The 54,102-nt window shown below is 71.2% G+C and carries 64 protein-coding genes, 1 tRNA gene and 1 riboswitch (2 of these 66 cut by a window edge); of the genes, 47 read left to right on the top strand and 18 right to left on the bottom strand.

Going from position 1 to position 54,102, the window contains the following annotated elements:
- Nucleotides 1-555, top strand: partial view of a ubiquinone-dependent pyruvate dehydrogenase gene (poxB, locus tag GH747_RS21510; protein ID WP_149771704.1) — the 3' end only. It extends 1,179 nt beyond the left edge of the window; only the last 555 of its 1,734 coding nucleotides appear in the window; its start codon lies off the left edge, out of view; its stop codon occupies nt 553-555.
- A 142-nt stretch (nt 556-697) separates the two neighbouring features.
- On the opposite strand, the gene GH747_RS21505 is transcribed toward poxB, so the two are convergent.
- A complete protein-coding gene (locus tag GH747_RS21505) occupies nt 698-1,924 on the bottom strand; it encodes a glycoside hydrolase family 3 N-terminal domain-containing protein (protein ID WP_153816640.1) in 1,227 nt (408 codons plus the stop codon).
- 127 nt (nt 1,925-2,051) lie between these two features.
- Between GH747_RS21505 and GH747_RS21500 the strand changes: the two genes are divergently transcribed.
- The 8 genes from GH747_RS21500 (at nt 2,052) to GH747_RS21465 (ending at nt 11,504) form a co-directional block, all read left to right on the top strand.
- Nucleotides 2,052-3,623, top strand: coding sequence for a GGDEF domain-containing protein (locus GH747_RS21500; RefSeq protein ID WP_149771699.1), 1,572 nt, complete (start codon nt 2,052-2,054; stop codon nt 3,621-3,623).
- Between the two features lie 116 nt (nt 3,624-3,739).
- Complete coding sequence (locus tag GH747_RS21495; protein ID WP_149771697.1) at nt 3,740-4,429, top strand: NUDIX hydrolase; 690 nt, start codon at nt 3,740-3,742, stop codon at nt 4,427-4,429.
- Between the two features lie 64 nt (nt 4,430-4,493).
- Nucleotides 4,494-5,762, top strand: a complete 1,269-nt coding sequence (nadA, locus tag GH747_RS21490) for a quinolinate synthase NadA (protein ID WP_149771696.1) — start codon at nt 4,494-4,496, stop codon at nt 5,760-5,762.
- A complete protein-coding gene (gene nadB / locus GH747_RS21485) occupies nt 5,759-7,312 on the top strand; it encodes an L-aspartate oxidase (protein WP_228553036.1) in 1,554 nt (517 codons plus the stop codon). The genes nadA and nadB overlap by 4 nt, the downstream gene beginning before the upstream one ends.
- A complete protein-coding gene (gene nadC / locus GH747_RS21480; protein WP_149771694.1) occupies nt 7,306-8,160 on the top strand; it encodes a carboxylating nicotinate-nucleotide diphosphorylase in 855 nt (284 codons plus the stop codon). The genes nadB and nadC overlap by 7 nt, the downstream gene beginning before the upstream one ends.
- Complete coding sequence (locus GH747_RS21475) at nt 8,161-9,315, top strand: cysteine desulfurase family protein (RefSeq protein WP_149771692.1); 1,155 nt, start codon at nt 8,161-8,163, stop codon at nt 9,313-9,315.
- A 343-nt stretch (nt 9,316-9,658) separates the two neighbouring features.
- Nucleotides 9,659-9,830, top strand: a riboswitch (cyclic di-AMP (ydaO/yuaA leader).
- Nucleotides 9,831-9,834: 4 nt separating this feature from the next.
- Nucleotides 9,835-10,398 carry a C40 family peptidase gene (locus GH747_RS21470; RefSeq protein ID WP_205603058.1) on the top strand — a complete coding sequence of 188 codons (564 nt, stop codon included), beginning with the start codon at nt 9,835-9,837 and terminating at the stop codon, nt 10,396-10,398.
- 71 nt (nt 10,399-10,469) lie between these two features.
- Nucleotides 10,470-11,504, top strand: a complete 1,035-nt coding sequence (locus GH747_RS21465) for a DUF3048 domain-containing protein (protein ID WP_149771691.1) — start codon at nt 10,470-10,472, stop codon at nt 11,502-11,504.
- A 12-nt stretch (nt 11,505-11,516) separates the two neighbouring features.
- Here the strand turns inward: GH747_RS21465 and GH747_RS21460 are convergent, their stop codons facing one another.
- Nucleotides 11,517-12,308 (bottom strand): MerR family transcriptional regulator, encoded by a 792-nt coding sequence (locus GH747_RS21460; RefSeq protein WP_149771689.1) that lies wholly within the window; start codon nt 12,306-12,308, stop codon nt 11,517-11,519.
- A gap of 109 nt (nt 12,309-12,417) precedes the next feature.
- Here GH747_RS21460 and GH747_RS21455 point away from each other — a divergent pair, with 109 nt between their 5' ends.
- From GH747_RS21455 to GH747_RS21435, 5 genes are read left to right on the top strand one after another with little or no spacing between them, the layout of a single operon-like run.
- The gene (locus GH747_RS21455) at nt 12,418-13,020 is read left to right on the top strand and encodes a YqgE/AlgH family protein (protein WP_149771688.1); all 603 of its coding nucleotides are present in this window, start codon (nt 12,418-12,420) and stop codon (nt 13,018-13,020) included.
- Between the two features lie 40 nt (nt 13,021-13,060).
- Complete coding sequence (locus GH747_RS21450; RefSeq protein ID WP_149771686.1) at nt 13,061-13,324, top strand: DUF3039 domain-containing protein; 264 nt, start codon at nt 13,061-13,063, stop codon at nt 13,322-13,324.
- The gene (locus GH747_RS21445) at nt 13,317-14,360 is read left to right on the top strand and encodes a zinc metalloprotease (RefSeq protein ID WP_228553039.1); all 1,044 of its coding nucleotides are present in this window, start codon (nt 13,317-13,319) and stop codon (nt 14,358-14,360) included. The genes GH747_RS21450 and GH747_RS21445 overlap by 8 nt, the downstream gene beginning before the upstream one ends.
- Nucleotides 14,360-16,162, top strand: a complete 1,803-nt coding sequence (locus GH747_RS21440; RefSeq protein WP_149771683.1) for a DEAD/DEAH box helicase — start codon at nt 14,360-14,362, stop codon at nt 16,160-16,162. Before GH747_RS21445 ends, GH747_RS21440 begins: the two co-directional genes overlap by 1 nt.
- 13 nt (nt 16,163-16,175) lie before the next feature.
- Nucleotides 16,176-17,642 (top strand): M1 family metallopeptidase, encoded by a 1,467-nt coding sequence (locus GH747_RS21435; protein WP_149771681.1) that lies wholly within the window; start codon nt 16,176-16,178, stop codon nt 17,640-17,642.
- 15 nt (nt 17,643-17,657) lie between these two features.
- Here GH747_RS21435 and GH747_RS21430 read toward each other — a convergent pair whose 3' ends face one another.
- The gene (locus GH747_RS21430; protein ID WP_149771680.1) at nt 17,658-18,146 is read right to left on the bottom strand and encodes an Lrp/AsnC family transcriptional regulator; all 489 of its coding nucleotides are present in this window, start codon (nt 18,144-18,146) and stop codon (nt 17,658-17,660) included.
- Nucleotides 18,147-18,167: 21 nt separating this feature from the next.
- Between GH747_RS21430 and GH747_RS21425 the strand changes: the two genes are divergently transcribed.
- The 3 genes from GH747_RS21425 to GH747_RS21415 are packed head-to-tail and all read left to right on the top strand — an operon-like array spanning nt 18,168 to nt 20,976.
- Nucleotides 18,168-19,544 carry an FAD-binding oxidoreductase gene (locus GH747_RS21425; protein ID WP_149771678.1) on the top strand — a complete coding sequence of 459 codons (1,377 nt, stop codon included), beginning with the start codon at nt 18,168-18,170 and terminating at the stop codon, nt 19,542-19,544.
- Between the two features lie 10 nt (nt 19,545-19,554).
- Nucleotides 19,555-20,553, top strand: coding sequence for an alpha/beta hydrolase (locus GH747_RS21420; RefSeq protein WP_149771676.1), 999 nt, complete (start codon nt 19,555-19,557; stop codon nt 20,551-20,553).
- The gene (locus GH747_RS21415; protein ID WP_149771674.1) at nt 20,554-20,976 is read left to right on the top strand and encodes a hypothetical protein; all 423 of its coding nucleotides are present in this window, start codon (nt 20,554-20,556) and stop codon (nt 20,974-20,976) included.
- A gap of 1 nt (nt 20,977) precedes the next feature.
- On the opposite strand, the gene GH747_RS21410 is transcribed toward GH747_RS21415, so the two are convergent.
- Complete coding sequence (locus GH747_RS21410) at nt 20,978-21,865, bottom strand: hypothetical protein (RefSeq protein WP_149771672.1); 888 nt, start codon at nt 21,863-21,865, stop codon at nt 20,978-20,980.
- A gap of 53 nt (nt 21,866-21,918) precedes the next feature.
- Between GH747_RS21410 and GH747_RS21405 the strand changes: the two genes are divergently transcribed.
- Together GH747_RS21405 and GH747_RS21400 are read left to right on the top strand one after the other, a co-directional pair.
- Nucleotides 21,919-22,836 carry an oxygenase MpaB family protein gene (locus tag GH747_RS21405; RefSeq protein ID WP_149771671.1) on the top strand — a complete coding sequence of 306 codons (918 nt, stop codon included), beginning with the start codon at nt 21,919-21,921 and terminating at the stop codon, nt 22,834-22,836.
- A complete protein-coding gene (locus GH747_RS21400; RefSeq protein WP_149771669.1) occupies nt 22,829-23,419 on the top strand; it encodes an acyltransferase in 591 nt (196 codons plus the stop codon). Before GH747_RS21405 ends, GH747_RS21400 begins: the two co-directional genes overlap by 8 nt.
- Before the next feature lie 2 nt (nt 23,420-23,421).
- Here the strand turns inward: GH747_RS21400 and GH747_RS21395 are convergent, their stop codons facing one another.
- From GH747_RS21395 to GH747_RS21385, 3 genes are all read right to left on the bottom strand, one after another.
- Nucleotides 23,422-23,973 carry an isochorismatase family protein gene (locus GH747_RS21395; protein WP_149771668.1) on the bottom strand — a complete coding sequence of 184 codons (552 nt, stop codon included), beginning with the start codon at nt 23,971-23,973 and terminating at the stop codon, nt 23,422-23,424.
- 5 nt (nt 23,974-23,978) lie between these two features.
- Nucleotides 23,979-25,286, bottom strand: coding sequence for a nicotinate phosphoribosyltransferase (locus GH747_RS21390; protein ID WP_377036010.1), 1,308 nt, complete (start codon nt 25,284-25,286; stop codon nt 23,979-23,981).
- Between the two features lie 66 nt (nt 25,287-25,352).
- A complete protein-coding gene (locus tag GH747_RS21385; RefSeq protein WP_149771667.1) occupies nt 25,353-26,642 on the bottom strand; it encodes a fibronectin type III domain-containing protein in 1,290 nt (429 codons plus the stop codon).
- A 67-nt stretch (nt 26,643-26,709) separates the two neighbouring features.
- Here GH747_RS21385 and clpS point away from each other — a divergent pair, with 67 nt between their 5' ends.
- From clpS to GH747_RS21350, 7 genes are all read left to right on the top strand, one after another.
- Nucleotides 26,710-27,006, top strand: a complete 297-nt coding sequence (gene clpS, locus GH747_RS21380) for an ATP-dependent Clp protease adapter ClpS (protein ID WP_377036009.1) — start codon at nt 26,710-26,712, stop codon at nt 27,004-27,006.
- Between the two features lie 10 nt (nt 27,007-27,016).
- Nucleotides 27,017-27,598 (top strand): DUF2017 domain-containing protein, encoded by a 582-nt coding sequence (locus tag GH747_RS21375; protein ID WP_149771665.1) that lies wholly within the window; start codon nt 27,017-27,019, stop codon nt 27,596-27,598.
- Nucleotides 27,599-27,608: 10 nt separating this feature from the next.
- The gene (locus GH747_RS21370) at nt 27,609-28,061 is read left to right on the top strand and encodes a 2'-5' RNA ligase family protein (RefSeq protein WP_149771663.1); all 453 of its coding nucleotides are present in this window, start codon (nt 27,609-27,611) and stop codon (nt 28,059-28,061) included.
- Nucleotides 28,062-28,156: 95 nt separating this feature from the next.
- The gene (locus tag GH747_RS21365) at nt 28,157-28,582 is read left to right on the top strand and encodes a M67 family metallopeptidase (protein WP_149771662.1); all 426 of its coding nucleotides are present in this window, start codon (nt 28,157-28,159) and stop codon (nt 28,580-28,582) included.
- A gap of 72 nt (nt 28,583-28,654) precedes the next feature.
- Nucleotides 28,655-28,933 (top strand): MoaD/ThiS family protein, encoded by a 279-nt coding sequence (locus tag GH747_RS21360; RefSeq protein ID WP_149771661.1) that lies wholly within the window; start codon nt 28,655-28,657, stop codon nt 28,931-28,933.
- Between the two features lie 18 nt (nt 28,934-28,951).
- Nucleotides 28,952-29,899 carry a PLP-dependent cysteine synthase family protein gene (locus GH747_RS21355; RefSeq protein WP_149771660.1) on the top strand — a complete coding sequence of 316 codons (948 nt, stop codon included), beginning with the start codon at nt 28,952-28,954 and terminating at the stop codon, nt 29,897-29,899.
- 110 nt (nt 29,900-30,009) lie between these two features.
- Nucleotides 30,010-30,813 (top strand): hypothetical protein, encoded by an 804-nt coding sequence (locus GH747_RS21350; protein WP_149771658.1) that lies wholly within the window; start codon nt 30,010-30,012, stop codon nt 30,811-30,813.
- A 39-nt stretch (nt 30,814-30,852) separates the two neighbouring features.
- Here the strand turns inward: GH747_RS21350 and GH747_RS21345 are convergent, their stop codons facing one another.
- Complete coding sequence (locus GH747_RS21345; RefSeq protein WP_149771657.1) at nt 30,853-33,477, bottom strand: DUF6801 domain-containing protein; 2,625 nt, start codon at nt 33,475-33,477, stop codon at nt 30,853-30,855.
- Between the two features lie 176 nt (nt 33,478-33,653).
- Entirely contained in the window at nt 33,654-34,157 is a 504-nt protein-coding gene (locus tag GH747_RS21340) for a DinB family protein (RefSeq protein WP_149771656.1), read from the bottom strand.
- 86 nt (nt 34,158-34,243) lie between these two features.
- On the opposite strand from GH747_RS21340, the gene murI reads away from it, so the two are divergent.
- From murI to GH747_RS21310, 6 genes are read left to right on the top strand one after another with little or no spacing between them, the layout of a single operon-like run.
- Complete coding sequence (gene murI / locus GH747_RS21335) at nt 34,244-35,047, top strand: glutamate racemase (protein ID WP_149771655.1); 804 nt, start codon at nt 34,244-34,246, stop codon at nt 35,045-35,047.
- Nucleotides 35,044-35,808: an MBL fold metallo-hydrolase gene (locus GH747_RS21330; protein WP_149771653.1), complete on the top strand. Its 765-nt coding sequence runs from the start codon at nt 35,044-35,046 to the stop codon at nt 35,806-35,808. Before murI ends, GH747_RS21330 begins: the two co-directional genes overlap by 4 nt.
- A 51-nt stretch (nt 35,809-35,859) precedes the next feature.
- A complete protein-coding gene (gene rph / locus GH747_RS21325; protein ID WP_149771652.1) occupies nt 35,860-36,594 on the top strand; it encodes a ribonuclease PH in 735 nt (244 codons plus the stop codon).
- Nucleotides 36,591-37,205 carry an RdgB/HAM1 family non-canonical purine NTP pyrophosphatase gene (gene rdgB / locus GH747_RS21320; protein WP_149771650.1) on the top strand — a complete coding sequence of 205 codons (615 nt, stop codon included), beginning with the start codon at nt 36,591-36,593 and terminating at the stop codon, nt 37,203-37,205. The genes rph and rdgB overlap by 4 nt, the downstream gene beginning before the upstream one ends.
- A 7-nt stretch (nt 37,206-37,212) precedes the next feature.
- Entirely contained in the window at nt 37,213-37,605 is a 393-nt protein-coding gene (locus GH747_RS21315; RefSeq protein ID WP_149771648.1) for a hypothetical protein, read from the top strand.
- On the top strand, nt 37,602-37,910 hold the full coding sequence (locus GH747_RS21310; RefSeq protein WP_149771647.1) for a hypothetical protein: 309 nt from the start codon (nt 37,602-37,604) through the stop codon (nt 37,908-37,910). Before GH747_RS21315 ends, GH747_RS21310 begins: the two co-directional genes overlap by 4 nt.
- 19 nt (nt 37,911-37,929) lie before the next feature.
- Here the strand turns inward: GH747_RS21310 and GH747_RS21305 are convergent, their stop codons facing one another.
- Nucleotides 37,930-38,394 (bottom strand): tRNA (cytidine(34)-2'-O)-methyltransferase, encoded by a 465-nt coding sequence (locus GH747_RS21305; protein WP_149771646.1) that lies wholly within the window; start codon nt 38,392-38,394, stop codon nt 37,930-37,932.
- A gap of 53 nt (nt 38,395-38,447) precedes the next feature.
- Between GH747_RS21305 and GH747_RS21300 the strand changes: the two genes are divergently transcribed.
- The 4 genes from GH747_RS21300 to GH747_RS21285 all read left to right on the top strand — a co-directional run bounded on the left by GH747_RS21300 (nt 38,448) and on the right by GH747_RS21285 (nt 41,544).
- Nucleotides 38,448-39,326 carry a helix-turn-helix domain-containing protein gene (locus tag GH747_RS21300; protein ID WP_205603057.1) on the top strand — a complete coding sequence of 293 codons (879 nt, stop codon included), beginning with the start codon at nt 38,448-38,450 and terminating at the stop codon, nt 39,324-39,326.
- 4 nt (nt 39,327-39,330) lie between these two features.
- A complete protein-coding gene (locus tag GH747_RS21295; RefSeq protein WP_149771644.1) occupies nt 39,331-39,753 on the top strand; it encodes a VOC family protein in 423 nt (140 codons plus the stop codon).
- A 122-nt stretch (nt 39,754-39,875) separates the two neighbouring features.
- Nucleotides 39,876-40,388 carry a SigE family RNA polymerase sigma factor gene (locus GH747_RS21290; RefSeq protein ID WP_149771642.1) on the top strand — a complete coding sequence of 171 codons (513 nt, stop codon included), beginning with the start codon at nt 39,876-39,878 and terminating at the stop codon, nt 40,386-40,388.
- On the top strand, nt 40,381-41,544 hold the full coding sequence (locus GH747_RS21285; RefSeq protein WP_149771640.1) for a hypothetical protein: 1,164 nt from the start codon (nt 40,381-40,383) through the stop codon (nt 41,542-41,544). Before GH747_RS21290 ends, GH747_RS21285 begins: the two co-directional genes overlap by 8 nt.
- A gap of 13 nt (nt 41,545-41,557) precedes the next feature.
- Here GH747_RS21285 and GH747_RS21280 read toward each other — a convergent pair.
- Nucleotides 41,558-41,639: transfer RNA gene (locus GH747_RS21280), tRNA-Leu, on the bottom strand.
- A 125-nt stretch (nt 41,640-41,764) separates the two neighbouring features.
- Nucleotides 41,765-42,235, bottom strand: a complete 471-nt coding sequence (gene bcp, locus GH747_RS21275; protein ID WP_149771638.1) for a thioredoxin-dependent thiol peroxidase — start codon at nt 42,233-42,235, stop codon at nt 41,765-41,767.
- A gap of 104 nt (nt 42,236-42,339) precedes the next feature.
- Here bcp and GH747_RS21270 point away from each other — a divergent pair, with 104 nt between their 5' ends.
- From GH747_RS21270 to GH747_RS21260, 3 genes are read left to right on the top strand one after another with little or no spacing between them, the layout of a single operon-like run.
- Nucleotides 42,340-42,624, top strand: coding sequence for a DUF3618 domain-containing protein (locus GH747_RS21270; protein ID WP_163695876.1), 285 nt, complete (start codon nt 42,340-42,342; stop codon nt 42,622-42,624).
- Complete coding sequence (locus GH747_RS21265) at nt 42,625-42,942, top strand: GroES family chaperonin (protein ID WP_149771635.1); 318 nt, start codon at nt 42,625-42,627, stop codon at nt 42,940-42,942.
- Between the two features lie 8 nt (nt 42,943-42,950).
- Entirely contained in the window at nt 42,951-44,084 is a 1,134-nt protein-coding gene (locus GH747_RS21260; protein WP_149771634.1) for an FUSC family protein, read from the top strand.
- On the opposite strand, the gene GH747_RS21255 is transcribed toward GH747_RS21260, so the two are convergent.
- Complete coding sequence (locus tag GH747_RS21255; RefSeq protein WP_149771633.1) at nt 44,085-45,047, bottom strand: L-lactate dehydrogenase; 963 nt, start codon at nt 45,045-45,047, stop codon at nt 44,085-44,087.
- 96 nt (nt 45,048-45,143) lie between these two features.
- Between GH747_RS21255 and GH747_RS21250 the strand changes: the two genes are divergently transcribed.
- Nucleotides 45,144-45,362 (top strand): hypothetical protein, encoded by a 219-nt coding sequence (locus GH747_RS21250; RefSeq protein WP_149771632.1) that lies wholly within the window; start codon nt 45,144-45,146, stop codon nt 45,360-45,362.
- A 7-nt stretch (nt 45,363-45,369) separates the two neighbouring features.
- Here the strand turns inward: GH747_RS21250 and GH747_RS21245 are convergent, their stop codons facing one another.
- Nucleotides 45,370-45,657 carry a hypothetical protein gene (locus GH747_RS21245; protein ID WP_149771631.1) on the bottom strand — a complete coding sequence of 96 codons (288 nt, stop codon included), beginning with the start codon at nt 45,655-45,657 and terminating at the stop codon, nt 45,370-45,372.
- 130 nt (nt 45,658-45,787) lie between these two features.
- Between GH747_RS21245 and GH747_RS21240 the strand changes: the two genes are divergently transcribed.
- The 5 genes from GH747_RS21240 (at nt 45,788) to GH747_RS21220 (ending at nt 48,854) form a co-directional block, all read left to right on the top strand.
- Complete coding sequence (locus tag GH747_RS21240) at nt 45,788-46,309, top strand: winged helix-turn-helix transcriptional regulator (protein WP_149771630.1); 522 nt, start codon at nt 45,788-45,790, stop codon at nt 46,307-46,309.
- Complete coding sequence (locus GH747_RS21235) at nt 46,309-46,839, top strand: PaaI family thioesterase (protein ID WP_149771629.1); 531 nt, start codon at nt 46,309-46,311, stop codon at nt 46,837-46,839. Before GH747_RS21240 ends, GH747_RS21235 begins: the two co-directional genes overlap by 1 nt.
- Nucleotides 46,840-46,907: 68 nt before the next feature.
- Nucleotides 46,908-47,219, top strand: a complete 312-nt coding sequence (locus tag GH747_RS21230) for a YtxH domain-containing protein (protein ID WP_149771628.1) — start codon at nt 46,908-46,910, stop codon at nt 47,217-47,219.
- Nucleotides 47,216-48,301 (top strand): YihY/virulence factor BrkB family protein, encoded by a 1,086-nt coding sequence (locus GH747_RS21225; protein WP_149771627.1) that lies wholly within the window; start codon nt 47,216-47,218, stop codon nt 48,299-48,301. Before GH747_RS21230 ends, GH747_RS21225 begins: the two co-directional genes overlap by 4 nt.
- 13 nt (nt 48,302-48,314) lie before the next feature.
- Nucleotides 48,315-48,854: a nucleosidase gene (locus tag GH747_RS21220; RefSeq protein WP_149771626.1), complete on the top strand. Its 540-nt coding sequence runs from the start codon at nt 48,315-48,317 to the stop codon at nt 48,852-48,854.
- A 2-nt stretch (nt 48,855-48,856) separates the two neighbouring features.
- Here GH747_RS21220 and GH747_RS21215 read toward each other — a convergent pair whose 3' ends face one another.
- Nucleotides 48,857-49,285 (bottom strand): MarR family winged helix-turn-helix transcriptional regulator, encoded by a 429-nt coding sequence (locus GH747_RS21215; protein ID WP_149771625.1) that lies wholly within the window; start codon nt 49,283-49,285, stop codon nt 48,857-48,859.
- A 54-nt stretch (nt 49,286-49,339) separates the two neighbouring features.
- Between GH747_RS21215 and GH747_RS21210 the strand changes: the two genes are divergently transcribed.
- Nucleotides 49,340-50,479, top strand: coding sequence for an epoxide hydrolase family protein (locus GH747_RS21210; RefSeq protein WP_149771624.1), 1,140 nt, complete (start codon nt 49,340-49,342; stop codon nt 50,477-50,479).
- Here GH747_RS21210 and GH747_RS21205 read toward each other — a convergent pair.
- Complete coding sequence (locus GH747_RS21205) at nt 50,406-51,083, bottom strand: winged helix-turn-helix transcriptional regulator (protein ID WP_149771623.1); 678 nt, start codon at nt 51,081-51,083, stop codon at nt 50,406-50,408. The genes GH747_RS21210 and GH747_RS21205 overlap by 74 nt on opposite strands.
- A gap of 110 nt (nt 51,084-51,193) precedes the next feature.
- On the opposite strand from GH747_RS21205, the gene GH747_RS21200 reads away from it, so the two are divergent.
- Complete coding sequence (locus GH747_RS21200) at nt 51,194-52,054, top strand: class I SAM-dependent methyltransferase (protein ID WP_149771622.1); 861 nt, start codon at nt 51,194-51,196, stop codon at nt 52,052-52,054.
- Nucleotides 52,055-52,087: 33 nt separating this feature from the next.
- On the opposite strand, the gene GH747_RS21195 is transcribed toward GH747_RS21200, so the two are convergent.
- Together GH747_RS21195 and gdhA are read right to left on the bottom strand one after the other, a co-directional pair.
- A complete protein-coding gene (locus GH747_RS21195; protein ID WP_149771621.1) occupies nt 52,088-53,212 on the bottom strand; it encodes an endonuclease/exonuclease/phosphatase family protein in 1,125 nt (374 codons plus the stop codon).
- Between the two features lie 66 nt (nt 53,213-53,278).
- Nucleotides 53,279-54,102, bottom strand: the 3' portion of a protein-coding gene (gene gdhA / locus GH747_RS21190) for an NADP-specific glutamate dehydrogenase (RefSeq protein WP_149771620.1). 526 nt of this gene lie beyond the right edge of the window; only the last 824 of its 1,350 coding nucleotides appear in the window; its start codon lies beyond the right edge, outside the window; its stop codon occupies nt 53,279-53,281.

The following is a 54,102-nucleotide window of genomic DNA, read 5'->3' as shown; positions in this document are numbered from 1 at the left end:
AACGGGCGGAGGTCGCTGGTCGGCTCGTTCACGCACGGGACGATGGCCAACGCGCTCGGTCACGCCATCGGCGCGCAGGCCGCGTTCCCGGACCGGCAGGTGGTGGCGTTGTGCGGGGACGGCGGGCTCTCGATGCTTCTCGGCGACCTCATCACGCTGGGCCAGCAGCGGCTCCCCGTAAAGGTCGTCGTGCTCAACAACTCGTCGCTGGCTTTCGTCGAGCTGGAGATGAAGGCTGCCGGGATCGTCAACTTCGGCACGGGCCTGACCAACCCGAGCTTCGCGGCGATCGCCCGCGCGATGGGGATGCACGGCGAGCGGGTCGACCAGCCCGACCGGCTCCCGGCCGCGATCGCCGACGCGTTCGACACGCCGGGACCGGCGCTGGTGGAGGTGACGGTCGCCCGGCAGGAGCTGTCGATCCCGCCGGCCATCACCGCAGCCCAGGCCAAGGGGTTCACCCTGTACGCGCTCAAGACCGTGCTCTCCGGCCGTGGCGACGAGGTGCTCGACCTGGCGCGAACGAACCTGTTCCGGAGGATGCGGGACCGGTGAGGTTTCGACTCGCTTCGCTCGCTCAACCAGCGGGCCGCGGATTCGCTCAACCAACGGGGGAGGGGACTCGCTCAACCAGCGGGACGGGGGCTCGCTCAACCAGCGGACGGGGATTCGCTCAACCAGCGGGACGGGGGCTCGCTCAACCAGCGGGGGAGGGGGCTCGCTTGAGCGCGACCACGCGACCCGCTGACTCGTAGACGCGGGCGCGGAACGCCGGGTCCTTGCCCGCCTGTGCCGCGACGGCCTCCGTCATCGTCCTCATCTGCGCGGGGTCCACCGCGAGAACCAGGTCGCCTCCCGCGCGTAGGAAGTCCACGGCGCGCTGCCCCGGCGGCCGGTCCGACACCTGCGCCGCGGCGGAGAGGTCGTCGGAGATGACGACCCCGGTGAACCCGAGGTCGTCGCGGAGGAGCCCGGTGATGATCGGCCGCGAGAACGCCGCGGGCTCGCGCGGATCGATCCGGTCGTAGATCGCCGTCGACATCATGACGGTGCGAGCGCCCGCGGCGATGGCGTCCTCGAACGGCTGGAGGTACGGGTCGTCGGCGTGCGTCTGCGTGTCGTGCACGTCGCCGGTGGTGTCGGTGTTCGCGGTGACCCGCCCGAGTCCGGGGAAGTGCTTCACGGATCCGATCACGCCGGCGCGCTCCATCCCGGCGAGGAACGCGAGGCCTTTGCGGGACACCTCGGCGGGAGTGAAGCCGTACTGACGGTCGAACGCGCCGATCGGGGCGTTGCGCGGCGCGAAGCGCGGGTTCGGGACGGTGTCGAGCACGGGGGCGAGGTTCAGGTCGACCCCGGCGGCGCGCAGCTGTCGGCCCCACGTCGTCGCGCGCCGCTGCAGCGTCGTCGCTGACCACGTCCCCTGGGTCAGCGCCGACGGGATGTCGCTGAAGCCGGGCCCGCGCAGCACCTGGACGAGCCCGCCCTCCTGGTCGGTCGACACCAGGAGCCGCACCGAACCGGTCGAGTCGGCATCGACCTCGGCCTGCAGCCTGCGGGCGACCCGGGCCGTCTGCGCGACCCCCGCTCCGCTACGTCCGCGGAGCATCACGTTGCCGACGTGGTGGTCCCGGATCGCGTCGAGCGTGGCCTCGTCGGCCGTCGACGCCTCGGTGCCCGTCATGAACACCTGGCCGACGACCTGGGCGAACGTGAGCCCGGCCAGCGCCGGGTCAGCAGCCGTGGACGCCGACGGTGCGGGCGACGGCGTCGTCGGGGTGGTCGGGGTGGGAGGAGCCGACGCGGTCGCCGTCGACGCAGACCGCTCCGGCGCCGTACGCGGAGCCCCTTCCGAGCAACCGACCAGCACCAGCGCGGCCGCCAGACCCAGCGCGAGACGGCGCGCAACCGGTGGACCGCTCATCGACGCCAGGCTATCTGGCGACGTTGCAATACCGTCGGGGCGTGGCCCCCGCATGAACTTGTCTGTAAAGAGCGCCTCGAAAACGGACGTTTGAGGCGATACTGGCGGTGGGCTCGAAAGGAGTGCGATGACCTCTTCGATCACGTCGTCGCATGCCACCAGCCTGACGACCGCGCTCGCGGCGATCCGGGGTGGTGACGGCGCGTCCGCCGTGGCGGCGATGAAGAACCTCCTGCGCGACCTCGGCCGCGAGCCCTCGGAGCCGCGCGCGCTCGCCGAGTACGTGCTCGCCACCGCCGCGGTCCAGGACGGCTCCGTCGGGCAGGCTTCACGCGCCGCCGCTGCGTGCCAGGCGATCGGGCTCGTGCTCGACGAACCCGGCTGGGTCGCGATCGGCTGCGCCACGCGCGCCATCGCCGTGCTCCAGGACAACCGGCCGGCCGACGCCGTCGAGGACCTGGTCCGGGCAGAGTACGAGCTGCGTGCGTCGCGTCGCGACGGGCTCCGCGCCTGGGCGCACACCCAGCTCGGACAGGCGTACGAGCGGTTCGGCCTCTTCGAGCTCGCGGTCCCGCACTACGAGGGCGCGATCGAGATCGACGACAGGATCCTCGACCTCGCCGGGTCGCGAGCCCTCGACGCGCGCAATCTCGCCACCGTGAACTACCACTGGGTGAAAGAGCTCGACATGCTCATGGACCCGGCGCTCGAGGACGAGGTCGAGCTCCGTCGCGCCGAGGTCGTCCGGTGGGCCGAGCGCTCTCTCGCCCTTGCGGCGACCGAGCAGGTCGAGGGCACCGTCTTCCCGCTCGCGCGCTACCTTCGCGCAGCGGCAGCGTGGCCGGGCGATCCCGGCCGCTGGATCGGTGAGCTCCACGTCTGTCGCAGCAACCTCAGCGATGCGTCGCACGCGGGCTTCGAGATGGAGGCCACAGCCCTGCTCGCCGTCGCGTACGTCGAGGTCGGCGAGATCGCCGAGGCGCAGCGCGAGGCCCGCCGGGCGCTGATCCGCCTCGAAGGTGTCGACGACCTCAACGTCCAGCGCTACGTGCGGTGGGCGACGCTGCGGGTGGCCGACGCGATGGGCTACCCGTCCGCGGGGGCCGGCCTCGGGTACGGCCGCAGCATCGCGTGGGCGTGGCGTCAGCAGCACCAGAGCGACCTGGAGATGATGCGCGCGGCGATCGCCGGGTACGAGCGGTCGAGGGCGCACGACGCCGCCGTCCGGGCCGCCCGCGAGGATGCGCTCACCGGGCTCGGCAACAGGCGCGCCTTCGACGAGTGGATCGCCGACATCGCCGCCGACGGAGCCGAGGCCTGCCTCATCGTCGTCGACGTCGACCGCCTCAAGGAGCTGAACGACACGCTTGGCCACGCCGCGGGCGATGTCGCGCTGCGAGCCGTCGCGGACGTCATCCGCAGCAACATCCGCAGCGGTGACCGGTCTGCGCGGGTGGGCGGCGACGAGTTCGCCGTCGTTCTGGCGGAGGCGGAGACCGTGGAGGCTCAGTTGGTGATGGACCGCATCCAGCTCGCGGCACGGGTCGTGTCGCTGACCTCGGTCGGCCGCCCTGCAGGCATCGGGCTCAGCATGGGGCTGGCCTCCTCGCGCGAGGGCTTCCTGCCCAGCGACCTCTACGCCGTCGCGGATACGCGGATGTACGAGGACAAGCGCCGCCGCGCCGGCGCCGTCGCCTGATCCGCGTCGCGCTCGACCTCTCACGTCCCGGGACTTCGGACACCCATGTGGCGAGTAAGGGTGCCTATGACTATTATGTGTTCAGGTCGGAGCGACACTTACTAAGGAGGCACGCGATGCACGGGATCGAGATCGCTGTTTCCACCGTCATCTTCGCGTTGCGCGACGACCCGAGGAACGACTGCACCGCCCTGGGCATGCCGCTGGTGCGCCGCGTCCGTCAGCCGTACGAGGGCAGCTGGGCGCTCCCGGGCGGGCCGGTCCGCCCGGACGAGGACCTCACGGACACCGCCCGCCGTACCCTCGTCGAGACGACGGCGCTGAGCCCGACGTACCTCGAGCAGCTCTATACCTTCGGCCACGTCGACCGCGCGTCCAAGCCGGTCCCCGGACCCCGCGTCATCTCGGTCGTCTACTGGGCGCTCGTCCGCCCGGAGGAGGCCGAGCGAGGGATCGAGGACGACAACGTCGCGTGGCACGCCGCCGACCATCCCCCCGAGCTCGCGTTCGACCACGCCACGATCGTCGACTACGCGCTGTGGCGGCTCCGGACCAAGATGGAGTACTCGCGGATCGCTCAGGCGTTCCTCGGTGAGACGTTCACCCTCGCGCAGCTGCGCCAGGTGTACGAGGTGGTGCTCCAGCGCACGCTCGACCCGGCCAACTTCCGGCGCCAGGTCGAGTCCAGCGGAGGCGTCGAGCCGACCGGCGAGTACCTCGTCGGCGGACGGCACCGGCCGCCCAAGCTCTACCGACATCGTGCGGCGAGCGACCTCGCCGACAACGGACCCCTCACGCGGCTCTGACCGTGCCTCGCACCGTCACCGCACCCGCCGGCTCGGCCCGGCAACCTCCAGGAAGGCAACGAGCATGACCTCTGTCGACACTGTCGTCCGAAGCGCACCCGGGGCGACCTGTGCGCCTGACCTCGCCGACGGCCCGTGGACGTTCGACCTCGCACCCGCGTCGTACGGCCCAGGCGCCTCGATGGCCGACCCGATCCCCGCCGAGGCTCCGCGCCAGGGCGTGCTGCCTGCCGCGTACACGCAGATGTCCGCCGACGAGCTCGACTCCCGCATCCGCGCCGCCAAGGACACGCTCGGCGACCGGCTGGTGATCCTCGGCCACTTCTACCAGCGCGACGAGGTCGTCAAGCACGCCGACTTCATCGGTGACTCGTTCCAGCTCGCGAACGCCGCGCTGACGCGTCCCGACGCCGAGGCGATCGTGTTCTGCGGCGTCCACTTCATGGCAGAGACCGCCGACATCCTCTCGGGGCCGCAGCAGGCGGTGATCCTCCCGAACCTGGCCGCCGGGTGCTCGATGGCGGACATGGCGGACATCGACTCGGTCGAGCAGGCATGGGCGGAGCTCGAGGAGCTGTACGGGACGGCGCCCGACGCCGACGGCAAGGTGCCGCTGATCCCGGTGACCTACATGAACTCCTCTGCAGCGCTCAAAGGGTTCTGCGGCGACCACGGTGGCATCGTCTGCACGTCGTCCAACGCCGAGACGGTGCTGCGCTGGGCGTTCGAGCGTGCGCACCGCGTGCTCTTCTTCCCCGACCAGCACCTCGGCCGCAACACCGCGAAGGCCATGGGCGTCAGCCTCGACGCGATGCCCATGTGGAACCCGCGCAAGCCGCTCGGCGGCAACGACGAGCAGAGCCTGGTCGACGCGAAGGTGCTGCTCTGGCACGGGTTCTGCTCGGTCCACAAGCGGTTCACGGTCGCCCAGATCGAGAAGGCTCGGGCGGAGCACCCCGACGTGCGCGTGATCGTGCACCCCGAGTGCCCGATGCCGGTCGTGGACGCGGCGGACGAGGCTGGGTCGACCGACTACATCCGCAAGGCCGTCGAGGCCGCACCCGCCGGGACGACGTTCGCGATCGGCACCGAGATCAACCTCGTCCAACGGCTCGCCGCGGAGCACCCCGAGCACACGATCTTCTGCCTCGACCCCGTGGTGTGCCCGTGCTCGACGATGTACCGGATCCACCCCGGCTACCTCGCCTGGGTGCTCGAGGGCCTCGTCGACGGACGGGTCGAGAACCGGATCGAGGTCGACGCCCAAGTTGCGGGCGGCGCCCGTGTCGCGCTCGAGCGCATGCTGGCGGCCCGTCCTCCGGAGACGCGGTGAGCGCCGTGCGCCGCCGCGTGGTGGTCGTCGGCAGCGGCATCGCCGGGATGACGGTCGCGGTCGAGGCCAGCGCGACGCACGACGTCGTCCTGGTCACCAAGGGCGTGCTGGGTGAGGCCACGACGCGGTACGCCCAGGGTGGGATCGCCGTCGTCCTCGACGCCGCGGCGCGCCCCGGGGTCGAGGACTCGGTGGCTGCGCACGTCACGGACACGGTCACGGCCGGCGCCGGGCTCGTCGACCGGTCGGTGGCCGAGACCGTCTGCGGTGACGGGCCGGATGCCGTGTCGGCGCTGATGCGCTGGGGCACGCGGTTCGACCGGGTCGACGGGCGTCTCGCGCTCGGCCTGGAGGCGGCGCACTCCGCGCCGCGCATCCTGCACGCCGACGGGGACGCCACCGGCGCGGAGATCGTCAGGGCGCTGGCGGCGAAGGTCCGCAGCGGTGCGGTCGTCGTCCGCGAGCGGACGCTCGTGACCGAGCTGGTCGTGCGTGACGGGGCGGTCGCGGGCGTGGTGTGCGTCGGCGTCCCCAGCGGACGCCCCCAGACGATCGACGCGGACGCGGTGGTGCTCGCCACCGGCGGTGCGGGCCAGCTCTACTCCCACACGACCAACCCGTCGGTCGCGACCGGAGACGGGCTGGCGCTCGCGCTGCGTGGCGGCGCGCATGTGGCCGACCTCGAGATGTACCAGTTCCACCCGACGCGTCTCGCCGTACCCGGGGGAGGGCTGATCTCGGAGGCCGTCCGCGGGGAGGGTGCGGTCCTGCGCGACGCCACCGGCCGCCGGTTCATGGTCGACGTCCACCCGGACGCCGAGCTCGCACCCCGCGACGTCGTCGCGCGCGAGATCGCTCGCGTCATGCTCGAGCAAGGCGGCACGCCCGTCCACCTCGACGCCACGGCGCTGGGTGCGGACTTCCTCGCACGCCGCTTCCCCGGGCTGGACACGCGTTGCCGCGCCCACGGGCTCCGCTGGGACCGCGAGCCGATCCCAGTGACCCCGGCCGCGCACTACTTCATGGGGGGCATCCGCACCGACCTGTCCGGGCGGACGAGCGTCCCCGGGCTGTACGCCGTCGGCGAGGCCGCGTGCACCGGCCTGCACGGCGCGAACCGCCTGGCCTCCAACTCGCTGCTCGAGGGTGCGGTGACCGCCCTCCGGTGCGTGCCGGCGCTCGCGAGCGCGGCCCCGGCGGTGTTCGAGGGCGAGCCCACGCCGTACGCCCCGAGGGGTGCGACCGGGCAGGCGCAGCCGGTCGACCGGGCAGAGCTCCAGGAGACGATGTGGCTCGCGGCCGGCCTGGTCCGCGACGGCGCGACGCTGAGCGCGGCGGCGGATACCCTCGCGGGCTGGTCGGCACCCGCCGACGGCACCGCCGCCTCGTACGAGGACGCCAACCTGCTGGAGATCGCCGGGCTGGTCGTGGCCGCGGCACTCGCGCGCACGGAGTCGCGCGGCGCGCACTTCCGCCGCGACTTCCCGCAGCGGGACCCCGGCTTCGACCGGCACCTCTCGTGGGTGCGCAAGGGAGACCACGCATGCTGACCGACGCGATCATCACCTCCGCCGTCTCCGCGGCTCTGGCGGAGGACGCGCCCTGGGGTGACATCACCGGAGAGGTGCTGGTCCCCGCCGACGCCGTCGCGACGGCACGGATGGTGGCTCGCCGCCCGGGGGTGCTGTCCGGCAGCGCGGTCGTCGCGGCGACGTTCGCCGCCGTTGACCCCACGATCGAGGTGCGACCCGAGCGTGGCGACAGTGACGACCTCGTTCCTGGGACTGTTGTCGCAACCATCTCGGGACCCGCCCGCGGTGTGCTGCGCGGCGAGCGCGTCGCCCTGAACTTCGCCCAACGGATGTCGGGGATCGCCACCGCGACCCGAGCGTACGTCGACGCCGTCGCCGGGACCGGCGTCCGGATCGTCGACACGCGCAAGACGACGCCGGGGCTGCGCGCGTTCGAGCGGTACGCCGTCCGTTGCGGCGGCGGTCACAACCACCGCTACTCGCTGTCGGACGCCGTGATGGCCAAGGACAACCACCTGGCCGTCCTCGGCGACGACCCCGACCGGATCACGGCAGCGCTGCGAGCTGCCCGAGCGGCGCTCCCTCACACGGTGCACCTCGAGGTCGAGGTCGACCGGCTCGACCAGCTCGACGCGGTCCTCGCCGCCGGCGTCGACACGGTCATGCTCGACAACTTCTCCCTCGACGACCTGCGTACGGGGGTCGAGAAGGTGGCCGGCCGTGCCCTCGTCGAGGCAAGCGGCGGCATCACGCTCCCCGGGATCCGCGAGGTCGCCGAGACCGGCGTCGACCTGATCTCGGTCGGCGCGCTCACCCACAGCGCGACCGCCCTCGACCTGGGGCTGGACGTCGAGGTGGCGGTCTGAGTGCGCTACCTCGACGCGGCCGCGACGACGCCGGTGAGGCGCGAGGTCCTCGAGGCCATGTGGCCGTTCCTGACGGGGGAGTTCGGGAACCCATCGAGCCATCACGGGCTCGGTGACTCCGCCGCTCGCGCGCTCGAGGGCGCGCGGCGCGACGTGGCTGCTGCCCTCGGTGGGCGACCCGGGGAGATCGTGTGGACGTCCGGAGGCACCGAGGCCGACAACCTGGCGATCAAGGGGCTCGCACTCTCGCGGCCGCGTGGTCGGCACATCGTCACGTCGTCGATCGAGCACCCGGCGGTCCTGGAGGCGTGCGACTACCTCGCGCGTCTTCACGGCTTCCGTGTGGACAGGCTCGAGGTTGACGCGTCAGGCATCGTGGACGTCGCGCAGGCGGAGCGGCTGATCGGCCCGGAGACGACGCTCGTGTCCGTCATGCTCGCCAACAACGAGATCGGCACCCTCCAGCCCGTCGCGGCGATCGCCGAGATCGCACACCGCGAGGGTGCGCTGGCGCACACCGACGCCGTGCAGGCGGTCGGCTCCGTGCCCGTCGACGCCGCGGCGCTCGGCGTCGATGCGCTGTCGCTGAGCGGTCACAAGCTGGGGGCGCCCAAGGGCAGCGGCGCCCTCTGGGTACGCCGGGGGCTGGCGCTCGAGCCGCTCGTGCACGGCGGCGGTCAGGAGCGAGGCCGGCGGTCCGGCACGGAGAACGTCGCGGCCGCGATCGGCCTCGCGGCGGCGCTCTCGCTGGCCGTCGAGGTCACGCCTGGCGGGCCTCGTCCCCGAGGCCCCGTCGAGGCGCTCGCGCTGGCGCGCGACGGCTTCGTCCGCGACGTGCTGGCCGGTGCGGACGGCGCGATTCTCACGGGGGACCCGGTGCGCCGTCTGCCGGGCCACGCGTCGTTCTGCTTCCCCGGGACCTCGGGAGAGGCCGTCCTCCTCGGGCTGGAGCAGGACCACGGCATCGTGTGCTCGAGCGGCTCGGCATGCGCCGCGGGATCGGACGAACCCTCTGGTGTGCTGCTGGCGCTGGGCATCGACCCGGAGGTCGCCCGTACGGCGGTCCGCTTCACCGCTGCTTCGCCGGCGGATCTCGACGGGGTGGCGGCAGCGGTCGTCGAGGCCGTACGCGGGGTGCGTTCGCTCGGCGACTGACCTCACCGGCGCAAGGGCGACTTGGCCAACTTTGGCCAACTTGGGCGTTTCGGTTGGCTCACCGTCAGGGCCGTTGTTATCTTCCTGAGACACGAACGAGACCAATCGTGACCATCGTCACGGTCTGCCTATCAGATCGCTGTGATAGCAGGCCGAGGCGACTGGGCAACCGTCCAAGAACAGATTGGGTGACAAACGTCCGGTTTGAGCGCTGCGGGGAGATTGCCTACTGTTGCCCGCGGCCTGAAACCGGGCCACACAACCTCATACGGGGTCAGACCGGGACGCGACCGGGTCCGACCACATAACTGAACATCGTGTGTGGGTAACGCCGAACCCTGCCCGCCTGCACACGCCCCCTTCACCGACACAACCGACGGGCAGGAGCGGAGGAACCAACTCTGCACGAAGGCCATCCGTGGTCATGCGTGCTCGGGGTGAAGTCCTTCACAGGACGGGGCCATCCTTCGGCCCTAATCCGACAGCTCACTTCGCAGGCGTGGAAGGGAAAACCTCAACATGCTCGCGACCCCCCGGATGCGGCGCCTTGTTGCGCTGCCGATCGCCTCTGCTGCCGCGCTCGCCATGGTCTTCACGACCGGGCACTCCGCCAGCGCGGCGACCACCACCACCGCCGCGAAGTCGGCGACCTCCTCGAAGCTCTCGACCCTCACTGCCAAGCAGGTGGCGGCGAAGAAGAAGATGCGCGCGAAGCACCGTCGTGCGGCGCGCATCGTCTCCGCCTCGCGCGTCGCCGCCCGCCAGAAGGGCGATCCGTACCGCTACGGCGCCAGCGGCCCCGGCGCCTTCGACTGCTCGGGCCTGACGTCTTACTCGTTCCGCAAGGCCGGGATGAAGCTCCCGCGCACTGCGAACTCGCAGTACCACCGCGTCCGCAAGATCAAGAAGAGCAACATCCGCAAGGGCGACCTCGTCTTCTTCGGTGGATCCCGCAAGTACCACGTGGGCATCTACTGGGGCAAGGGCCGCATCCTTCACGCGCCGTACAGCGGCAGCCGTGTGAAGGTCGAGCGGATCTGGACCCGCGGCTGGTCCGCAGGCACGCTGCGCCTGCGCGGCTGACCGACGTCACACATCACGACACGGCAGGGCCGGTGCCTCGACAGGCACCGGCCCTGCATCACCATGGGAGCATGCCCGTGAGCACTCACCCCCGAACCGCCGTACGCGCCACCCTGGTCGCCGCAGCCCTCGTCCTCGTCACCGCCTGCTCGGGTGGCGACGACAAGCCGGCCGCGAAGGCCACCACGGAGGCGACTCCGGACGCGAGCCGCGACGCCGCCACGCTGGTCCGCGCCAACCCCTTCACGGGCCTGGCGGCCGAGAAGGGCCTTCCCGACCACCCGTCGTTCCTGGTGAAGATCGAGAACACCGACGCCGGCGCGCCTCAGTACGGGCTCTCGCAGGCAGACCTCGTGGTCGAGGAGCTCGTCGAGGGTGGGCTCACGCGTCTCGCCGCCTTCTTCTACTCGCAGACGCCCTCCAAGGTCGGGCACGTCCGATCGACCCGGACCACCGACATCGCGCTGGTCAAGCCGACCGGTGGGCAGCTGATCGCGTCCGGCGGTGCCGGGGTCGCGGTCCGCAGGATCAAGGCCGCCGGCGTCGACTTCCACAGCGAGGACACCGGCAACCTCACGCTCACGCACGACCCGAACAAGCGCGCGCCGTACGACCGGCTGCTCGACCTCGAGGCGCACGCCGCGAAGTACACCTCCGCGAAGGCCGCCGTTCCTCCGCCGTACCTGTCCTTCGGACCGACGCCGACACCCGGCACGCGCAAGGCGACGGCGTTCTCGGTGCGGTTCTCCGCCGGGTCGGCGACGCGCTGGCAGTTCGGGTCCGGCCACTACCGCCGGCTCAACGGGCATGCCCAGAAGGGCAAGGACTTCACCCCCGACACGGTGCTGGTCCTGCACACGCGGCAGGCCGACGCCGGCTACCGCGACCCCGCTGGCAACCCGGTGCCGGAGACGGTCTTCACCGGCACCGGCAAGGCGACCGTCCTCAGCGGCGGCACCTCGTTGGACGCACGCTGGAGCAAGAAGAACGCGTCGGCGCCGCTGCGCCTCGTGGCGGGCGGCAAGCCCGTGACGCTCAAGCCGGGCAAGGTGTTCATCGAGCTCGTCCCGCAGGGTGCCGGGGGAGTGTCGGTCACCGCGCGCTGACGCGAGGAACGACTAGGGCTGCGGGTCGCGGTTGCCGAGGGCTTCGAGCTCCTCGCCCAGCGCCTCGTCGATCGCGTGGGCGAGCTCGTCGCGGAACACCGCGACGACCGCCTGCGCGGCCACCGGGAGCAGGTTCGCGATGGCCGTCACGATCTCCTGCCACCGGTCGTCGGGCATGCCGTCCTGCACGAACGGCTGCCAGATGTCGTCGCGGACCCGTCGGACGAGGTCGTCGGCGACCGCCCGCAGCGGCGGAGTCATCGCGGGGAGCAGGTCGAGGACCGTCTCGGGCCGCAGGCCCAGGGAGATCGCCGAGGCGCCCGCGCGGACGACCTCGGGATGGTGGACCTCGAGGGTGTCGTCGTCGACGATCGTGGCCAGGCCCCGCTCCACGAGCCTCTCCGCGAGGTCCGCGTCGCGAGGGATCCCAGCGAGTGCGCTGAGGTGCGACCGGGACATCAGCTCGCTCTCGCGCTCGCGTGCGAGCGGCGAGTCGAGCACCGTGATCAGGTCGAGCGCGTAGTCGGCCGTCTTCGGGGTCTTGTCCAGCAGGGCCTTCTCGACCGCCTGGAGCGTGAAGCCCCGCTCCAGCAGCGTGCGGACGAGCGTCAGCTGGGCGACGTGGGACTGGGAGTAGTAGCCCGTCCTGCCCTCGAGCCTCGGCGGTGCGAGGAGGCCTCGGCTCGCGTACGCGCGGACGTTGCGCACCGTCATGCCGACACGGGATGCGAGCTCGTCGACGGTGAGCTCCTCGACAGCCTGCGCGTCGGCGGCAGACTGGTCATCGTGATGGGTCTCGGGCATGTCGTCCTCTGGTCGCGGCCGGTTTCGTCATCCTAGGCCCTGGATCACCCGCGAAGCGGTCGCCACGGCGTACGCTGAGGTACGGCCGGGCGTGACGTGAGGAGGGGCGATGACCGAGTTCGAACCCGCCGAGACGCCCGATGAGCTCTCGCCGCGCCACCGCTCGTACCGCGGCCACCTGCTGGTCGCGACCCCGCTGCTCGGCGGCGGTCCCTTCTACCGTTCCGTCGTGGTCGTGCTCGACCACGACGGGGGTGGAGCACTGGGCGTGATCATCAACCAGCCGCTCGACGCCGCGGTCGCCGACATCCTGCCCGAGTGGTCGACGGTCGTCTCGAGCCCGACGGCACTCTTCTCGGGCGGCCCGGTGTCGGCCGACTCGGCGCTCGCCGTCGGTGTCCTGGCCCCGGGCGACAAGCCTCCGGTCGGCTGGCGCGAGATGTACGACGGGGTCGGGCTGGTCGACCTCGACCTCCCCGTCCGTGCGGCCGACGCCGGTCTGCGCGGCGTCCGTGTGTTCGCCGGGTACGCCGGCTGGAGCCCGGGTCAGCTCGAGGAGGAGATCGCCGAGGGCTCGTGGGTGGTGGTCGACGCGTACGACGACGACCTGCTCTCACCGAACCCCGAGGCCCTGTGGCGGCAGGTGCTCCGGCGGCAGGGCGGCGACCTCGCGATGCTGTCCACGTTCCCCGACGATCCCCAGTACAACTGATCGACTGGGGCCGGCAGGCCACCTGGCATAGACTGCCGGGGTGTCGACGACCTTCAGCCCCGGAGCCCAGACGTCCTCGGACGTCCGCACTCAGCCGCGTCTCGACGATGGCGACCACGAGCGCTTCTCGCACTACGTGCCGAAGGACAAGCTCACCGAGGCGATGATCGAGGGCTCGCCCGTCGTGGCTCTCTGCGGGAAGGTGTGGGTGCCCAGCCGGGACCCGCAGCGGTTCCCCGTCTGCCCGGAGTGCAAGGAGATCTGGGAGTCCCTCAACTCGGGCGACTCCGGTGACGATGCCTGACGCGGGCCGGCGCGGGCACGCTCGCGCGTACGGGGTCGGGCTGCTCGGTGCACTGATGGTCGCGGGCCTGTTCTCGGCGACCTCGTCCGCGGCGGCACGCCCGACGGACGCCGCTGGTGCGCAGGCTCGGACCAGCGCCGTGGTGTCGGAGGAGTCGCACACCCACGACGAGTGCGACCCCGCCGAGTCGTTGGCTGCGCGCTCGATCGACGGGCTCGGCGGAGTCGTGCGCGGACCTGAGCCGTCAGCGGCGACGATCGAGGCGTACGAGCGCGACTTCGCCCGCCGGGTGGCGGCGCTCGGCGCAGCACGGCTCGAGTCGGGCGACGGCGGCAACCCGCCGCACCGCATCACCGTGAACGTCTTCGCCCACGTGCTCAAGCCGTCGGCGGGCGCCAAGACCGTCAGCCGCGCCAAGGTCCGGCGCCAGATCAAGATCGTGAACAAGGCCTTCGCAGGCAAGCAGTGGGGGCCGGCACGCAGCGCCCGCATCCGCTTCCGGGTCAAGGCGATCGACTACACCGTCAACCGCGCCTGGTACACAGCCGGTCTCGGGTCGACCGAGTCCCGTGCGATGCGCAAGGCGCTGCACCGCGGCAAGAAGCGCGCCCTCAACCTCTACATCGGCGCGCCCACCGAGCGCGGCGACCTGCAGGTCCTCGGCTACGCGACGTTCCCGCAGCGGCCCAAGAGCAAGCTCGAGACCGACGGTGTCGTGATCCACCGCGGCACGATGCCCGGTGGTCGGTTCCGCGGCTACAACAAGGGCGACACCGCCGTGCACGAGATCGGCCACTGGCTCGGTCTGTACCACACGTTCCAGGGCGCCTGCGGCAAGAGGAACGACCGCGTCGCCGACACCCCGCGCGAGCGGATCCCGAGCTTCGAGTGCCCGCGAGGGCGCGACACCTGTCCGAGTCCGGGGGAGGACCCGATCCACAACTTCATGGACTACTCCTACGACCGGTGCATGCATCACTTCACGCCCGGTCAGATCGAGCGGATGCGCAAGCTCTGGCGGGTGTACCGCCGCTGATGTCCGGGGCCGCTCATCTCCCACCGGCCTATCCCGATCGCGCAGCCTGGGGCACCGCCCCGAAGCTTCGTGCGTGGCAGGCCGATGCCATCTCCCAGTACGCCGAGCGCAGTCCGCGCGACTTCCTCGCGGTGGCGACGCCGGGCGCCGGCAAGACGACCTTCGCCCTGACCGTCGCGGCGCAGCTGCTCGAGCGCCGCGTCGTCGAGCGGGTCATCGTCGTCGCGCCGACCGACCACCTCAAGACCCAGTGGGCCGAGGCGGGCGCCCGCGCGGGCATCCCGCTCGATCCGTCGTTCAGCGGTCGCAGCGGGGCGATGGCGTCCGACTACCGCGGCTTCGCGCTGACCTACGCCGGAGTCGCGACCAACCCCACCTCGTACCGTCTCCGCACGGAGCGCTTCCGCACGCTCGTGATCCTCGACGAGGTCCACCACGCGGGCGACGCGCTGTCGTGGGGTGACGCGGTCAGCGAGGCGTTCGAGCCCGCCACGCGCCGGCTCGCGCTCACCGGCACCCCGTTCCGGTCCGACACCAACCCGATCCCGTTCGTCACGTACGCCCCTGGCGACGACGGCATCGGCCGCAGCGTCGCCGACTACTCGTACGGCTATGCCGAGGCGCTGGCCGACGGAGTCGTCCGCCCGGTGCTGTTCATGGCCTACTCAGGCGACCTCCACTGGAGGACGCGCGCGGGCGACGAGGTCGCTGCACGGCTCGGCGAGCCGATGACGAAAGACCTCACCGCGCAGGCGCTCCGTACGGCGCTGGATCCCTCGGGCTCCTGGATCCCGTCGGTCCTCGCCGCAGCCGACAAGCGCCTCTCGGAGGTGCGTCGACACGTCCCGGACGCCGGCGGGCTCGTGATCGCCAGCGACCAGAACAGCGCCCGCGCGTACGCCAAGATCCTGCGTGAGATCACCGGCACGGGGCCGAGCGTCGTGCTCTCGGACGAGAAGGAGGCCAGCGCCCGCATCAGCGCGTTCTCCGAGTCGGACGACCGGTGGATGGTGGCCGTGCGGATGGTGAGCGAGGGCGTCGACGTGCCTCGTCTCGCCGTCGGCGTCTACGCGACCACGACCTCGACGCCGCTGTTCTTCGCCCAGGCCGTCGGCCGGTTCGTCCGAGCCCGCAAGCGGGGCGAGACCGCGACCGTCTTCGTGCCGAGCGTGCCGCGCGTGCTGGGCCTCGCCGCCGAGCTCGAGGTGGAGCGCGACCACGTCCTCGGCCGGGTCGGCGGCGACACCGACGACCCGCTGGCCCTCGACGACGAGCTGATCGCGGCCGCGCAGGCGACCGAGTCCACCGCCGACCTGGAGCCGTTCGAGTTCCAGGCGCTGGGGAGCGAGGCGTCGTTCGACCGAGTCCTGTACGACGGTGGTGAGTTCGGCCACGAGGGCGAGGTCGCCGTCGGCTCCGAGGAGGAGATGGACTTCCTCGGGATCCCCGGCCTGCTGGAGCCCGACCAGGTACGTGAGCTGCTGCGTCACGCCCGCACGCGGCGTGCCCAGCGCGGGCGAGACGCGGCCGCGGACGACGACGCTGCTGAGGCCGTCGTGGCCGGCGCGAGCGCGGCCACCAAGCCTGACGAGCCCAGCACTCACGAGATGCGGGCGCTGCTGCGCCGCGAGCTCAACGGCCTCGTGGGCGCGTGGCACCACCGCACCGGCCAGCCCCACGGGGTGGTCCACAACCGGCTGCGCGAAGAGTGCGGCGGTCCGACGGCAGCGAGCGCCTCCGTGGACGACCTGCGGACCCGTATCGACAAGATCCGGGAATGGGCCACCCGACCGTCACGATGATCTAGGGTCAGGCATGCGCATCGCCGTCGTCGTCCGTTCTTCCGTCCTGCTGACCGCGCTCGCCCTCGTGAGCGGCTTCGCTCCGGCGTCGTCCGGGGCCACGTCGGCAGGGACGGCAGTCTCGACGACCTCCCTCGGTGCCGCGGTGGCACAGCGGCCCGCGGTCGGCGGTGCGGGTGCCGGTGACCCGTACTTCCCGCGCTACGGCAACGGCGGCTACGACGTTCGCCGCTACCGGATCACGGCGACCCTCCGACCCGACAAGCGGTTCGTCGGGCGGACGAGGATCGTCGCGGTCGCGTCGAAGCGGCTGAGGCGGTTCAACCTGGACCTGCTCCTGCCCGCGAGCTCGGTGCGCGTCGCCGGCCGCCCGGCGCGGTTCACGCAGCGGGGCCGCGAGCTCGTGATCACCCCACGCCGGACGCTTCGCAAGGGCGCACGCTTCACGGTCACGGTCGCGTACGCCGGTCGCCCGACCGAGCTGACGCACCGTGGCGTGAAGGCGTTCTGGTCCACGCCGTCGGGTGGCGTGGTCGTGGGGGAGCCGGAGGCCGCACCGTGGTGGTTCGCGAGCAACGACCACCCGACCGACAAGGCGACCTACGACATCCGGCTCCGTGCGGCGCGAGGAACCGAGGCGGTCAGCGTGGGCCGGCTCGCGGGGCGCAAGCAGGTCGGGGACCTGACACAGTGGCGCTGGGTGATGCGCCGCCCGATGGCCACCTACCTCGCGTTCGCGGCGTGGGGCGACTTCCGGATCGAGCGGAAGCGGGTCGACGGTGTCCGCTACCTCTACGCCTACGACCGCGCCCTCGGCAAGGGCGCACATCAACGTGCTGTCCGCTCCCTCCGGCGCACCCCGAAGGTCGTCCGCTTCCTCGAGCGCCACCTCGGCCCCTACCCGTACGCGGACCTCGGCGGCGTCGTGACCGCGGCCGACCTCGGGTTCGCGCTGGAGACGCAGGCCCGCCCGATCTACGAGGGCGGCTTCTTCACCCGCGGAGCCGGCCTGGAGCCGGGCCGCAACACCTCCGTCGTCGCGCACGAGGTCGCCCACCAGTGGTTCGGCAACTCGGTGTCCCTGCGCCGGTGGCGCGACATCTGGCTCAACGAGGGGCTCGCCACCTACCTCGAGTGGATGTGGGACGAGTCCCAGGGACTCGGCACGGTCGACTCGGTGTTCGACGACTGGTACGAGTACGGTGGCCGCTCCTTCTGGCGTCTCCCGATCGGCGACCCCGGGAGGGACCGGATCTTCGACTACCGCGTCTACACCCGTGGGGCCATGGCAGCGCACGCGTTGCGCGACAAGATCGGCGACCAGGCGTTCTTCGCGCTGCTCCGGCGCTGGGTCGGCGAGCGACGGGACGGTCATGGGACCACCGCGCAGTTCGTCCGGCTCGCGGAGGGCGTGAGTGGTCAGCAGCTGGACGCGTTCTTCGACGCCTGGCTGTACGCGCGCGTCCGCCCAGCACGGTGACCGCCGGGTGACCGCCTATCGGTGGGTGGCAGGTGCTTCGAGTGACGCCTCCACCAGCGGCGCGATCCGTGGGGCCAGCTCCGTCTGGAGCCGGATGACGGTCGCCACCCGCACGATGGCCGGCACCGACACGACCGCGTCGAGGACGCGTTGGAGATCGGTGTTGGAGCGGGCGACGACGCGGCACCACAGGTCGCCGGCGCCGGTGATCGTGCAGGCCTCGAGCACCTCGGGAATCGATGCGAGGTGGTCCGCCACCGGGGTTCGTCCCTCGCCCTGGACGACCTCGAGCGTCAGGAAGGCCATCACCGGATAGCCGAGCGCCTCCGGCGAGATCTCAGGGGACCACGACGCGATCACGTCGCGCTCGGTGAGCCGGTCGAGCCGCGCCTGCACGGTCGCCCGGGCGACGCCGAGGCGGCGCGACGCCTCCAGGACGCCGATCTTGGGCTCGGCCAGGAACAGTCGCACGATCTGGACGTCGAGGTCGTCGATCACAGCCACGTCGTCAGCATAGGGTGAGGCATGCGCAACGACGCGTTCGTCGCCGCCCTGACCGCCGAGCTCGGCGCCGAGGTGGTGCTCACCGACCCCGACCGCCTGGTGTCCTACCAGACCGATCGCGCGATGTTCTGCGACGCGGGCATGCCGTGCGCGGTCGTCCTCGCGCGCTCGACCGCCGATGTGGCAACCGCCGTACGCCTCGCGTCCGAGCACGCGGTGCCGATCGTCGCCCAGGGGGCACGTAGCGGGTTGTCGGGTGCGGCGAACGCGATCGACGGCTGCCTCGTCGTCGCGCTCGAGCGGATGGACCAGGTCCTCGAGGTCGACGTCGACGAACGCCTCGTCGTCACTCAGCCGGGGGTCATGAACGCCGACCTGTCGCGGGTGGTCGCCGAGCACGGCCTGTTCTATCCGCCCGACCCGAGCTCGTGGGAGTTCTGCACGATCGGCGGCAACCTCGCAACCAACTCGGGAGGCCTGTGCTGCGTGAAGTACGGCGTGACGACCGACTACGTGCTGGCGCTCGAGGTGGTGCTCGCCGACGGCGAGGTCCTGCGGACCGGCCGCCGTACGGTCAAGGGCGTCGCGGGCTACGACCTCGCACGACTGTTCGTCGGCTCCGAGGGCACGCTCGGCATCATCACCGAGGCGACGTTGCGGCTCCGTCCCGCCGCCCAGCGTCCGCGGACGCTCGCAGCGACGTTCGGGACCATCCACGAGGCTGCCGCGGGGATCGCCGCCATCACCCGTTCTGCCGTCATCCCGAACCTGCTCGAGCTGATGGACCGCACGAGCCTGCGAGCGGTGAACGACGCCTACCGGCTGGGGTTCGAGGACTCGGTCGGGGCGCTCGTCCTCGCCCAGTCCGATGCGCCGGGTCTCGCGGGGGAGGCGGAGATCGACGCGATCGCCGCGCACCTGCGGGCAGCCGGGGCGTACGACGTGGTGCTGGCCGCCGACGACGCCGAGGCCGCGCTGCTGCTCACCGCCCGCCGTGAGGTGCTGACCGCGTTCGAGGCGATGGGGACGACGATGGTCGACGACGTGTGCGTCCCGCGCACCCGGATCGCCGACCTCGTCGACGGTGTCGCGGCCATCGCCGAGAAGCGAGGCGTCGTCATCGGCGTCGTGGGGCACGCGGGCGACGGCAACTTCCATCCGTGCGTCATCTTCGACGCGACGGATCCGGACGAGGCGGACCGGGCCCACATGGCGTTCGACGACGTGATGGTGCTGGGCCTCGAGCTGGGCGGCACGATCACCGGCGAGCACGGCGTCGGCGTCCTCAAGCGGGAGCTGCTGTCGCGTGAGCTCGGCCCCGTGGGGATGCGGGTGCAGCGTGCGGTCAAGGACGCCCTCGACCCGCGCGGTCTGCTCAATCCGGGCAAGGTCATCTAGGGTTGCGGCCATGGCCGCCCCGTTGCCGATCCGTACCCGACTGTTCAGCGTCGTCGAGCGCTTCCTGAACTCCCCGATCGACGAGACCCCGCGGGAGGAGATCCCGGCGCGACGGACCAAGCGCGCGAAGCTGCTCGCCTCCCCGGCCGGGCGCCTCATCGCCGGACGACCCCACGAGGACGCGCAGATCGCGGACCGCCTGGTCGAGCTCGCCCCCGTCGAGGTCGCGGGCCTCACCGCCGAGTCCGACCCGGTGACGTTGCGACTGCGCGTCTACCAGCCGCCGACGCCCGGTGCGGAGCCGCTGCCGGTCGTGGTGGTCTACCACGGCGGCGGCTGGGTGCTGGGCGACCCGGAGCAGGGCGAGTGGTGGTCGAGCCATCTCGCGGTCGAGGCGCCGTGCATCGTCGTCTCCGTCGCCTACCGGCTCGCGCCCGAGCACCCGTACCCCGCGGCCGTCCTCGACGCCTGGGCGTCGCTCGCGTGGATCGTCGAGCACGCGACCGAGCTCGGGGGTGACCCGGCGCGCGTCGTCGTCGCCGGGGACAGCGCCGGCGGCAACCTCGCCGCGGTCGTCGCCGACCTCGCAGGACAGGCAGGCTCCCCGGTGCTCGCCGGCCAGGTGCTCGTCTACCCGGCTGCCGAGATGGAGGAGGTCTTCCCGTCGGAGCGCGAGCACGCGAACGCGCCGGTCCTCACGTCGCGCGGGATGCGCGCGTTCTCGCGGCTCTACCTCGACGGCGCCGACCCGTACGCGCCGACCGCCGCGCCCCTGCACGGGACGCTCGCCGGCGCAGCGACGCCGGCGCTGATCCAGGTCGCCGGCCACGACCCGTTGCGCGACAACGGCGTCCTGTACGCGGAGGCGCTGCGCGGCAACGACGGTGATGTGACGTTGACCGAGTACGCGGACGCCATCCACGGCTACATCAGCCTGCCGGGCGCCGTCCCGTCCGCGCCGCGAGCGTTGGCGGAGATCGTCGCGTTCGTGCAGCGGGTCGCTGCGTAGGTGACGGCCAGCGCCCTCGATCCACCTTTCGTGGACGAGCACGCGCTGACGGTCCCCGTTCCCCGTGATCGGGTCTGGGAGGCGCTGCAGACGTATGTCCACGAGTCGCTGGTGGCAGCGGCCGACGGGTGGCTCGCGACGGTTCTCGGCACGGATCCGCCGGGTGGTTTCGCGGTCGGGGTCGTCGTTCCGGGCGAGTCGGTCGAGCTGGTCGGGCGGCACCGCTTCTCGCGCTACCGCCTGGTGTTCGCCGTCGCGGACGCCGGTGAGGGAGCGACGCGGCTGAGCGCGCGGACGTACGCCGCGTTCCCCGGTCCGCACGGTGCCGCCTACCGCGCCCTCGTCATCGGGACCCGCTTCCACGTGCTCGCGACGACGCGGATGCTGCGCCGCGTGCGGCGGTCGAGCGTGGGTCGCAGCTAGCTCACGGGCGCGGTGGCAGCAGGCCGAGTGCCGTCAGGTCGGCCAGCGTCGTGCCGACGTCCTCGGACCCGAACCCGGTGAACCACCGCCGCGCGGACTCGAGCGCAGGCTCGCCGGCACTCGCGAGCTCGGCCATGACGTCCTCCGCGCTCGTCCGGCTCAGCCGCTCGGCCACGGTGGGCACGTCGTCGCCGTCGAGGCTGGCGCGCGTCGCGAGCAGCACGTCGAGGAAGCCGTAGCGGAGCCGGTCGCTGCTCGGCGCACGCCACGAGATCGCGTGGGCGAGATCCCCGACGCACCCGAACCGCACCTCGCGGTCGAGTGCATCGCTGATCGCTCCGGCGAGCAGCTCGGGCGACGGGACGTCGTCCGAGTCGCCACCGCCGGTGCGGAGGAGGAGGCCCAGGTCCTCGATCGCGAGAGTGTCGAGCGCGTGCTGCCAGCGCTGGACGCCGGCGGCGCGGGCGTACAGGGGCAGGGCGACCTGTACGGCGACGTCCTCCAGCAGACCGTCGGCGTCGAGCTGCGAGACCATCGTGGCGACGCGGTGCGCTCCTCGCGCGAGGTCGTCCAGGTCGCGCACCGCCGTCACGAGGCCGACGACGCGGACGCCCTCCACGCGGCTCGCCCAGCGCACCGCAGGCTCGATCGCGCCGGCGCCTCCCGTGACCCCGATCGCGATGTCGAGCGGCGGCGCACCCTCAGGGAGGTTTGCCGCGACCGACGGCAGGTCGGTGTCGGGAACCACCAGAGGGCCCAGGACGTCCGCGTGGTCCGGCGCCTGCGTCGCGCGCTCCGCGAAGGCTTCGATGCGCGTGGGCAGCGTGGGACGAGGCTCCGCGTCCGAGGACGCGTCGGCCACGAGGTCGCGAAGGTACGGGGCACTCACCCGTACGAATCTAGTGCAGACACCGAGCCCCGCAGCCGGTAGCGTCTCGGGGCATGACTCAGACGCTGCCTCCGCCGCCTCGAGGGCTCGACCGCCTGCGCCGCGACGCCTGGCAACGCGTGATCGCGGGTCTCGACCCGGAGCGGGACCACGAGACGATCTCGGCCGTGCTCGCACGCTACGAGTTCCCCTGGGACATCCAGCAGGCGCTGAGCTTCGCACTGTTCCGGACGTTCGCGGTGCCCTCGATCGGTGTCCTGCTGCAGGAGACCCACGAGTTCACCGAGCGCACCCAGAAACGCCACGACGACACCGTCCTCGTCCTCGACGCCATCATCGAGGACGGGCTCGAGTCACCGAACGGCCGCGCGGCCGTCCGACGCATGAACCGGATGCACGGCGCGTACGACATCAGCAACGACGACATGCGCTACGTGCTGTCGACGTTCGTCGTGACGCCTGTCCGCTGGCTCGCCGACTACGGCTACCGAGGACTGACCGCGGCCGAGATCGAGGCCTCGACCCGGTCGTACCAGCGCATCGGCCAGCTGATGGGCATCAAGGACATCCCGGTGGACTACGCCGCGTTCGAGGCACTGCTCGACGCGTACGAGGCGGAGCACTTCGCCTACGACCCCCGATCCCGCGAGGTGGCGGACGCGACGCTGGAGCTGCTCTGCACCTACTACCCGAAGCCGCTGAGGCGGGCGGTCGAGGTGTTCTCACGCGCGGTGATGGACCCCCACGTCCGGGACGCGTTCGGCTACACCGCGCCGCCGCCGGCTGTCGTCGCGCTGTCACGTGGCCTGCTTCGCCTGCGGGGCCGCGTGCTGCGCCTCGCACCCGTGCGGGTGAAGGCGTCCCGTCCGGAGGATCGTGGCGCCGTCCGGACGTACCTGCCCGGCGGCTACCGCATCGAAGACCTCGGCACGCACGTCGAGACGGCACGCTCCGACGCCACGCATGCCTGACGAGCCGTCCTCGTACGCTCTCGCCCTCGAGTGGTGGCGCAAGCAGCGCTGGTACGCCCGCGCGCATCGTCCGCTCAACCGGGCCCGGCTGACCGTCGAGCTGGCGCGGCGCCGCGCGTACGCCCGCGGTGTCGTCCACGGTGAGGCGCTCGAGATGCTGCGCGACGGACGGCTGGAGATCGGGCCGCAGGTGTTCCTGGAGCCGGGCGTCTGGATCACCGGCGGCCCGGACGCCCACATCGTGATCGGGGAGGGGACGTTCCTCAACCTCGGCGTGATGGTCGCCGCCTCCGAACGGGTGGAGATCGGCGCCCACTGCATGATCGCCAACGGGTCGCTGGTGACGGACTCGGCGCACCGGTTCGACGACCCGGACATCCCGGTGCCGTGGCAGGGGTTCACGTCGAAGGGCCCGACGGTGATCGGCGACAACTGCTGGCTCGGCGCGAACGTGGTCGTGACGAGCGGGGTGACCATCGGAGAGCGCTGCGTGATCGGCGCGAACTCCGTCGTCACACGCGACATCCCTCCGCACTCGGTGGCAGCGGGTGCGCCGGCGCGTGTCGTGCGTGAGGTGCGGTGACCTCAGGCGACCGCCACGCCCGCGGCATCGAAGTCCGCGCGGGTCCGGCTGAGGTTGTCGGCCGACACCGGTGCCGTGAGATCCATCAGCACCGTCGTCGCGAAGCCGTTGGCCGCCGCGTCGAGTGCGGTTGCGCGCACGCAGTAGTCGGTCGCGATGCCGACCACGTCGACGCTGTCCACGCCGCGCTCGCGCAGCCACGCGTCCAGCGCGTCACCGGCGCCCGACCTGCCCTCGAAGCCGGAGTACGCGGCGTCGAACTGCCCCTTCTCGAACACCGCCGCGAACATGTCGTCACGCAGCGGCTCGTGCAGGTCGTTGCCGGCGGTGCCGACGACGCAGTGCGGCGGCCACGAGTCGACGTAGTCCGGCTGGTCGCTGAAGTGCGCGCCAGGGTCGATGTGGTGATCCTTGGTCGCCACCACGACGTCGTACCCGCCGTCCGCGACCAGGCTCGCCACGCGCTCGGCGACCGACGCACCGCCAGCCACGGCGAGCGAGCCGCCCTCGCAGAAGTCGTTCTGGACGTCCACCACGACCAGTGCCTTGGTCATCGGACTCATTCCCCCTCGAAGATCGTCGGGATCGCTGGCTCGCCCCGCGACAGCTGCCGAGCCTGCAAGGGTAGCTCGGCGAGCGACGTACGGAGCCGGTCGCGGGCGACCTGCAGCGGCTCGTCGTGGACGCGGCGGCCCGACTCGACGAGCGGGACGAGCAGCGGGCGATCGTTGTCGTCGCTGTGCGGCGGCTCGCCGATGCCCAGGACCTCGGCGCTCGCCGTACCGCGGCCGTCGAGCCGGCGCAGCGCGTACTTGCGGCCGCCGATCGAGATCTTGTCCTTGCTGGCCTTCGCCACCGACACCATCGTCGCGTCGGGGCCGAGCCCGTCGGCGCGCGCGACCAGCTTGTAGACGAAGCCGCAGGTCGGGTGTCCCGAGCCGGTGACGAGCGAGGTGCCGACGCCGTACCCGTCGACGGGCGCCGCGGCCAGGCCGGCGATCGCGAACTCGTCGAGGTCGCTGGTCACCACGATCTTGGTGCCGGTGGCGCCGAGGCTGTTGAGCTGACGGCGTACCTGGGCGGCGAGGGAGGGCAGGTCGCCGGAGTCGAGGCGTACGGCGCCCAGGCCGGGGCCGGCGACCTCGATCCCGACCCGCACGGCCTCGGCCACGTCGTAGGTGTCGACGAGCAGCGTCGTCCCCGTGCCGAGCGAGGCGACCTGGGCGGTGAACGCGTCGCGCTCGGTGTCGTGCAGGAGCGTGAACGAGTGGGCCGACGTGCCCGTGGTCGGGATGCCGTACCGGCGTCCCGCCTCGAGGTTGGACGTCGTCGCGAAGCCCGCGACGTACGCGGCCCGCGCCGAGGCGACCGCTGCGGCCTCGTGCGTGCGGCGCGACCCCATCTCGATGCACGGACGTCCGTCCGCGGCACCGATCATCCGCGCCGCCGCCGACGCGATCGCGGAGTCGTGGTTGAGGATCGACAGGAGCACCGTCTCCAGCAGCACCGCCTCGCCGAAGGTGCCCTCGACGACGAGGACGGGGGACTGCGGGAAGTACACCTCGCCCTCCGGGTATCCCCAGACATTCCCGCGGAACCGGTAGTCGGCGAGCCAGTCCAGCGTCGGTCCGTCGACCACGGCGTTCTCGCGCAGGAACGCGAGGTCGTCGTCGGCGAACCGGAAGCGCTCGATGGCGTCGAGGACCCGCCCGACCCCGGCTACGACGCCGTAGCGCCTCCCACCGGGAAGGCGTCGGGCGAACAGCTCGAACACCGAGCGGCGGTCCGCTGCGCCGTCGGTCAGCGACGCCTGCAGCATGGTCAGCTCGTAGTGGTCGGTGAGCAGCGCAGTGTGGTCGGTGAGCAGCGCAGTGTGGTCGGTGGGCAGCGCAGCGTGGTCCGTGGGAGTCACGGCGCCAGCGTAGTGCGGCTCCTAGCGTCGCACCCGGAACCGCTTCACCGCGTAGGGGCTGCCGCCCTTGGCGTTGACCGCGCGGACGCGGACCGTGAGCTTGCCCGCACGGAGCTTGGCGCGCTTGACGACGAGCGTGCGTCGGGAGGCGGAGACGGTCCGGACGAGCAGGGTCTTCTTGCCCTTCTTGACCACGACGCGGTAGCGCAGGATGCGGCTGCCGCCGTTGCGCGCGGGAGCCTTCCAGCGGACGACACGCTTGCGTGCGGTGACCTTGCCCGAGACCTTGAGCGCACGAGGCGTGGACGGCGCCGTGGTCCGCGGTGGCGCTGGAACCGGCGTCGGCGGCGCGGCGAGCGCCGCGAACCGGAGCACCGTGCCGGGCACCGTGTCGTTGGCCACCCAGATGCGTCCCGCACCGTCCAGCATCACGTCCGACGGACTGTCCAGCTGTGTCGCCGCTCCCTGGAGAACGACGGTCGGCGCGACGTTGCCGGTCGCGCCCGCAGCGAACACGCGGATCGAGTCGTCGCCGCCGTTCGCGACGTACGTCCGGCCGTACCGGTCGACGGTGAGACCCCAGACGTTGTCGAGGCCCGTCGCCGGCCCCGAGATCGTCCGCGACGGTGATGCGGACCCGCTGGTCCCCGCGGAGAAGACCTTGACGTACGGGGAGGTCCCGTTGCCGCCGCTCACGTACAGGGACGTCCCGTGCACGGCGAGTCCCATCGGCGCAGGCGTGTCGAGCGTCCGCAGGCGGGTCGTCGATCCGACGTCGAGGCGCACGACCTCGTCGGTGCCGCCGCTGGCGACCCAGAAGCTCGTCGGCGACGTGAGTGCGAGGTCGTTGGGTGCGGAGATCAGGGTCGCCGCGCCGATCCCCGACTGCACGGCGAAGCCGGTGCCCGTCGCGGGCACGGTGAAGGTACGGATGGCGTTGTCGTTGTAGGCCGCCATGTGAAGGAGGCCGTCGGGCCCCACGGCGATGCCGGCCGGCTTGGTGAGGAAGCTCATCCCGGGCGAAGTCGAGTCGAGGACGGCGACGGCAGGTACGTTGCCGGACGCGGCGGGCGCGAACGCTCTCACCGATCCCGGTGTCGGGGTGGAAGCCATGTTGCTGACGAACAGCCGCCCGTCGGGACCGAGGGCGAGACCGATCGGGCGTTGCAGCCCGGTCGCGGCGCCCGCGATCACCCGGTCGGGCGCCGGCGCGATGGTCGGTGGAGCGGCTGAGACGGTCGACGGTGTCGCGAGGACCAGGCTCCCGCCGATCAGCGCAGCAGCGGGCAGCAGGGCCGACGTCCGTCTCATGCCATGTATCACAGCAGCAGCGCGGGGTCAGGCGGAAGCGGTTTGCACGTGCGCCACAATGGGCCGGGTGAGCAGCCCAGCCCCGATCGAGGTCGACCAGCCGGAGACCGACGAGGTCACCGAGCTGGACCGTCCCTGGGTGACGATCGTCTGGAACGATCCGGTCAACCTGATGTCCTACGTCGCGTACGTGTTCAAGTCGTACTTCGGCTATGCCGACGAGAAGGCGCACGAGCTGATGATGAAGGTGCACAACGACGGCAGGGCCGTCGTCGCCACCGGACCGCGCGAGGAGATGGAGCGTCACGTGCAGGCGATGCACGAGTACGGGCTGTGGGCGACGTTGCAGAGGTCCGACGCATGAGGGTGAACCGATGAAGGCGTTCGAACGGCGCAAGCGCGACCGGGTGCGGGCGGAGTTCGAGCCTGCCGAGGCAGCCCTCCTGACCAATCTCCTCGGCCAGGTCGTGGAGCTCCTGCGGGACCGCAACGGCCCCGAGGAGTCGTCGCCCGACCCGCTGTTCGGACAGCTCGGCACGACCGGGTCGTCGATCCCGCCGGACGACCCGGTGCTGAAGCGGCTGCTTCCGGACGCCTACCGCGACGACGACGAGGCAGCCGCCGACTTCCGCCGCTTCACGGAGCGGAGCCTCTCGACGGTGAAGGTCGAGAACGCGCAGGCCGTGGTGGCGTCGCTGGTGGCCGGCGGGTTCGACGTGGACGACCCGGACCAGTCCGAGGCCACCGTCGAGGTCGAGCTGGGGGAGCGCGCCGTCCAGGCGTGGCTGCGCTCGCTCACCGACGTACGCCTCGCCCTCGCGGCCCGTCTCGGCATCGAGTCCGAGGAGGATGCGGAGTCCGCCGAGGAGAGCGACGACGAGGCGGTCTCCGTCGTGATCGACATCTACGACTGGCTCGGCTTCGTCCAGGAGTCGCTGGTCCAGGCGCTCGACTGAGGACGGCGTCGTGAGGTGCTGCCTGGTCGCGTTCGTCGAGCCCGCTCCTGAGGAGTTCGGTCGCGACGCGTGGCCGCTGCACGTCACGTGGGTCCCTCCATTCGACGTGCCTGCCGAGCCGGATCTCGGGCACGTGCTCACCGCGCACGCCGCGATCGGCACGGAGGTGGTGGGCGAGGCGTGGTTCGGCGCACGCCACGACGTACGGGTCGCCGAGCTCGCGCGGACGGAGGCGATCGACGCCCTGCACCGTGGTCTCCTCGCTGTGCTCGCGGACCAGGGCGTGGACGTCCTGGGGATGCGCCACGTGCGTGACGAGTTCCGCCCCCACGTGTCCGCGCAGGGGGAGCGGGTGCTCGCCGTCGGCGCGCCGGTGCACCTCGAGGACGTCGCGCTGGTGGACATGCGGCCGGACGGCGATCCGAGCCGGCGGCGGGTGCTGCGCACGTGGCCGCTGGGCTGACGGCGTACCCGTGACGACGGCCTGAGGGCGGCGCCGGAGATCCCGCATGCCGGACGCCTGCTGTTCGCCATGCGAGACCACGTACGCTGTGAGGCGTGCTGACCATCGACCAGGCGACGTACGACGCGATCGTCGCGCACGCCCGCCGGGACCACCCCGACGAGGCGTGCGGCGTGGTCGCCGGTGCCGTTGGATCCGACCTGCCGACGCGGTTCATCCCCATGGTCAACGCGGCGATGTCGCCGACGTTCTACGAGTTCGACTCGACAGACCTGCTGCGTCTCTACCAGGAGATGGACGACAACGACGAGGTGCCAGTCGTGGTCTACCACTCGCACACCGCGACCGAGGCGTACCCGTCGCGCACCGACATCAACCTCGCCGGCGAGCCCGAGGCGCACTACGTCCTGGTCTCGACCCGTGACGGCGCTCACGAGTCCGGCCCGGTCGAGTTCCGCTCGTACCGGATCGTCGACGGCGAGGTGACCGAGGAAGAAGTCACGGTTGTCGAGCGTTACTAGGCTCGAGAGTGACGACCACGCACTCCTGGGCGGTTCTGCCCAGGTCACGAAGAACGAGAAAGCTGACGTCTGATGGCCATCGAGGTCCGTGTCCCCACCATCCTCCGCACCTACACCAGCGGCGAGAAGAACGTCTCCGCCGCCGGTGAGTCGGTCAGCGCGCTGATCGAGGACCTGGAGGTCAACCACGCCGGCATCAAGGACCGGCTGGTCGAGGGCGGCCAGCCGCGCCGCTTCGTGAACATCTACGTCAACGACGAGGACATCCGCTTCTCAGGCGGCCTCGAGACGCCGCTGTCCGACGGCGACGTCGTCGTGATCCTGCCCGCCGTCGCGGGCGGCTCGCGCTGAGCGCCCGCTGACGCACCGATGCGCTACGCGAACCTGATCGACTCCGTCGGCCACACCCCGCTCGTGGGTCTGCCGCGGTTGTCCCCGAGCCCCGACGTACGCCTGTGGGCGAAGCTCGAGGACCGCAACCCGACCGGGTCGATCAAGGACCGCGCCGCGCTCGCGATGATCGAGCGGGCCGAGGCCGAGGGGCTGCTGCGCCCCGGGTGCACCATCCTCGAGCCGACGTCGGGCAACACCGGCATCTCGCTGGCGATGGTCGCGAAGCTGCGCGGATACCGCATCGTGTGCGTGATGCCGGAGAACACCTCCGAGGAGCGGCGTCAGCTGCTCCGCATGTGGGGTGCCGAGATCGTGTCATCGCCGGCGGCCGGAGGCTCCAACGAGGCCGTGCGCGTCGCCAAGCGGATCGCCGAGGAGCACCCCGACTGGGTGATGCTCTACCAGTACGGCAACACCGCCAACGCCGAGGCGCACTTCCGCGGCACAGGCCCCGAGATCCTCGAGGACCTGCCGGAGGTGACGCACTTCGTCGGCGGCCTCGGCACGACCGGCACGCTGATGGGCGTCGGGCGCTTCTTCCGCGAGGCGAAGCCCGAGGTGCGCATCGTCGCTGCTGAGCCGCGCTACGGCGAGCTCGTGTACGGGCTGCGGAACCTCGACGAGGGATTCGTGCCGGAGCTGTACGACCCCCAGTACATCGACGCCCGGTTCTCGGTCGGTCCCCGCGACGCCGTGCGGCGCGTGCGTGAGCTGCTGGAGTCCGAGGGGATCTTCGCCGGGATCTCGACCGGCGCGATCCTGCACGCCGCGCTCGCGCAGGCCGCCAAGGCCGTGAAGGCCGGCGAGTCCGCGGACATCGCGTTCGTCATCGCCGACGGCGGTTGGAAGTACCTCTCGACCGGCGCGTACGAGGGCACCGTCGACGAGGCCGAGGAGCGGCTCGAGGGCCAGCTCTGGGCGTAGCCCTCACGCGGGTGCGACCGCGGGGACGGACTGTTGTGCAACGGGGCTTGCCCATGACCCGTCCGGCGTGAACCGTGGAAGGCGGAACACGTCAGCGAGGGGGTTGACGGATGCCCGAGCGCGACCCGTCCGCACCAGCACGTAGCAAGGCGCTGATCGCCGCCGTGGCTGCTGCCGGCACGGCGGCCGCAGCCATCCTCGGGACCCTGCTCGTCCAGCGGCTCGGCGATGAGGCCGCCGACGAAGGCGTCTCGAAAGCGGACGCCGAGCGGTTCGCCGTGGACGTGTCGTATCCGGGGAACGGGTGCTCCTACCGGGGAGCGGTGGGGTGGACGGACCCGGACACGACGGCTCGCTACACGGGCACGGACGGCGTGGCCGACGCGGTGAAGGACACGGGCATGATGCAGGGCTTCGGCACGGTCCGGCTGCACTTCGCGCTGCCGACGACCGCGGAGCTGACGGCGATCGACGTCCGGTCCGTGACGCTGCGGACCGAGTCGCGGGACGACCCGCCCTCCTGGCTCCTACGCCCCGAGGGCTGCGGCGGCGGCCAGTACTCGCGGCACTACCTGGCGCTGCTCGGCGACTCCTCCTCCGACCTCTACCTGGTCGAGGACACCGTCGAGTACGAGCCCGTGCCGGCGACGTTCGAGCCGTTCAGCGTCGCCCCCGGTGAGACGGTCTTCCTCGACTACGAGATCACGTCCTGCAAGGAGCTGACCCACACCGTGTACTTCGAGGTGGGCTACAAGGCCGACACGGGGGCAGAACGCACCGTCACCGTGCCGGAGGACGGGATCGTGCTCTCGGCCCAGGAGGCCGGCGAGGAGTTCATGGCGACCGACGGTGAGGTCGTCCCGCTCCCGGACTCGGGGTCGGTCGGGTTCGAGCCGAGCCACCACTGCGGGTGACAGCGCCGCGACGCCGTCACCCGCAGTGGTGGCATCCGGCTACCTCGCCCTTACCTTGACCTTCACGGTCGTGGCGTCACCGGCCACGGTCGAGCTGCCGGCGTAACGGACTGTCAGCCGCTTGGTGCCCTTCGGGAGCTTCTTGAGGGACACCGAGGCCTTGCCGCTGCGGATGACGGCGGTCCCGACGGTCTTGCCGCCGAGCGTGACCTTGACCTTGCCGGTCGCCGGGACACCTGCCGGAGTCCTGACGGTGACGACGAGCTTGGCGCGGGTCTTCTTGGCCACGACCTTCTTGGTCACGACCTTCGCCGACACCCGGCTCGAGGCCTTCGCGACGACCGCGGTCACGGTTGTCTGCGACGGCTTGACGCCGCGCCCGCCGGCGTACGCGACGGTGAGACGCCGGGTGCCCGGCGTGAGCGCCTTCGCGGGGATCCGGACCGTGGCCTTGCCACCCGCGAGGGTGCCCTTGGCCAGGACCTTGGCACCCGAGCGGATCTCCACTGCACCGGTGGCGGCCTTGCCGCCGGTGGTGGCGGTCACCGAGGCGACGGCCGGCTGTCCGTACGTGCTGCGAGCGATGGTCGCCTTCACCGTCGACGCCGCGTCTCCGGGCTGCACGACCGTCGACGTGCCGATCAGGCGGTTGGTCCCCGGCTGCGCGGTGCACAGCAGCTCGACGTCCTGGATGATCCCCATCAGCCCCGGCTCGAGGTGGGAGTTGATGACGAACGTCTCGGGCATCGACACCTTCACCGTGCCGGACTGCGGCACGGCGATCGGCGGCAGCGAGCCCTTGACGGGGATCGTCAGGAAGTCGCTCGCGTACGGCCACGTGACGGGCACGTCGGTCGCCTTGAGGCCCTGGAGCGGGATCCGCAGCTGCTCACCGGTCGCCGACAGGTCGAACACGGCGTCGGACACCGAGCTGCCGCCGACCGACGTCTGGCCGTTGATGCTGAGGACGCGGACGAACTGGCGCGGCATCAGGAGGTCGATCTCGGTGTCGGCCGGCCGGAACTGCGAGCCTGCGACGAGCGTCTGCGGGACGTCGGCGCGGACGTCGACCCGGAACGCCATGTCCCCTCCGACCACGTAGCCCGCCATGTCGGAGAAGCCGACGTTGACGCTGCCGTCCTCGTCACGGAAGGTCGGCTCGCACCGGTAGCGGACGTCCTCGAGGACGCCTCGCTTCGCGGCGCCGGGATCGACGACGTCGATCGTGAAGGTCCTCGTGGTCGTGCCGCCCTCGAGATCGGTGACGGTGACGTCGAACGTGTCCGTGCCCACGAATCCGGGGTCGGGGGAGTAGGTCGCCTTGTGGTTGATCTCGGGGAACGCCGACATCATCGGGTGCTCGGGGTTCGACGAGGTGAACCACCGGCTCACCGTGCCGTGGGCGCCGTCGGTGTAGCTCACCTTGTACCTGGCTTCACCGGCGGTCTGCCACGGGACGCCGCCGATGTCGGCGTCGGTGACCCACGGCCAGATGTCGAGCGGGACGTCCTTCGAGGTCACGAGCGCCTCGCCCTCGATCTCGGGCGGTGCCGTCAGGACCGAGTACGTGATCGTGGCCTCGTTGCTCACGCGTCCCTCGGCGTCGGTCACGGTGTAGGTCACCGAGCGGTCGCCGAGCGCGCCGGCGGAGCGGACCTTGGCCGTGCGATCGACGACCGAGACGTCGTTCGTCGAGAACGCGTACGTGAGCTTGCCCTGGCCGCCCGTGACGGGGAGCGCGACCTCGCGGACTCCGCGGGGCAGGTCACCGAGGGCGACGTCCTCGGCGACGGGAGGTCCGACCGGACCGTCGGCGACGCTGATCTTGACCGTCGCCTTGGTCGAGGCGAGGCCGTCGCTGACGGTGTAGTCGAAGCCGTCAGGGCCGCTGTAGCCCGCGTCGGGCGTGTAGGTGAAGTTCGGGGCGCGACCTGCCAGCGAACCGTGGTCGGGCCAGGTGACGGTGTACTTCAACGTGTGCGCGTCGGGATCGCTCGCGACGAGCGGCAGCGCGACCGGGGTGTCCTTGCCGGTCTCCACCGTCAGACCCTGAGCAACCGGCGGCCGGTTCAAGAGCTCGGCGGGCCCGATGCGACGGTCGGCGTCGGCGGCCGGCCCGGTGCAGGCCCAGCTCGTCGCGACCTCACCGGCCGCGGTCACCGCCTTCGGAGCGAGCGTGAAGGCCTGGGGGAAGGTGATCCCCCATCCCCCCTGCGACCCCAGGGGGATGGTGCCGTTGACGGTCGTGAAGGTGAACGGGAGCACCCACGGCGTGTCGGCGTCCGTCGGCACCGCCGCAGGGTTGTTCAGCGTCAGCTGGGCGGCGCCGCCGCCGGCGAGCGTGGCGTCGTTGAGGTAGAGCGGCGTCCGGAACGTGGTGACGCGCAGGGTGGGGTGCGCGATCGCGGTCGCCTTGACCTCGTCGACGAGCTTCGCCCGCAGGGCGCTCGGGACGGTGATGTCGAAGAAGCCGGTGAGCCCCATCGGGCTTCCCGGGTAGCGGTCGGGCAGGTCGATCCGCGTGTCGAGCGCGATGTCGTGGGTGCCGAGCGCGGTCTCGCCGGCGGTGACGGTGCAGCTGTACGTGATGGTCTTCTTGACGGGTACGGCGGTGGCGGAGGTGCCTCCGCCGATCACCGCGGCGACGCCTGCGACGAGCGCCACCGCGCTGCCGACCGCCGTCGTCCTACGGGCCCAGGATCTGGGTCGTGGTCCTGTCTTCACTCCGGTTCTCTCCCTCTCCTCGTGCACAGAGCCGCCCGCACGGAGCGCGCGGGCAAGGAGAGAGTAAACCTGTGTGACACGTCACGTCACGATATTTCCTTGATCGCTGAGAGAAATCAGCTGGGGTACCCCTCGAACGGGCCGGTGGCGCCGTCGATGAGCTCGCGGAGGATGTCCGCATGGCCGGCGTGGCGGGCGTACTCCTCGACCATGTGGATCAGCACCCAGCGCAGCGTCACGGTCGGTCCATACCAGGCCGTGCCTGTGTCGAGCACGTCCAGCTCGTCGATGACGGCGTCGGCCGCAGCGCGGGCCATCGCGAAGTAGCCGAGCACGCCCTCGGTCGTCTCCCACTCCTCGATGCGCCAGTCGGAGTCCCAGTCGTCCTCGGAGTAGGGGACCTCGAGCGACTCCCGGCCGAACGTCGCGCAGAACCACGCGTACTCGACCGAGGCGAGGTGCTTCACCATGCCGAGCAGTGTCGTCCCGGACGGGACCATCGGCCGCCGCAGGTCCTCGTCGGAGAGTCCCTCGAGCTTCCACAGGACGGCATCGCGGTGCCGGTCGAGAGCCACGTACAGGCTCTCCTTCTCGTCGCCGGTGAACGGCACGCGTCTCATGCGCCGACACTAGGTGACGCGCCCCACGATGTGGTGTCGACCGCTTTGTGTTTCGTGCGTGTGAATCGCCCACTAGGCTCGCTCGGGTGAACGACGCGCCCATCGGCATCTTCGACTCCGGCTTCGGCGGGCTGACCGTCGCCCGAGCCGTGATCGACCAGCTGCCCAACGAGGCCGTCTCCTATCTCGGCGACACCGCGCGCCAGCCGTACGGCCCGCAGCCGATCGCCGACGTCCGCGAGTTCGCGCTCGAGTGCCTCGACCATCTCGTCACGCAGGGTGTGAAGGCGCTCGTGATCGCCTGCAACTCCGCCAGCGCCGCGGTCCTGCGCGACGCCCGCGAGCGGTACGACGTGCCGGTGGTCGAGGTCATCGTCCCCGCGACCCGTCGCGCCGTCGCGGCCACCCGCAACAACCACGTCGGCGTCATCTGCACCCACGCGACCAAGACGTCGATGGCCTACGACGACGCGTTCGCCGCGAACCCGTCGGTCCAGGTCACCGTCTCGGCGTGCCCGCGGTTCGTCGAGTTCGTCGAGGCAGGGGTCACGGCGGGCCCCGAGCTGATCGGTGTCGCCCACGAGTACCTTGCCCCGCTGCAGGAGGCCGGGGTCGACACCCTGGTCCTGGGCTGCACGCACTACCCGCTGCTCACCGGCGTCATCTCGTACGTGATGGGCGACGACGTCACGCTCGTCTCGAGCGCGGACGAGACCGCCAAGGACGTGTACTCGCTGCTCGTGCGCCACGGCCTCGAGCGCACCGCGGCCGCGCCGCCCCGGCACCGATTCCTCACGACGGGGCAGCCGGACGAGTTCCGGACGCTGGGTCGTCGGTTCCTCGGCCCGGAGATCGACCGGGTCGACCAGTTCGCGTGGGTGGGCGTATGAGGCTGACGGTCATCGGGTGCGCCGGGTCGTATCCCGGCCCGGAGTCACCGGCGAGCTGCTACCTCGTCGAAGCCCCGTACGCGGGCCGCACCTTCCGGCTCCTCATCGACCTCGGCAACGGCGCTCTGGGGCCGCTGCAGCGCTACGTCGGGCTCGACGAGATCGACGCGATCGCGGTCTCGCACCTGCACCCGGATCACTACATGGACGTGTGCGGCATGTACGTCTACCGCCGCTACGTCACCGGTGGTCCGCTGCCGCGCATCCCGACGTGGGGCCCGACGGGGAGTGCGGACCGGTTCGCACTGGCGTACGACCTGCCGCTCGACCCGGGCATGTCCGAGGTCCTCGACGTGTCCACCTGGGTCGACGGCGTCGCGGTCGAGCTCGGGCCCTTCACCGTGACGCCGCACCTGATGGACCACCCGGTCGAGGCGTACGCGTTGCGGGTCGAGGCCGGCGGCGCGGTTCTCACCTACTCCGGCGACACCGGACCCACCCCGGCACTCGTCGAAGCGGCGCGCGACGCCGACCTCTTCCTGTGCGAGGCGTCGTTCACCGACAACCCGCTGAACCCGCCGCACCTCCACCTCACGGGTACGGACGCCGGCGAGGCTGCGACCGGCGCGGGCGTCGGACGCCTCCTCCTCACGCACATCCCGGCGTGGACCGACCGCGACCTCATCGCCGCCGAGGCGAAGGCGGCGTTCACCGGCCCCAGCGAGCTCGCCGAGGCCGGCGCCGTCTACGAGGTGGGCTGACCCGGAGCCGCGGGGGCACGCTCGGCGGGAACGCTCGATAGGCTCGGCGGCATGTCCACCACCCGAGCCGACGGCCGTGCGGCCGACACACTGCGCCCTGTCACGATCACCCGCAACTGGCTCGACCACGCCGAGGGCTCGGTGCTGGTCGAGTTCGGGCGGACCCGCGTCCTGTGCGCGGCCAGCGTCACCGAGGGCGTCCCGCGTTGGCGCCGTGACTCCGGGCTCGGGTGGGTGACCGCCGAGTACGCGATGCTGCCGCGTGCGACCCACACCCGCTCCGACCGCGAGTCGGTCAAGGGCCGCATCGGCGGCCGTACGCACGAGATCTCCCGCCTGGTCGGACGCTCGCTGCGCGCGATCATCGACTACAAGGCGCTCGGCGAGAACACGATCGTCATCGACTGCGACGTCCTGCAGGCCGACGGCGGCACTCGCACCGCGGCGATCACTGGAGCGTACGTCGCGCTGGCCGACGCCGTCTCCTACCTGCGGGAGCGCGGGTCGCTGGTGTCCGAGCCGCTCACCGGCTCCGTCGCCGCCGTGTCGGTCGGCATCATCGACGGCACGCCGATGCTCGACCTCCCGTACGAGGAGGACGTCCGCGCCGAGACCGACATGAACGTCGTGATGACCGGTGCGGGCTCGTTCGTCGAGGTGCAGGGGACTGCCGAGGGGGCGCCGTTCGACCGCGCGGAGCTCGACGCGCTTCTCGCGCTCGCCGAGAAGGGCTGCGCCGACCTGACGACGATCCAGGCTGCCGCCCTGGGCGGAGGAACCGCATGAGCGGGTCCGGACGCCGGGTAGTCCTCGCCAGCCACAACCAGGGCAAGCTCGCCGAGCTGCGCCGCATCCTCGAGCCCGATCTGCCCGCCATCGAGGTGCTCGGGCTCGACGACATCGGCGACTTCGCGGAGCCCGTCGAGGACGAGCCGACCTTCGAGGGCAACGCGCTGCTCAAGGCCCGCGCGGCGGCGAAGGCCACCGGGCTCCCGTCGCTGGCCGACGACTCCGGCATCTGCGTCGACGCGCTCAACGGCATGCCGGGCGTCCTGTCGGCGCGGTGGGGCGGGCAGCCGAAGTCTGATGCGAAGAACAACGCCCTGCTGCTCGACCAGCTCGCCGACGTGCCCGACGAGCGCCGCGGTGCCGAGTTCCGGTGCGCGATGGCGCTGGTGCTGCCGAGCGGCACCGAGGTCGTCGAGATCGGCATCATGCGCGGGCGCGTGCAGCGCGGACCGACCGGCGACGGCGGTTTCGGGTACGACCCGTTGTTCGTGGCCGACGGCTACGACGTGTCGACTGCCGAGCTGACCCCGGCCGACAAGGACGCCATCAGCCACCGCGGCAACGCGCTGCGCGCGATGGTCCCGCACCTCGTCTCTCTGCTGGCCTGACGGCGCCGTGCGTACGCTGCTGGTCCTGCTGCGCATCGTCGCCGTCGTGGCGTTCGCCGTCGCGTTCGTCGCGACGTGGCGAGCGCTGAGCTCCACGGGCATGCCCAACCCCGACGGCATGGATCCCGACACGCTCTGGTGGTACTCCAACCAGGACGACATCCGTCAGGTCGGCCTGGTCATCCTCGTCGCCGGGCTGGTCACGATGCTCGTGCCGGCGATGCTGGTCACGATCGCGGGCGCCGTCGCCGTCGGCACGTACGCGTGGATCGTCGACTCCTCGCCCGCGTTCGGCGTCGAGCAGCCGGCCGCATGGTGGGGCTTCGCGGCGGCACTCCTGGCGATCGCCGTCGTACGCCGGGTCCTGCGGCAGCGACGTGGAGCGGAGCCGGTGTCGTGAGCTGGATCGGGCGCCGGGCGAAGCGGCTGGTCGACATCGTGCTCACGGTCGCCTCGGGCTCGATCGACCCGGCGGACTACGCGGGCCCGCACAGCACAGCGGTGGGGGCATATGAGGCCGCGATCCGCAGGCGTGACCGGACGGGTGACCGCTCTGAGGACAATCTCAGGGATCGCCTTTACGAAAGTGGTCTCGGCGAGGCATACACCGAGCGCACGTCGCCCGAGGCCGGCGTGCTCTTCGAGGCCTGGGCTGAGGGGGCAGCGCCTGGTGAGGTCCGGAAACGCCTCGGGCGGCTGTCCTAGACACCTCGGCGCTCAGCTGCTACACGCCTCCGGCGTAGCCCTGCTGCCGCCACGCCTCGTACACGACGATCGCCGTCGAGTTGGCAAGGTTGAGCGAGCGCCGTGACGGCTGCATCGGGATGCGCAGCCGCTCGGTGATGCGCCGGTCGGCGAGCACGTGCTCCGGGAGGCCGGTGGGCTCCGGGCCGAAGAGGAAGACGTCGCCGGGCTCGTACGCGATGTCGGCGTACGACGTCGTCGCCTTCGTCGTGAACGCGAACACGCGGACCGGGTCGAGCGCCTTGAAGGCGGCCTCCAGACCGCTGTGGACGGAGACGTCGGCGAGGTCGTGGTAGTCGAGGCCGGCGCGTTTGAGCTTCGCGTCGGAGAGGTCGAACCCCAGCGGCTCCACGAGGTGCAGCTGGGCGCCGGTCGCCGCCGCCAGCCGGATCGCGTTGCCCGTGTTGGGCGGGATGCGCGGCTCGTAGTAGAGGATTCGGAACATCGTCCGAGGTTATCGCGGCCCCGTCCACGTCCGATCGGGCGGATACTCGAATCGTGACCACGTCGACGACCGAGGCGAAGATGGACTTCGTGCGCGCGGAAACCCGCGGCCCGTACGCGGGTGCGGTCACGTCGATGGTCGGCTACCGCCAGAGCGGCGTCACGCAGCGGCTGCACCGCGGCCTGCCGTCGCCGTACCTGACGCTCGTCATCGCGCTCGACACTCCCGTCGTCGTCGGTGAGCGGGAGGACGATGCGGCCCCGGTCGCGGCGTACGACATGCTCGGCCCCCTGTCGACCCACCCGGCCTACATCGACCAGCCCGACACGCAGGAGGGTGTCCAGCTCGCGGTGCACCCATTCGCGTCGCGGTGGCTCTTCGGGGCGCCGGCGAGCAGGCTGCCCGGCCTCGCCCTCGATCTCGGCGACGTCCTCGGGCCGTCCGCGGCGGCGCTTCGCCGCCGCGTCGCCGACACCGACGACTGGTCGGAACGGTTCGCCGCTGTGCGCGAGTTCCTCGCGACGCGCGCCCGGACCGCGAGCGGTGCGGCCGCCGTACGCCCGAGGCCCGAGGTGGTCGAGGGCTGGCGGTGGATCGTCGCGCACGGAGGCAACGGCCGTGTCGACGACCTCGCCGCGCACGTGGCGCTGAGCCCGCGCCAGCTGCGTACGGTGTTCGTCGACGAGCTCGGCCTCGGGCCGAAGGTGCTCGGCAGGCTCGTCCGATTCGACCGTGCCGTCGGCATGGTGCGCGACCAGGTGGCGCGGCCGGGGGAGGAGTCGCTGAGCGACGCGGCCGCACGGGCGGGCTACTCCGACCACGCGCACCTGGTCCACGAGTTCCAGGCGATGGCCGGCACCTCGCCGTCCGGCTGGCTGGCCGAGGAACGCCGAAACATCCAAGCCGGCGGGCACGGCGCCGAGACAGGGTGAGGACATGAGCACACACGAGCAGACCACGCAGACCACGACGACGCCCGCACCGACCGTGTGGCCGGCCCTCGCAGCCCGCGACGCGCTCGGCATGATCGACTTCCTGGAGCGGGCGTTCGGCTTCCGGCGGGTCGTCGTCATGGCCGAGGGTGACCACGTCCACCACGCCGAGCTCGCGTGGCCCGAGGGCGGCGGCATCATGATGGGCTCGGAGAAGACGGAGGGCCACTGGCAGCAGAAGGCGGGCACCTTCGGCGCGTACGTCGTCTGCTCGGACCCAGACGCGTTGTACGCCCGCGCCAAGGCGGCGGGCGCCACCATCGTCATGGAGCTGACCACGACCGACTACGGGAGCCGTGACTTCATCGCCGCCGACCCGGAGGGCAACTCCTGGTCGTTCGGCACCTACCGCGGCGAGCCGCACTGAGGAACGCATGATGGTGCAGGATCCGAGTCGCCAGGCGGCTCGGATCTTGCACGTTGTCGTACAACCAGATCGGCCTCCCACCGCGTCTAGGTGGGTGAGACCCGATCACCCAGGAGGACCGGATGGCCCGACGCGACGACGCGTTCTCGGACTTCGCCCGCGACGCGTGGCCACGCCTGTACCGCACCGCATACCTGCTGCTCGCCGACCACGGGCACGCTGAGGACCTCGTCCAGACGGCGCTCGCCAAGGTGTACCTCCACTGGGGTCGGATCCGGGACGCCGACGCGACGCACGCGTACGCACGCACCGTCGTCGTCAACACCGCCAACTCGTGGTTCCGGCGCCGCGGCTGGAACGCGGAGACCGTCGTCGACGCGGTCCCCGAGCATCCGCTCGAGCCCGTCGACACGGACACGTCGCTGACGCTCGAGGCGCTACGGCGCCTGCCCGACCGTCAACGGGCGGTGGTGGTGCTCCGCTTCTACGAGGACCTCAGCGTCGAGCAGACCGCGGACGCGCTGAACATCAGCACGGGCACCGTCAAGAGCCAGACCTCGCACGCCCTCGCCAAGCTCCGCGCGCTGCTCGGCGACTCCATCACCCCGACCCTGGAGGGAACCCGCCATGACTGACCGACTCTCCGACCTGCTCCGCGACGAGGCCGAGGCGATCGCCGTGCCCGCGGCGCCGGTGACATCGATCGTGCGCTCCGGTCGCGCAGCGCTACGTCGTCGGCGGGCGACCCGGGGGATCGGAGTCCTCGCAGCCGCCGGGATCGTCGCCACCGGTGTCGGCCTGACCGTCGAGTCGGGCGCGCCCGCGAGCGCTGCGCAGGCGCGCTTCGAGAACGCGGCCGCGGCGCCGGCCTACGGCACGTACGGCGCCTTCGCCGCGGGCCGCACGGTCTACATCGGGAACCACCAGGTGTCCTTCGACGAGGCGGTGAAGTCGATCTATTACACGTCCACGGGCGTGCTCGTACGCACGGGTGAGAAGGCGTACCTCGACGACGCGGGGCCGTCGCACTACACGCTCATCAGCCCCGACGGGTCCACCCGAGAGGTCGCGCTCGACATGGGCGACCGCGTCCCAGCGACCGACCCGGAGAGTCCGTACCTCGGATACCTGGACCCTGTGGAGGGCGACGCGAGCCGCTGGGCGTTCGTGGTCGTCGACCTTCGTACGGGGGACGAGGTCGCACGTCAGTTCGAGCACGGCGCGTTCACGTGGGGAGGGTGGGAGGCCCCGCCCGCGTCGCTGGCCGGCGACCACCTCTGGGGACTGTTCGACGACGGCTGGCACGAGCTCGACTGGCGTACGGGGGCGACCCGGGTGGTCCCCGGGACCGCGGGCGCGATGTTCGAGGCGGCCCACGGACGGTACGCGGACTCCACGGCGCGGTTCACCGACGCCGGACCGGTCCCCGGGCAGTGGCGCGTGAGGGACTTCCGGACGGGCGCCGTCCAGCAGAGCATCGCGGACCCGGGGACGATCTTCGGGGACCTGTCGCCCGACGGCCGCTACGTGCAGGTCGTCGACGACGCCTGGTCGGTGGACGGTGAGCCGACGGCGACGGAGAGGCGGTTCGTGTCGGTCGAGTCGGGAGCGACGGTCACCCTCCCGGGCGGCGTCGCGTACGGCTGGACACCGACGGGCAACACCCTGTCGGTCGACGCCGACGCCGACCGCATCACCGTCTGCGACCCCGCCGACGGCACCTGCGACGAGATCGAGCTCGAGATCGGCTCGGGAAAGGTCAAGCTCGGCGGGCTGTCGTACGAGAGCTGAGTCTCGATCGGGGTGCCGGTGACAGGACTCGAACCTGCACGTCTCGCGACACAGGAACCTAAATCCTGCGTGTCTACCAGTTCCACCACACCGGCCCGCCGGACATTCTAGGGCGCACCGCGGTCTTCCCTCGTGGCCGGCGGTGAGTGGGGTCCCACGAGCCACGTGCTGGGTGGGACCTAGCTCACCGCCCGGGCGTTCGGGAGAGCGGCGGGTTTCGTCAGGAGAGCTTGAGCTGGCGGATCAGGCGCTCGACGTGCCCGGTGGCCTTGATGTTGTACTGGGCGACCTCGATCCTGCCTTCCTCGTCCACGACGAACGTGGACCGGATGACGCCCTCGATGACCTTGCCGTAGAGCTTCTTCTCGCCGAAGGCACCCCAGGCGCGGAGGACCTCCTTGTCCGGGTCGGAGAGGAGCGTGATCTCGAGGCTCTCCTTCTCGCGGAACGTCGCCAGCTTCTCGGGCTTGTCCGGGGAGATGCCGAGCACGGTGTAGCCGGACTGGTCGAACGTCTCGCGCTCGGCGGTGAAGTCGCAGGCCTCGCGCGTGCAGCCCGGTGTCATCGCGGCCGGGTAGAAGTACACGATGACCTTGCCGCCCCGCAGGTCGGAGAGCGTGACCTCGTTGCCGTGGTCGTCGAGAAGGGTGAAGTCCGGCGCCTGGTCACCTGGCTGCAGTCGCGTGGTCATGGTCCTATCCTTGCGTATCGGTAACGTGGTCTCGACAGGTGACTGCGAGACGCCCGGCCCCAGGGTCCGGTGGGCTCACCAAGATGCGGAGCGAGGAGACGGACGTGACGAACGATTCCAGGCCGGAAGTCCCGACGACTATCACAGGGACGCCGGACCAGCTCGTCACCCAGATCGACGAAGTCCGCAACCGGCTGGCCGCCAACGTCGACCAGCTCGTGCAGCGCTCCCACCCCAAGACCATCGCGCGACGCGGCCTCGCCGACCTCAAGAGCAAGTTCGTCACTCCCTCGGGTGAGCCCCGGATGGAGACCATCGTCCCGGTGGTCGGCGGCATCGTCGCCGTCGTCGGCGTCATCGTCGTGATCCGCAAGATCGTGAGCAGCTGAATGGCCGACGGGCTTCCCATCCGGATGCTCCACGACCGGCTCCTCGTGTCGATCGACCCCGAGGGAGACCGCCGCTCCACGGGCGGGATCGTCATCCCCGCGACCGCCCAGCTCGGGCACCGGCTGTCGTGGGCGCGGGTCGAGGCCGTCGGCAGCAGCGTCCGGACCGTCCAGATCGGTGACCGGGTGCTCTTCGACCCCGACGAGCGGGCGGAGGTCGAGGTCCGCGGCAAGGACTTCATCCTGCTGCGCGAGCGTGACCTGCACGCTGTCGCCGCCGAACGCATCGACGACGGCCAGACCGGGCTCTACCTGTAGGCGGCGCGGTGGCGCGCGAGGAAGGCTTCCTGCAGCGCATCGCCGGTCGCCCCGACGTGCGCGGCGGGCGCGTGCCCGTCTCGTTGCATACGCGCATCGCCTGGGTGCGGTCGCAGTGGACCGCGATCGTGCAGATCTCGCTGGGCGCCGCGATCGCCTGGGTGATCGCGCACACCGTGATCGGTCACGAGCAGCCGTTCTTCGCTCCAGTGGCGGCGATCCTGGTGATCTTCGCCGGCGCAGGCGGCCGACGGCAGAACACGATCGAGCTCTTCTTCGGGGTGTCGGTCGGCGTGCTCATCGGTGAGGGTCTCATCCTGGTGATCGGTCGCGGCTGGTGGCAGATCGGCGTGATCGTCGCGCTCGCCGCGATGGCCGCGACGTTCCTCGGGATGCGCGGGCTCGCACGGACCCAGGCCGCCACGTCGGCCAGCCTCCTCGCGGCCATCGTCCCCGTCACGTCCGGCAACCCCGCGGTGGTCCGGTTCGTCGACGCCGTCGTCGGAGGCCTCGTCGGCCTCGCCATGGCGTTGCTGATCCCGGGCAACCCCGCGCGCCGAGCGAACCGCGACATGCAGGTGGTGCTCGGGTCCCTCGACGAGGCGCTGCGGCAGATCGAGACCGCGCTCCGTCTCGGCGACGCCGGACCTGCATGGACGGCGCTCCAGCAGCTGCGAGCCGCGCAGCCGGCGATCACCGGCCTCGAGACGACCGTCGCGAACGCCGACGAGATCGCGCGCTACTCGCCGTTGCGGTGGGGGCAGCGCGGTCACGTCGAGCGCTACGTCATCGCGATCCGCGACGTCGACAACGCGATCCGCGACACCCGGGTCCTCGCTCGCCGGGTGCACACCATGCTGCGGCGCGGTGAGCGCGCGTTCCCCGGCATCCCGGAGGCCGTCGGGCTGCTCCAGCTGTCGGTGGGCGTCTTCGCCGACGACATCGCCGCCGAGGACGCGTACGACGAGGCGCGCCGGCAGCTCATCGACGCCGCCAAGCTGGCGACCCGCGCGCTGCCGGACGCGGCGACGATCAACGACGCCGCGGTCGTCGCGCAGGTCCGGGCGATCGCCTCCGACCTCCTGTACGCGACGGGCTGGACCGTCGCGCAGGTCGACCGTGCGATGGGGTCGGCGCAGTGATCAGGCTGCCACCGCGGGCAGGCCGAGCAGGTCGATCTGCTTGCGGAGCGTCTGCGCCGACGCCTGCAGACCAGCCAGGTCGGTGCCGTCGAGCGGCAGCTCAGCCGGACCGGCGACACCCGCACGTCTGACCACGCACGGCGCGGACAGGCAGACGTCGCTGATGCCGTACTGGCCCGTGAACAGCGTCGACACGGGCAGGAAGCGGTGCTCGTCGCGCAGCACGGCCGACATGATGTCGGCGGTCGCCAGCCCGATCGCGTAGTTCGTCGCGCCCTTTCCTTCGATGACCTTGTAGGCCGAGTTGGCTACCGTCTCGCGGATGGCGTCGTACTCGGACGGATCGATCGAGCGACCCTCGACGTCGTACGCCCCGAGCGGGACGCCGCCGATGTTCGCCGACGACCACAGCACGATCTCGGAGTCCCCGTGCTCACCGGCGACCAGCGCGTGGACGCTGCGCGTCGAGACGTGCAGCCGCTGGGAGAGGAGGTAGCGCAGCCGGGCGGTGTCGAGGACGGTCCCGGACCCGAAGACGCGGCCCGGGGGGAGGTCCAGGAAGCCGATCGCGGCATACGTGAGGACGTCGCACGGGTTGGTGATGACGAGGTAGATGGCATCGGGGGCGACCTCGCGCACGGCACCCAGGACGCTGCGGGTGATGCCGACGTTCTCCTCGGCGAGGTCGAGACGGGTCTGCCCGGGTCGCTGGCGCGCACCGGCGGTCATGACGACGATGTCGGCGCCCGCGCACGCGGCGGGATCGTCGCTGCCGACGATCGTCGTCGGCGGTGCGAACGCCGCGCCGTCGTTGAGGTCGATCGCCTGCGCGTTGACGAGGCTGGTCGCGATGTCGAAGAGGACGATCTCTCCCGCGAGGCCTCGCAGGAGAGCCGCGTACGCGACGGTGCTGCCGACGGAGCCTGCTCCGCAGACGGCGATCTTGGCGGTTCGGTCGGCCATCGGACTCCCTCGATCGGGCTCGGACGGACACGTGCACGCGCCAAAAGTCTGTCACTGATCGGGTGGAGATGTCCGTTCGGTACTACTGTCACGCTCATGGCGATGGTGGTGACGTTCGGTGGTCCCTTGGAGTACGCCAACCAGGTCTGGGACGACGTGGAGCCAGACGCGGACGGCTACGTGCTGATCCTCGGTGGTGCGGGGGCCGGCCCGGAGGCCTGGTACTTCGTGGATGTCGAGTCGGAGACGATCCCGACCGACCAGGGCGAAGCGTTGGCGGCGGAGTACGCGGGGGACCGCAAGCCCGGCACCTAGCGCACCGCTAAGACGTCAGCGCGAGCACCACGCAGACGAGGTAGCCGACGACCAGGAGCGCGGCGGCTCTCTCCCCGCGCTTCGGCCAGCGTGCGTGCGGCCAGCGGAAGTGGCCGTACGCGTAGAGCACGAAGATGCCTGCGCAGGTCGCCCGACGGCCGAGAGCGAGCCACTCCGCGTCGGTCGCTGCGGGCGCGCAAGCCGCGAGCGACGTGAGACCGATGGCGGCGAAGAGGACACCGAGCCACACACGACGTGGCGTGCGTACGGCGTCGGCCGTCGTCTCGGAGGTCACGTGGCGATCCTACGAAGCGACGAGGGTCAGACGCGCGTGCCCCGGGCGATCCGTCCAGCCCACCGTCGACTTCTCGCTCCCGCCGTGCCTATCATCATGGTAGTCACTGCTTCGAGCCGAGGAGACCACCATGAGACGGGTCGACCTGAGCGATGCCGAGTGCCCGATCGCACGCGGTGCAGGAGAGCTCGGCGACTGGTGGAGCCTGCTGATCCTGCGTGATGCGCTCGACGGGATCCGCCGGTTCGACGAGTTTGCCGCCGACCTCCCGATCTCCCCGGCCATGCTCACCCGCAGGTTGCGGACGCTGGTCGACAGCGGCTTGCTGGAGCGGCGTCGTTACAGCGAGCACCCGCAGCGGTTCGAGTACGTCCTCACGCCCCGCGGACGCGCGGCGCAGGTGGTCGTCGTCGCCCTCCTCGCCTGGGGCAACGACCAGCTCCCTCCGCAGGAGCGGGCGGTGGTGCTGGCCGACCGTGACACCGGCCGCGAGGTCGAGCCGGTGCTCGTCGACGCCGTCACGGGCACCCCGCTGAAGGACATCCGGCTGGCAGCCGTCCCGGGGCCGGCCGCGAGCGAGGCGATGCTCGACCGCTTCACCACCCTGAACGCACGACGAGCCCGGCGCCGCCGGGACAGAGGAGCCGCATGATGAGCAGCCAGGCCACGACCACGCCGCCGACGACGACCGAACCGCGGCAGCGGACCCACACCTGGGACGACCCGATGGCGACCGTCCGCGCCGCCGCCGGACGTACCGGGCTCGAGATCATGCAGGACGTCCGCGACGGCGTCGTCCCTGCGCCCCCGATCGCCCGGTTGATCGGCTTCGAGCTGGCGAAGGTCGAGGACGGGCTCGCGGAGTTCCGGCTGGTGCCGCAGGACTACATGTACAACCCCATCGGCTCCGTGCACGGCGGCATCTACGCGACGCTGCTGGACTCTGCCGCCGGGTGCGCGGTGCACACCACGCTCCCCGCCGGCGTCGGCTACACGAGCCAGGACCTCAGCGTGAAGTTCCTCCGCAGGATCACCGTCGAGACCGGTCCTGTCCGGTGCGTCGGCCGTGTCAAGCACCGGGGTCGCTCGACCGCCCTCGCCGAGGCAGAGCTGCTCGACGGGCAGGACCGCCTCCTCGCGTACGCGACCAGCAGCTGCTTGATCCTGGGTCCGAACGCGTGATCGTGGGTTGATCCTTCCTGGATCGGGTACTCGGACATGGACCGGAACTCGACGAAAGGAAATCTCCCATGAAGGGAAAGTTGGCACTGATCGGCGGCCTGGCCGTCGGCTACGTCCTGGGCACGCGTGACGGCCGTGAGCGTTTTGAGCAGATCAAGGGCAGGGCCTCGAGCATGTGGAACGACCCCACGGTCCAGCAGAAGGTGTCCGACGCCCAGGACTTCGCGAAGGAGAAGGCCCCAGAGGTCCAGGACAAGGTCGTGCAGACGGCCAAGGACACGGTCGACAAGGTGACTCACCGTGGTGAGAACGGTGGCGAGCACTTGGCCGCGACCAGCGGGTCGCCCGCCTCGAGCCGCCCCACGGGTCAGTCTGGATGACCGACACCCACGACGACAGGCGGGTCCCGCCGGACGATCCGGCGAAGCCGGACTCGCCCACCGACGTCACGAAGCCGTCATGGCTGTACGTCGGGCGCAAGGCGGTGCGCGAGTTCTCGGAAGACGAGTGCCTCGACATCGCGGCCGCGCTGACGTACTACTCCGTGCTCGCGCTGTTCCCGATGATCATCGCGCTGCTGTCGCTGGTCGGTCTCTTCGGCCAGGGGCGCGAGACGGTGGACACCCTGCTCGGCATCCTCCGCGACGTCGGGGCCACCTCGGCCGCCGACACGCTCGAGCCGACGCTCGTTGAGCTGAGCAAGGGTCGTGGTGCGGGGCTCGCCTTCGTCGTGGGACTGGCGGTGGCACTCTGGTCGGCGTCCGGGTACGTCGGGGCGTTCGGCCGTGCCATGAACCGCGTGTACGAGATCGACGAGGGCCGGCCCGTCTGGAAGCTGCGCCCCCTGATGCTGCTCGTCACCGTCGTCACGGTGATCCTGTGTGCCCTGGTCGCGCTGGCGCTCGTCCTGACGGGCCCGGCCGCGCAGGCGGTCGGGGACGCGGTCGGGCTGGGCTCCACCGCGGTGACGGTGTGGAACATCGTGAAGTGGCCGGTGATCCTGCTCGCGGTCGTCCTCGTCGTCGCGCTGCTGTACTACGCGACGCCGAACGTCAGGCAGCCGCGCTTCCGCTGGATCAGCGTGGGCGCGGTGCTCGCGATCGTCATCTGGATGGTCGCGTCGGTGGCCTTCGGCTTCTACGTCGCCAGCTTCTCCAGCTATGACAAGACGTACGGGTCGCTGGCGGGCGTCGTCGTCTTCCTCCTGTGGCTGTGGATCACCAACCTCGCCCTGCTGTTCGGGGCTGAGGTCGACGCCGAGCTGGAGCGCGGTCGTGAGCTCCAGGCGGGGATGCCGGCCGAGGAGACGCTGCAGCTGCCGCCGCGGGACACGCGCAAGATCGAGAAGTCGCAGGCAAAGCGTGCCGAGGACCTGGAGCGCGGGCGACGACTGCGGGAGAGCCGCGGGCGTACGACGAGCGAGGAGGTCGGCGACCGCGAGACGTCGGGCAAGCGCGACTGACTACGCTCGGCGCATGGCCGCCGAACCCCTCGTCATCGCCGCGACCGCGGCGGAAGCCGCGTACGTCCCTGCTGGGCTGCGCCTGGTCGTGACGGGCATCGGCAAGGTGCAGGCCACTCTCGTGACCGCCCTCGCCGTCGCGGAGCTGCGGCCGTCGATCGTGCTCAACGTCGGCACGGCAGGCGCCCTCGACGGCAGCACGGGTCTTCACCTGCCGTCGAGGGTCGTGAACCACGACATCAGTGCCGTGGAGCTGACAGCCCTCGGCTACCCGGTCGTCGACGAGATCGCGATCCCTGGCGGCGACGGCAGCGTCCTCGCCAGCGGAGACACGTTCGTGACCGACCCGGCCGTGCGTGAGCGGCTCGCGCTGCGGGCGCGCCTCGTGGACATGGAGGGCTTCGCGGTCGCGGCGGTCGCCGCGCACCTCGGCGTCCCCGTCCGGCTGGTCAAGCACGTCAGCGACCAGGCCGACGCGTCGGCGATGGAGTGGCCGCAGGTCGTCGACGCGAGCGCGCGCGTCCTGGGGGAGTGGCTTCGCTCCAGCACGTGAGGTCAGTCGTGGTGGTCGAGCAGCGTGGACAGCAGCTCGATCAGCTGCTGCCGCTCTGCAGGTGACAGCGGAGCGAGCAGGGTGTCCTGGCTCTCGTCGAGCCGCTTCTCGAGCTGACGCAGGCGCCGCTTGCCCGCTGTGGTCAGCGAGACGACGTTGCGGCGCCGGTCGGCGGGATCCGGGGTGCGTGCGACCAGACCCGCGTCGGCGAGCTCGTTGATCGTCGCGACCATGTCGCTGAGGTGGATGCTGCTCCGGCGGCCGAGCGTGGCCTGACTGGCGGGGCCGAGCTCCTCCAGTGTCGCGAGCAGGCGGTAGTGGTAGCCGCGCGCGCCGACGGACGAGAAGCCCTCGGCCACCAGCCGGTGCGCGTGCTGGGCGGTCTGCGTGAGCAACCAGCTCGGCCGCGCTCTCCAGTCGGACGTGGTCATGAGACGAGTCTAAATGAATCGTTAGTCGCACCAACGATTATGTAGCGTGAAGGCATGATCACACCGTTCCGCATCGACATCCCGCAAGCAGACCTCGACGATCTGGACGACCGGCTCGCCCGCACCCGGTGGCCCAACGAGGTTGCCGACGCCGGGTCGGACTACGGCTTCCCGCTGGCCCGGCTCAAGGAGCTCGCCGACCACTGGCGCAGCGACTACGACTGGCGCGAGCACGAGGCCGAGCTCAACGAGCTCCCACACTTCACCACCGAGATCGACGGCCAGAACATCCATTTCGTCCACGTCAGGTCCGCGAGTCCTGACGCGCTCGCGCTGATCCTCACCCACGGCTGGCCCGGGTCGTTCCTCGAGTTCCTCGACGTCATCGAGCCGCTGTCGCGCGACTTCCACCTGGTGGTCCCGTCGATCCCGGGCTACGGCTTCTCCGGACCGACCCACGAGCGAGGCTGGGGCGTCCTCCGGATCGCGCGGGCGTGGGCCGAGCTGATGCGCCGTCTCGGGTACGAGCACTACGGCGCGCAGGGCGGCGACTTCGGTGCGGGCATCTCGACGGCGCTCGGCGCGGTCGCGCCCGAGCACGTCGTCGGCGTCCACGTGAACTACCTGCCGACGCGCCCCGACCCTGACGCCGACGTCGTGCTGTCGGCGACGGACGAGGCCCGGCTCGACACGATCCGGCAGCTGATGGCGAGCCGTCCGCCGTACCAGGCGCTGCAGGCCTCCACCCCGCAGACCATCGGCTACGCGCTGACCGACTCGCCGGTCGCCCAGCTCGTCTGGATCGCCGAGCGCTTCGCGCAGTGGACGGACCCGCGCTCGCAGGTCGGCGACGACCGGATGCTCACCAACATCTCGCTGTACTGGTTGACCGCCACCGCGGCGTCGGCCGGCCGGCTGCACCACGACACCGCCCGGGGGTTCGAGCCGTGCCCGGTCCCGCTCGGCGTGGCGGTGTTCGCGCACGACATCACGCAGTCGGTGCGACCGCTGGCCGAGCGGCTCTACGACATCAGGCACTGGTCGGAGTTCGAGCGGGGCGGGCACTTCGCCGCGATGGAGGTGCCGGAGCTGCTCGCCGCGGACGTCCGCGACTTCTTCCTCAGGCCGGACGTACGGCCTGGGCGAAGCCGGTCGGCGGGAACCACGCCGGCACCGCACGGCACAACGCGGTAGGCCCGTCGATCTGCACCGCGCCGACCCGCTGCGCCTGGCTCCAGGTGCGGTCGCCACGCCACACCTCCGTCAACGTGCGCAGGTCCGACCTCACCGTCACCGCGACCGGACGCTCCGGATCGATGTCGCACACCTCGGTCTCGTCGCGCTCGATCACGATCCACCACTGGCGCGACGGCCCCCGGACGTCGTCGAACACGAAGTGCACGACCTGCGGCGGCTCGGCGACCGCGTCCAGGTCGACGTTGCGGTGCATGTCCCACATGAGGAGCTTCGGATCGAGGTCCTCGTCGCCGAGGTTGCCGATCCACCGCACGCCCCACAGGCCGACCGACTCCACGACGGCCTGCAGCTCTCTGCCGGCCGGCGTGAGGACGTACGTGACGTCGTGCCCGTCGACCTGCTTGTCCACGATGCCGGCGCGGACGAGCTGGTTGAGTCGCTTGGAGAGCAGCGTCGGCGACATGCGCGGCAGGCCCCGCCGGAGGTCGTTGAAGTGCTGGCTGCCGAGCACCAGCTCCCGCACGAGCAGCATCGTCCAGCGCTCGTCGAGCAGCTCCATGGCTTTCGCGACCGGGCAGAACTGGTGGTACGGCGCCCCCATCACTGCAGCGTACGGCCGGTACAGATCTCGTACTAGCCCGCTTGCAGGCGTCCTCCGTAACGTCGATCCGGCCGGGCGAGAGACGTCCGGCGACAAGGGGGAATCTCACCATGACGACGCACACGACCGCTCAGGGCAACGACGCCTCAAGCACCGATGCGGCTGACGCGGACAAGGCGCTCAAGGCCAAGCACCGCACGATGTGGGGGCTCGGGGACTACCCGGCCGTCGCGACCGAGGTCATCGCGAGCCTCGGCCCGGTCCTCGTCGAGGCCTGCGGGGTCGGCCCGTCCGACACCGTCCTCGACGTCGGTGCAGGGTCCGGCAACGTCGCGATCCCGGCCGCTCGCACCGGCGCGACCGTGACCGCGAGCGACCTGACGCCCGCGCTGCTCGAGAACGGGCGGCTCGCGGCGCAGGCCGAGGGCGTCACGCTGGAGTGGGAGGAGGGCGACGCCGAGCACCTGCCTTACGACGCGGACGCGTTCGACGTCGTGCTGTCGTGCGTGGGCGTGATGTTCGCGCCGCATCACCAGGAGTCGGCCGACGAGATCGTCCGGGTCACCCGTCAGGGAGGGCGGATCGGGCTCCTGAGCTGGACGCCGCAGGGCTTCATCGGCCAGATGTTCGCGACGATGAAGCCGTACGCCCCGCCGCCGCCTCCGGGCGCGCAGCCGCCGCCGCTGTGGGGCGACGAGGAGCACGTGCGGGCGCTGCTGGGTGACCGGGTGCGCGACGTGACCGCGACGCGTCAGACGTTGGTCGTGGACCGCTTCAGCTCCGGGGAGGAGTTCCGGGACTTCTTCAAGGCGACGTACGGTCCGACGATCGCGGTGTACGCGGCGATCGCCGACGAGCCCGGCCGCGTCGCGACGCTCGATGCCGAGCTCGCGGAGCTCGGACGTCGCTACGGGGCGGACACCGGCCGGATGGAGTGGGAGTACCTGCTGCTCACCGCCCGCAAGGCCTGACCTGGGACGAGGGGGTCCGGACCACGCGACCGGTCACACGCCGGACAGGTCGGCGTAGATCGCCGCGTGGTCCGAGGCCTCCTCGACCTTCGACGTGAGCGTGGGGAACATCTCCCACGGATCCTTGGTGCGGGGACCCCGCCACACCCCTTTGCGGAAGACGCCGCCGCCCTCGGCGTGCGCGAAGAGCGCGTCGGACAGCAGGACGTAGTCGATCTTGTCCTTCTCGTTGCCCGAGCCGTACGTGCCTCGGCGATGGTTCCAGTCGAACGCCGGGTGCGCGCTGATGTCGGTGAGCTTGCTGTCCACCAGCAGGGGCGCGAGGGCGTCGCTGCCGGGGTCGTCGTTGAGGTCACCCGTCACGGCGATCAGGTCGAAGCCCTCGTCGTGCAGCGAGCGGACGATCCGCGCGACCCGGGTGGCCTGACGGTGCCGTTTCGCGCTCCCGATCGGGTCACCGGGGGAGCTGTAGCCCTTGGACTTGAAGTGGTTGGCCAGCACCACCAGACGGTTGCCGAGCGGAGTCTCCAGGTGGTACTCGCAGCAGTCCCGCGAGAACACCGTCCCCGACTCGTCGCGGTCGAAGATGTGGCTGCGCATCTGCACGAGGCGATAGTCCGAGTACGCGAGCATGCCGACGTCGATGCCGCGCTCGTCGTTGCCCTCCACGACCATGACCTGCTCGTACGACGTCCCGCCGACCGCACGGAGCAGCGTCTCCGAGAACAGGTGGAGGTCGGGACGGTTGTCGGCCTCGACCACGGTCACGACGTCGGCCTCGAGCGCGTCCAGCACGCGCGCGGTGTTCTCGGTCGCGACGACGTTGACGGGGACGGTCACGAGCTCGACCCAGCCGACCCAGTCGGCGCGGCCTCGCGCGGCGAGCGTCACCGGACCCGTGCGCGGGCGGCGCAGCAGCTGGCCGCGCATCTTGCGCAGACGCGCGTACGGCCCGCTGTCGGAGGTCAGCAGGCCGAGCACGCCGAGCTGCGTGAGGATGTCGTCCTCGACACCGGCGTAGCTCTCGCGGTCCAGCAGCGCGGCGAGCCGCGCATGGGCTGCGAGCACCTTCTTGCGGGCAGCCGATGTGCCCTGGTCCTCGGCCATGGCCTTCGGCCGGGCGAACAGGTTCTCGACGTTGAACGATGCCAGTCTCATGATGAGCCCCCCATCCGTCAGTGTGCGCTGGAAGCGGGGTCAGGGCGAGGGGGTGTGCTCTCCGGGTCAGACCACGCCGAGCGCGAGCATGGCGTCGGCCACCCGGATGAAGCCCGCGATGTTGGCGCCGGCGACGTAGCTGCCGGGGGTGCCGAACTCGTCGGCGGTCTCCGCGCACCGGTCGTGGATGCCGCGCATGATCTCGGCGAGGCGCTCCTCGGTGTGCTCGAAGGTCCACGAGTCGCGCGACGCGTTCTGCTGCATCTCGAGGGCACTGGTCGCGACGCCGCCCGCGTTGGCGGCCTTGCCCGGCGCGAAGCGCACGCCGGCCTCCTCGAAGACCGCGACGGCCTCCGGCGTCGCGGGCATGTTGGCGCCCTCCGCGACGATCGTGCAGCCGTTCTTGACCAGGGCGATCGCGTCGTCGCCGTCGAGCTCGTTCTGCGTCGCCGACGGCAGCGCGATGTCGCACGAGACGTCCCAGATGGACCCGGAGGTCGTGGCGTGGACGCCGTTGCCCCGCAGCTCCGCGTAGTCCGAGATCCTGCCGCGACGCACCTCCTTGACCTCCTTGAGGAGGTCGAGGTCGATCCCCGCCTCGTCGACGACGTAGCCGCTGGAGTCCGAGCACGCGACGACGGTGCCGCCGAGCTCGTGCACCTTCTCGATGGCGTACGTCGCGACGTTGCCGGAGCCGGAGACCACGACGCGCTTGCCGTCGAACGAGTCACCGGCGGCCTTCAGCATCTCGGAGACGAAGAAGACCGTCCCGTAGCCGGTCGCCTCCTTGCGGACCTGCGAGCCGCCCCACGTGAGGCCCTTGCCGGTGAGGACCCCGGACTCGTACTGGTTGGTGATCCGCTTGTACTGGCCGAACAGGTAGCCGATCT

The sequence above is a fragment of the Mumia xiangluensis genome (genome assembly GCF_010994095.1).
Lineage (GTDB): Bacteria > Actinomycetota > Actinomycetes > Propionibacteriales > Nocardioidaceae > Mumia > Mumia xiangluensis.
The sequence above is the reverse complement of the archived record's forward strand: the minus strand, read 5'-3'. Positions and strand labels throughout refer to the sequence as shown.

Coding starts and splice junctions, on each gene's coding strand:
- GH747_RS21420 (WP_149771676.1), top strand. CDS start 19,555: ATGGCCGCCCCGTTGCCGATCCGTACCCGACTGTTCAGCGTCGTCGAG.
- GH747_RS21330 (WP_149771653.1), top strand. CDS start 35,044: ATGAGGCTGACGGTCATCGGGTGCGCCGGGTCGTATCCCGGCCCGGAG.
- GH747_RS21295 (WP_149771644.1), top strand. CDS start 39,331: ATGAGCACACACGAGCAGACCACGCAGACCACGACGACGCCCGCACCG.
- GH747_RS21195 (WP_149771621.1), bottom strand. CDS start 53,212: ATGAGACTGGCATCGTTCAACGTCGAGAACCTGTTCGCCCGGCCGAAG.
- GH747_RS21505 (WP_153816640.1), bottom strand. CDS start 1,924: ATGAGCGGTCCACCGGTTGCGCGCCGTCTCGCGCTGGGTCTGGCGGCC.
- GH747_RS21240 (WP_149771630.1), top strand. CDS start 45,788: ATGAGACGGGTCGACCTGAGCGATGCCGAGTGCCCGATCGCACGCGGT.
- nadA (WP_149771696.1), top strand. CDS start 4,494: ATGACCTCTGTCGACACTGTCGTCCGAAGCGCACCCGGGGCGACCTGT.
- rph (WP_149771652.1), top strand. CDS start 35,860: ATGTCCACCACCCGAGCCGACGGCCGTGCGGCCGACACACTGCGCCCT.
- GH747_RS21225 (WP_149771627.1), top strand. CDS start 47,216: ATGACCGACACCCACGACGACAGGCGGGTCCCGCCGGACGATCCGGCG.
- GH747_RS21305 (WP_149771646.1), bottom strand. CDS start 38,394: ATGTTCCGAATCCTCTACTACGAGCCGCGCATCCCGCCCAACACGGGC.
- GH747_RS21400 (WP_149771669.1), top strand. CDS start 22,829: ATGCCTGACGAGCCGTCCTCGTACGCTCTCGCCCTCGAGTGGTGGCGC.
- GH747_RS21385 (WP_149771667.1), bottom strand. CDS start 26,642: ATGAGACGGACGTCGGCCCTGCTGCCCGCTGCTGCGCTGATCGGCGGG.
- GH747_RS21500 (WP_149771699.1), top strand. CDS start 2,052: ATGACCTCTTCGATCACGTCGTCGCATGCCACCAGCCTGACGACCGCG.
- GH747_RS21440 (WP_149771683.1), top strand. CDS start 14,360: ATGTCCGGGGCCGCTCATCTCCCACCGGCCTATCCCGATCGCGCAGCC.
- GH747_RS21470 (WP_205603058.1), top strand. CDS start 9,835: ATGCTCGCGACCCCCCGGATGCGGCGCCTTGTTGCGCTGCCGATCGCC.
- GH747_RS21255 (WP_149771633.1), bottom strand. CDS start 45,047: ATGGCCGACCGAACCGCCAAGATCGCCGTCTGCGGAGCAGGCTCCGTC.
- GH747_RS21395 (WP_149771668.1), bottom strand. CDS start 23,973: ATGACCAAGGCACTGGTCGTGGTGGACGTCCAGAACGACTTCTGCGAG.
- GH747_RS21230 (WP_149771628.1), top strand. CDS start 46,908: ATGAAGGGAAAGTTGGCACTGATCGGCGGCCTGGCCGTCGGCTACGTC.
- GH747_RS21210 (WP_149771624.1), top strand. CDS start 49,340: ATGATCACACCGTTCCGCATCGACATCCCGCAAGCAGACCTCGACGAT.
- GH747_RS21220 (WP_149771626.1), top strand. CDS start 48,315: ATGGCCGCCGAACCCCTCGTCATCGCCGCGACCGCGGCGGAAGCCGCG.
- GH747_RS21285 (WP_149771640.1), top strand. CDS start 40,381: ATGACTGACCGACTCTCCGACCTGCTCCGCGACGAGGCCGAGGCGATC.
- GH747_RS21290 (WP_149771642.1), top strand. CDS start 39,876: ATGGCCCGACGCGACGACGCGTTCTCGGACTTCGCCCGCGACGCGTGG.
- GH747_RS21340 (WP_149771656.1), bottom strand. CDS start 34,157: ATGAGACGCGTGCCGTTCACCGGCGACGAGAAGGAGAGCCTGTACGTG.
- GH747_RS21465 (WP_149771691.1), top strand. CDS start 10,470: ATGCCCGTGAGCACTCACCCCCGAACCGCCGTACGCGCCACCCTGGTC.
- GH747_RS21405 (WP_149771671.1), top strand. CDS start 21,919: ATGACTCAGACGCTGCCTCCGCCGCCTCGAGGGCTCGACCGCCTGCGC.
- GH747_RS21250 (WP_149771632.1), top strand. CDS start 45,144: ATGGCGATGGTGGTGACGTTCGGTGGTCCCTTGGAGTACGCCAACCAG.
- GH747_RS21445 (WP_228553039.1), top strand. CDS start 13,317: ATGCCTGACGCGGGCCGGCGCGGGCACGCTCGCGCGTACGGGGTCGGG.
- GH747_RS21205 (WP_149771623.1), bottom strand. CDS start 51,083: ATGGGGGCGCCGTACCACCAGTTCTGCCCGGTCGCGAAAGCCATGGAG.
- GH747_RS21360 (WP_149771661.1), top strand. CDS start 28,655: ATGGCCATCGAGGTCCGTGTCCCCACCATCCTCCGCACCTACACCAGC.
- GH747_RS21215 (WP_149771625.1), bottom strand. CDS start 49,285: ATGACCACGTCCGACTGGAGAGCGCGGCCGAGCTGGTTGCTCACGCAG.
- GH747_RS21425 (WP_149771678.1), top strand. CDS start 18,168: ATGCGCAACGACGCGTTCGTCGCCGCCCTGACCGCCGAGCTCGGCGCC.
- GH747_RS21355 (WP_149771660.1), top strand. CDS start 28,952: ATGCGCTACGCGAACCTGATCGACTCCGTCGGCCACACCCCGCTCGTG.
- GH747_RS21235 (WP_149771629.1), top strand. CDS start 46,309: ATGAGCAGCCAGGCCACGACCACGCCGCCGACGACGACCGAACCGCGG.
- rdgB (WP_149771650.1), top strand. CDS start 36,591: ATGAGCGGGTCCGGACGCCGGGTAGTCCTCGCCAGCCACAACCAGGGC.
- GH747_RS21200 (WP_149771622.1), top strand. CDS start 51,194: ATGACGACGCACACGACCGCTCAGGGCAACGACGCCTCAAGCACCGAT.
- GH747_RS21455 (WP_149771688.1), top strand. CDS start 12,418: ATGACCGAGTTCGAACCCGCCGAGACGCCCGATGAGCTCTCGCCGCGC.
- bcp (WP_149771638.1), bottom strand. CDS start 42,235: ATGACCACGCGACTGCAGCCAGGTGACCAGGCGCCGGACTTCACCCTT.
- nadC (WP_149771694.1), top strand. CDS start 7,306: ATGCTGACCGACGCGATCATCACCTCCGCCGTCTCCGCGGCTCTGGCG.
- GH747_RS21350 (WP_149771658.1), top strand. CDS start 30,010: ATGCCCGAGCGCGACCCGTCCGCACCAGCACGTAGCAAGGCGCTGATC.
- GH747_RS21265 (WP_149771635.1), top strand. CDS start 42,625: ATGGCCGACGGGCTTCCCATCCGGATGCTCCACGACCGGCTCCTCGTG.
- GH747_RS21435 (WP_149771681.1), top strand. CDS start 16,176: ATGCGCATCGCCGTCGTCGTCCGTTCTTCCGTCCTGCTGACCGCGCTC.
- GH747_RS21375 (WP_149771665.1), top strand. CDS start 27,017: ATGAAGGCGTTCGAACGGCGCAAGCGCGACCGGGTGCGGGCGGAGTTC.
- GH747_RS21460 (WP_149771689.1), bottom strand. CDS start 12,308: ATGCCCGAGACCCATCACGATGACCAGTCTGCCGCCGACGCGCAGGCT.
- GH747_RS21495 (WP_149771697.1), top strand. CDS start 3,740: ATGCACGGGATCGAGATCGCTGTTTCCACCGTCATCTTCGCGTTGCGC.